Source organism: Nonomuraea terrae (assembly GCF_044465245.1).
Lineage (GTDB): Bacteria > Actinomycetota > Actinomycetes > Streptosporangiales > Streptosporangiaceae > Nonomuraea > Nonomuraea terrae.
In genome coordinates this window covers 56,562-113,373 of sequence record NZ_JBITLL010000001.1, presented here as the reverse complement: position 1 = coordinate 113,373, position 56,812 = coordinate 56,562, and the positions used below count along the sequence as shown (strand labels likewise).

Below are 56,812 nucleotides of genomic sequence, written 5' to 3'. Positions count from 1 at the left end.
CATGGTGGGCGCGGGCGGCGACGATCCGGCCGCCATCGTGACCTCGCGTGAGAGCATCCGGCTGGCGTTCGTCGCTGCGCTGCAGCACCTGCCGCCCCGGCAGCGCGCGGTGCTGATCCTGCGCGACGTGCTCAAGTGGAAGGCCGCCGAGGTTGCCGAGGCGGTCGGCACGTCCACGCCGGCGGTCAACAGCATCCTGCAGCGGGCCCGCGCCCAGCTCAGCCAGGTCTCCCCGAGCCCCGACGACCCGGTGGAGCCGCTGACGCGGGAGCAGCGCGCCCAGCTCGAGCGCTACGTCGCGGCGTTCGAGAACTACGACGTCGACACCTTCGTCGACCTGTTCACCAAGGACGCGGTCTGGGAGATGCCGCCCTACGTCGGCTGGTACCAGGGCCCGGATGCGATCGCCGACCTCGTCAGGACGCAGTGCCCGGCCGAGCGTCCGGGCGACCTCAGGTTCGTTCCCGTCGCGGCAAACGGGCAGCCGGCTTTCGCGGTGTACTTTCGCGAAGGCGACGTCCACCGGCGATTCGCCATCATGGTCCTGACCTTCTCCGGCGCCCTGATCGGCCACGTGGCGATGTTCTTCGACACCCACCTGTTCGAGACGTTCGGACTTCCCGAGCAGAAGGATGCGTGGCCCGCGCCCGGCGCTGGGCTGTGAGGCACAACGCGGGCCGGGCACCGCGGCGTGGGCTGAGCATCGTGGATCAGGCCGCGGCGCGGGCCGGGCACTGCGCGCAGCGTCTTGCGCCCTGCGGACCGACGGCGACGGTGGCGCATCCCAGGCCGCGACCATGGACCAGTCAGCGGTCACCGGAGTGCTGGCCGAGCGGGAGATGGTCGTCTCGGCCGACCTGTGTGTGGACCCGAGGCTCCACCCGGAGACCGTCGCCATCGGACACCTACTCGCTGGGGCTCGGTGGGCGGTGTCAGCCGTCGGGTGCCTGGGGAAGGACGACAGCCCTGGAAGAACGGTGCAGTCCCTCAGCCGCGTGACGCCTCCCCGGCATCCGCATTCGGCCACCACCAGCAGCCGAGCATGACCAATGCGGCCCACCGCAACCCACTGCGCCACCCCTGCGGGATACCAGCCCCGTAACGTCACAGGTCTCGACTTCAGATCCGACTTCCAACCGCGAGGGAGCTGCCGTCGTCTGGAGGAGCGGCGGGAGCGAAGCGACCAGAGCGGAGGAAGACGACGGCATCCAAGGCGACCGAGCCGGCCTCGCGGAGCGAGGCCCATGAACGCAGGACCGAGCCGGCCTCGCGGAGCGAGGCCCATGAACGCAGCCTTTCGGGATAAAGTAGAACCCGTTACAGTCACGCCAGAGCATCGTTCTGGAGGTGACTGTGGGCACACCGGTGATCGTCGAGGCCGTACGCACTCCCATCGGCAAGCGCGCGGGCTGGTTGTCCGGCCTGAAGCCGCAACAGGTTCTGGCCACCGCGTTCGACGGGCTCGTCCAGCGCTCCGGGATCGACCCGGGGGCCGTCGAGCAGGTCTTCACCGGCTGCGTCACCCAAGCCGGCGAGCAGGGCGGCCACGTCGGGCGCTACGCCTGGCTCTACGCCGGGCTGCCGTACCAGACCGGGGTCACCACGATCGACGCCCAGTGCGGTTCGTCGCAGCAGGCGGTGCACCTGGCGGCGGCGATGATCGCGGCGGGCGCCATCGAGGTCGGCGTCGGCGGCGGGGTCGAGGTCATGAGCCGGGCGCCGCTCGGCAGCAACGTGCTGCCGGCCCAGCCGCGTCCGGACGACTGGAGCATCGACCTGCCCGACCAGTTCACCGCCGCCGAGCGGATCGCGCAGCGGCGCGGGTTGACCAGGGAGCGGCTCGACTGGTTCGGGGCGCGTTCGCAGCGACTGGCCGCCAAGGCGTGGGCCGACGGGCGGTTCGAGCGGGAGATCGTGCCGGTCGGCGACGTCCGCAGGGATCAGGGGCTGCGTGAGACCACCGTCGACGGCCTGGCCGCGCTCAAGCCGGTGCTGGACGGCGGCCTGCACACCGCCGGCACCTCGTCGCAGATCTCCGACGGCGCGGCGGCCGTGCTGGTGACGAGCGAGGAGGCGGCGCGGCGGCACGGGCTGCGGCCCCGGGCGCGGATCCTGGCCCAGGCGCTGGTCGGTTCGGAGCCGTACTTCCACCTGGACGGGCCGGTGGACGCGACGGCCAGGGTGCTCGCGCGGGCCGGGATGACGATCGGCGACATCGACAGGTTCGAGGTGAACGAGGCGTTCGCTTCGATCGTCCTGTCATGGGCGAGCGTGCACGAGCCCGATCTCGACCGGGTGAACGTCAACGGCGGCGCGATCGCACTCGGCCATCCCGTGGGCGCCACCGGGGCCAGACTGATCACGACCGCGCTGTACGAGCTCGAACGGTCCGACTCGGCCACCGCGCTCGTGACGATGTGCGCGGGCGGGGCGCTGGCCACCGCCACCATTCTGGAGCGCGTGAGCTGACCCGGCCCGCGCCGTTCGTCACACGATCGGGGAGAAGATGAAGACCAGGCGCAGGCCGTACGCGGAGCAGCGGCCGCAGGACCTCGGCGGCGGAGTGTGGAGCGTGCCGGTGCCGATTCCCGGCAATCCGCTCGGCTACACGCTCGTCTACGCCGTCGAGTCGCCCAAGGGCCCGGTGCTCGTGGACGCCGGGTGGAACCATCCGGACGCCTGGGAGGCGCTCAGCGGCGGCCTGGCCTCGCTCGGGTTCGACGTGGCCGGGGTGCGCGGGGTGGTCGTCACCCATTTCCACCCCGACCACGCCGGGCTCGCCGGTCAGGTCAGGGAGACGTCGGGCGCGTGGATCGCCATGCACGAGAACGACGCGGAGCTGGTCAGGATGATGACCGCGTACGCCTCCCAGGAGCACGACGGCTTCCAGGCCGACATGTTGCGGCGGGCGGGGGCCGACCCCGGAGAGGTGCGGCAGGCGGCGGGCGCCCGTCCCACACCGCCGGCGTCGCCCGACCGCGAGCTGCGCGACGGCGACCTGGTCGACCTGCCGGGACGCAAGCTGCGCGCCGTGCACACCCCGGGCCACACGCCCGGCCACATCTGCCTGCATCTGGAGGACGCCGACCGGTTGTTCACCGGCGACCACGTGCTGCCCGCCATCACCCCGCACATCGGGATCTATCCGTACGACCGCGACGACGTCGACCCGCTGGGCGACTTCCTGGAGTCGCTGGACCGGGTGGGCGAGCTGGGCGCGATCGACGCTCTCCCCGCCCATGAGTGGATATTTCCGGATGTGGCGGCACGGGCTGCCCAGATCCGCGACCATCACGAGGAGAAACTCGACCGGCTGCACGCCCTCCTCTCCGAACGGGCGGAACCGCTGACCATCTGGGAGGTCGCCTCGATGATGACCTGGAACAGGCCGTGGGCCGACCTGCCCCCCATGCTGCGGGGCATGGCGGCCGGCGAGGCAGCCGCCCATCTGCGCACCCTGGAGGCCAGGGGCCTGGCCGCCCGCCTGGCAGGTGTCGATCCGGTCCGCTTTCACGCTCTAGACTCCTAGACATCCGATGTCTAGGGAGAAAAGCGTGGCGGTCACCGATGCGGCCATCGACAAGATCAAGCAGATGATCCTCTCCGGCGAGCTGGCCCCCGGAGACCGGCTGCCGAAGGAGGCCGACCTGGCCGTACGCCTCGGCCTGTCGCGCAACTCGCTGCGCGAGGCCGTGCGCGCCCTGTCGCTGATCAACGTGCTCGACGTGCGCCAGGGCGACGGCACGTACGTCACCAGCCTGGAGCCCCGGCTGCTGCTGGACACCATGTCATTCGTGCTCGATCTGCACCGCGACGACACGGTGCTGCAGTTCTTCGAGGTCCGCCGCATCCTGGAGCCCGCCGCCACGGCGATCGCCACCAAACTGATGAGCGACTCCGACATCGACGAGCTGCGGGTGATCCTCGAGTCGCTGCCCGCCGAGCCCACGGTCGAGGAGCTGGTGGCCAACGACCTGGAGTTCCATCACCGCATCGCGCGAGGGTCCGGCAACAGCGTGCTCTGCTCGTTCATCGAGAGCCTGGCCGGCCCGACCACGCGGGCCCGGATCTGGCGCGGGCTCACCCAGGAGGGGGCGATGGAGAAGACACGCGAGCAGCACACCGCGATCTACGAGGCCATCGTCGCCCGCCAGGCCGACGTGGCCCGGTCCTGGGCCACCGTGCACGTGGCGGGCGTGGAGTCGTGGTTGCGCCGGGCGCTGGAGCTCGACTGACATCGGACGAATGCGGCCGGTGCCGGGAACCGTGGCCCCGTCGTCAGATCAGGGCGGGCATCCGCGGGTAGGACCGGTGCCGTGGCCGACAAACTGGAGCGATACCGGAGCAAGCGCGATCCGAAACGTACCCCCGAGCCCGTCCCCGCGGCCGAGTCCCCCTCCCCCGACGGGAACGCGTTCGTCATCCAGGAGCACCACGCGCGGTCGCTGCACTGGGACCTGCGCCTGGAGCGCGACGGCGTCCTGGTCTCCTGGGCGGTCCCCAAGGGGCTGCCGGCCGACCCCGACATCAACCACCTGGCCGTGCACACCGAGGACCACCCCATGGAGTACCTCACCTTCCACGGCGAGATCCCGAAAGGCGAGTACGGCGGCGGCACCATGACCGTCTGGGACACCGGCACGTACCAGACGGAGAAGTGGTCGGACCGCGAGGTCAAGGTCGTCCTGAACGGGCGGCGGGCCTCCGGCCGGTTCGTGCTCTTCAGGACGCGCGGCGACAACTGGATGATCCATCGCATGGGCTCCGCGGTGCGGGACCCGTTCCCCGAGGTGGAGCCCATGCTGCCGGTCGAGCGCGCCCGTCCCCCGAAGGACGCCTCCTCCTACGCCTTCGAGTTCGCCTGGGGCGGGCGCCGGCTGCTCGTCCCGATCGACGGGGGCCGTACGGACGCCGCCAGGGAGCACCCGTGGCTGCGGGGGCTGGCGGAGTCGTTCGGCAGCCGCACGGCCGTGCTGGACGGGGAGGTGGCCACGCTCGGGCGCGCGGAGATCCTCGTCTTCTACGACCTCCTCTACGACGACGGGCGGTCGCTGGTCGAGGAGCCGTACTCGGCGCGCCGCGCGGCCCTGGAGTCGCTCGACCTGAACGGCGCCCACTGGCAGACCGCCCCGTCGTGGCCGGGCGATCCCGGCCCGGTGCGGAAGGCCGCCCGCGACCAGGGCCTGCCCGGCGTCATCGCCAAACGCCTGGACTCGCCGTACGAGCCGGGCCTCTCATCCTCCTGGCTCTACATCCCCTCCTGACGGGTGGGCCTCAGGAGCCGGCACGCCCGTGAGCCCCGTGACGGGAACCCCCGACGAGGCGCCGAACCGGCCGCCTGCCCCCGCGCGCCAACCGGCACGGCCGGAGGCGGACATCCCGGAGCCCCCGTGGCTTCCCGGCCGACGAGGCGTTCGTGACGGGGGCTGCGGACCACTTCGCCGGCTACCGGGCCGAGGATCAGGACCACGAGCGGCTCCGATCCGCAGCGCGGTGAGGACCCCGCGCCGCTCGACGTCCGCGACCGGCTGTGCTCCACCCCGCTGCTCAGCGGACATCTGCGGTACGCCTCACGCGGCGCACGAGGGCATCCCGCAGTCAAGCCTGGATCGAGCAGCGGCCACTTCCGCCACACAGAGGAACCGGCCCCGTTCGCCCGACGCCGCCTTCGTGTTGTGAGTCAGCTCACCGAACGGCATGCGGCGTCATCGAAATCGTGCTGCCGCACCCCTCCTGATCTGGGACGTCCAGCAGCACGGCTGACGCCCGTTCCGCTGTCCGCGGTCCCCGTGGGCATCGGCCATTGTAGTTGAAACTTAAATTTATTACCGTGAAGCAGGCGCGCCGGATCAAGCGCCATCCGGTTCGGCGGCGTCGATCAACGGGCCACATCACCTCTCGTCACGTCAGCTGCTGACGGATCCACCATGGAAGGACTGCAGATGAGCGTTGCCCTCGTGCGGAACCCCGGCGACGGACCGGTCTTCCGCTACTACCACGTACCGATCGAGCAGGTCGTGTCGACCGACGAGACGGATGGAGTGGTCACCGCCACCCGTTTCACCCTTGACCGCGCCGGCGCGCCACCCCTGCACAGCCACAGTCGGGAGGACGAGAGCTGGGTGGTGCTGTCCGGCCGCGTCCGGTTCTGGGTTGGATCGGATTCGCTCGACAAGTGCGACGTGCACGACGCCGAACCCGGCGCCTACGTCTACGGACCCCGTTCAGTGCCCCACACGCTCCAGCCGATCACTTCGACCGCGACGATCCTTCAGATCAACAACCCCGGAGCCATCGAAGGCTACTTCAAGGGCATCGGGCCCGCCGACGGGCGCCACGACGCGGAAAACGCCGACCTTCTGTCCGAGTACGGAGTGGTGGTCCTCGACAACCCGCCCCCCGCCTAGAACGCCGGGCCGCCCCTGGCGCGGGACGCCTCCCGGGCGGCTACCGGATGGCCTCGGCACTCCAGATCGAGGAGCGCGGCGACCTGGAGCGGGCGGCGCAAGAGGCCGAGAGCCGCCGATCACTCCGACGCAGGCCGGCCCGCTTCCTCCGAGGAAAGCGGGTCGACCTGTGTTCGCCGGGAGCTGCGCGGCCCCCTGGTCGGACGGCCGCGCAGCGGTGAGGGAACGAGCCCTTGAGTGCCCTCAGGACGGGGATGATCTCGAAATCAGCGGCCACCCGGAGGGACAGGCACACCACGGCCCGGCCGACGGACGCCCCTGACGATGGCGCACGCAGGGCGTTCGAGAAGACTCACCAGCCTCCCAGGCAGGAGGGTCATCCGTTCTTCGGGAGGAGGCCCTCCGATTCGAGGTCGTCCCACAGGTCGGCGGGGACGGGACGGGACCACAGGGCGGCGTTGGCCGTGACCTCCTCGGGGGCGCGGGCACCGACGACGATCGTGGCGACGGCCGGGTGGCGCAGCGGGAAGGCCATGGCCGCCTGGGGCAGCGTGACCCCGTGGCGGCCGCAGACCTCGGCGATCCGCCGCGCCCGCTCCACCAGCGGGGACGGCGCCGGCTGGTAGTCGTACGTGCCCGACGGCTCCGGCGTGGCGAGGATGCCGCTGTTGAACACCCCGGCCGCCAGCACCCGGACGCCGCGTCTGGCGCATTCGTCGAGGAGCGGCAGGCCGGACTGGTCGAGCAACGTATAACGGCCCGCCAGCATGACCACGTCGATGTCGGTCTCGCGGACGAAGCGCAGCGGCGCCTCCCACTGGTTCATGCCGACGCCGATCGCCCGCACCACGCCTTCGTCGCGCAGCTCGGCCAGCGCCGGGTACGCCTCAGCGATGGCCTGCTCCACATGGTCGTCGGGGTCGTGGATGAGCGCGATGTGCACGGCCGGCACGCCGAGGCGATCGAGGGAGTCCTCCAGCGACCTGCGCACGCCGTCACCGGAGAAGTCCCACACGCGCTGCAGCCCCGCCGACACGGCGAAGTGGTCGTCGTCGGGCGTGTCGCCCGCGTCGGTGGGCACCAGCAGGCGGCCGACCTTCGTGGACAGCAGGTAGCCCGAGCGGCCGGCCAGCGCGGACCCGAACCGGCGTTCGGACAGGCCGAGCCCGTAGTGGGGCGCGGTGTCGTACAGGCGCACCCCGCTCTCCCACGCGGCGTCGAGGGTGGCGCGGGCCTGCTCCTCGGGGACGGTGTCGAACAGGTTGCCGAGCGGGGCGCCGCCGAGCCCTTGGCGTGGCAGCTCGACGTTGAGGTTCTTGGTCAATCTTGTGCCTTTCCGCCCGCTATCCGGCTGATCATCAGGGCGACCAGGATGATCGCGCCGTAGATGACCGGCTGCCAGAAGCCGGAGACGCCGATGAGGGTGAGGATGTTCTGGACCAGGCCGATCACCAGCACGCCGGTGAGCGCGCCCAGGATCGTACCCTTGCCGCCGTCCATGCTGACGCCGCCGATGACGGCCGCGGCGAACACCATGAAGATCCAGCCGACGCCCTGGTTGTTGCCGATCGCCCCGAGGCGCCCGGTTTCGAGGATGCCGGCCAGCGCGGCGAGCGTGCCGCCCATGATGAACACGCCGTAGAGCACACGGTCGACCCGGATGCCCGCGGCGCGGGCGGCGTCGGCGTTGCCGCCGATCGCGTACAGCGCGCGGCCGAGTCTGAGGTAGCCGAGCCCGAAGCTGCCCGCCGCGAACAGCACACCGGCGATCCACACGGCGGCGGGCAGGCCCAGCCACACGGCGCTGCCGAGGTAGAGGATCGACTCGGGGAGCTGGAACAGCGTCTTGCCCTCGGTGGGCCCCTGCAGGAAGCCGTGCACGATGATCAGCATGGCCAGCGTCACGATGAACGCCGACAGCTGGAACCTGACGATGAGGAAACCGTTGAACGCGCCGATGGCCGCCCCGATGAGCAGCGCGAACGGGATCACCAGCACGCCGGGCAGCCCGATGCCGAAGCCGCCGGCCGTCACCGGGACCACCAGCATCACCGCGATGGCCGGCGCGGTGCCGACCGTCGACTCCAGTGACAGGTCGAACTTCCCGGCGATCAGGATCATCGCCTCGGCGAGCACGAGCAGCGAGATCGCCGACTGCTGCTGGAGCACGTTCGTCAGGTTGCCCGCCGTCAGGAACGTCGGATCGAGGAACGCCCCCACGACCAGCAGGAGGACGATCACCGGCACGAGGGTCAGGTCACGGAACCTGGCCAGCCGCACCCGGGGGGACGGTGCAGTCAAAGTGGTCAATCTTCTATGCCTTCCATCACGGCCACGAGCTCGTGGTCGGTCCAGCCGCGCGGCACGTCCTTGACGACCCTGCCGTGGAACATCACCAGCACCCGGTCACAGATCCGCAGGTCGTCGAGCTCGTCGGAGACCACGACGGCGCCTGCTCCGCGCTCGACCGCGTCTTCGACGGCGCCGAGCAGGGCCTGCTTGGCCTTGACGTCGACGCCCGCGGTGGGGTTGATCACGACCAGCGCCTTGGGGTCGTCGACGAGCGCCCGGGCGAACACGACCTTCTGCGCGTTGCCCCCGGACAGGTCGCCGACCGGCTGGTCGGGGCCTTCCGTCTTGATGTCGAGTGCGCTGATCATCTCTTCGGCCCTGGCCCGCCGCCACTGCGGGAACACGACGCCGTAGCGGCCCAGTTTCCTGGCGATCGGAAACGTGGCGTTCTCCCCGACCGACAGCAAGGGGACGAACCCCTCATGATGGCGGTCTTCCGGGACGAACCCCAGCCCGGCCCGCATCGCCGCGGTCACGTCGCCGGGCCTGACCCGGGTGCCGTTGACGGTGACGGTGCCGGCGTCGGGCCTGCGCAGCCCCGCCAGGGTCTCGGCGACGCCCACCTTGCCGCTGCTGGCCGAGCCGGCCAGGCCGACGACCTCGCCCGACCGTACGGAGATGTCGACGCCGGTGTAGCGGCCGGCCAGCGTGAGGCCCTCGCCCGACAGCACCACGTCGTCGCCGGGGGTGTGGGGGCGGGCCTCGTACGCCGCGGTGGCCTCGCCGGTCATCGCGTCGACCAGCTCGTCGTGCGGCAGGTCGACGACCGGCCTGGTCAGGATGTGCCGGGCGTCGCGGAAGACCGTGACGCTCTGGCAGATCTCGTAGACCTCGTCGAGGTGGTGGGAGATGTACATCATCGTGACGCCCTGCTCGCGCAGCGAGCGCATGCGCGCGAACAGCCGCTCGATGGCCGGGCCGTCGAGCCGGGCGGTCGGCTCGTCGAGGATGATGAACCGGGCGCCGAACGACAGCGCGCGGGCGATCTCCACGAGCTGGCGCTGCTCCACGCTGAGGTCTCCGGCCAGTGCCTGCGGATCGACGTCGACCTCGTAGGTGTCGAGCAGCTCGCGCGCCCTGACCTGGAGCGCCCGCCAGTTGATCACCGCGCCGCCGGATGACTGACGGTTGAGGAAGAGGTTCTCGGCGACCGTGAGCGCGGGGATGATCGTGGACTTCTGGTAGACGCAGGCGACGCGCTGCCGCCAGGCGTCGCGGTCGGCGAGGGCGGGCGCCGGGTCGCCCGCGAAGAGCACCTCGCCCTCGTCCGCCCCCTGGAGGCCGGTGAGGATCGAGACCAGGGTGGACTTGCCGGCGCCGTTCCTGCCGACGAGCGCGTGGGTCTCGCCCTCGGCGATGGCGATCCGCGCGCCGTCGAGCGCCGTGGTCGGCCCGAAACGCTTCACGACGTTTCGGGCTTCAACGTGAAATTTCATCACTTGACCTGGTTGCCCCAGAGGGCTTGGTCGTCCACGTTCTCCTTCGTCACGAGCGGCGCCGGAAGCTGGTCCTCCAGGCCGTTCGGCAGCTGGATGATCGTGCTGCCGTGGTCGGTCGGACCGGGCTTGAACGTCTTGCCCTCGGCCGCGGCCTTGGCGTAGAAGAGGGCGTACCTGGCGTACAGGTCGGCCGGCTGTGACACCGTGGCGTCGATGTCGCCCTTGCGGATCGCCTCGAACTCCTGCGGGATGCCGTCATTCGAGATCACGAAGATGTGCTTGGGGTCGCCCGGCGGGACGAGCAGGCCCTTCTGCTTGAGCACCTGCAGCGTCGGAGCCAGGTGGACGCCGCCGGCGTGCATGTAGATCCCCTTGATGTCGGGGTTCTGCTCCAGGCGGGTCTGCAGCATGGAGGCCGCCTTGCTGCCCTCCCACTCCGTCGGCTCGCTGAACACCGTGATGCCGGGGAACTTCGTCTTCATGCACTCCAGGAACGCCTCGGACCGGTCACGGCCGTTGATCGAGCTGAGCGCGCCCTGGAGCTGCACGACCTTGCCCTTGCCACCGAGTTGCTCGCCGAGGAACTCACACGCCTTGGTGCCGTACGCGCGGTTGTCCGCGCGTACGACCATGTAGACGTTGCCCTTGTCGGGGCGGGTGTCGACGGTGACGACGGGGATCTTCTTGTTCTCCAGCTGCTGCAGGGTGTTGGCGACGGCTCCGGTGTCCTGCGGAGCCATGACGATCACCTTGGCCCCCTGGCCGACCAGCGCCTGCACGTTGTTGACGAGCTTGCTCACGTCGTTCTGCGAGTTGGTGGCCGGCATGAGGTCGACCTTGAGCTCGTCGGCCATCTGCGGGACGTAGTTGATGTAGGAGTTCCAGAAGTCGGAGTCGGCCCTCGGATGGTCGATGCCGATCTTCGCGCTGGCTCCTCCTCCTTCCGCCGACGTTCCTGAGCCACACGCGGTGACCGCCAAGAGGGCCGCGACCGCGACCACCGGTCCGAACTTCATGGGGGGTGTCCCTTCCTTAGTGGGATGGCCGGAGCCGGAGCCCCTGCATGCCACCGTCGACCGCGAGCGCGGTGCCGGTGGTCGCGCCGGCCTCGGGGCCGGCCAGGTAGGCGATCGCCGCGGCGACCTCCTCCGCGCTGACCAGGCGGCCCATCGGCTGCCTGGCGTTCAGTGCCGCTCGCTCCGCCTCGGGGTCGTCGGCCGCCGCCAGCAGCCTGCCCACCCACGGGGTGTCGGCGGTGCCCGGGTTGACGCAGTTGACCCGGATGCCCTCTGCGATGTGGTCGGCGGCCATCGCCAGGGTCAGCGACAGCACCGCTCCCTTGGTGGCGCTGTAGAGCGCCCGCTGCGGCAGCCCGGCCGTCGCCGCGATCGAGCAGGTGTTGACGATCGAGGCGTGCTCCGACCTCCGCAGGTACGGCAGGGCCGCGCGCGCCACGCGCACCATGCCGACCACGTTGACGTCGAACACCCGGTGCCACTCGCTGTCGGGGTTGTCCTCGACGGTGCCCTGCGCCCCGATGCCGGCGTTGTTGACCACCACGTCGAGGCCGCCCAGCCGCTCGGCCGCCTCGGCCACCGCGGCCCGCACGCCGGCGTCGTCGGTGACGTCGCACTTGATCCCGACGAACGGCTCGCCGGGCGGGTTGAGGTCGAGGCAGGCGACCTTCATGCCGCGGGCGGCGAGGGCGTGCGCGGCGGCCAGACCGATGCCGGAGCCGCCGCCGGTCACGAGCGCCTTCAGTTCCTGAGTCATGCGGTCCTCCAGACCTCACCGTCGGGGAAGGTGTGGGCGGCGATCGACTCCGCGTGCATCCGCGCGCTGAAGCCCGGCGCGGACGGGGCGGCGTAACGGCCGGCGCGGATGACGACCGGGTCGACGAAGTGCTCGTGGAGGTGGTCGACGTACTCGATGACGCGGCCGTCCATGGTGCCGGTGATCGCCACGTAGTCGAACATCGACAGGTGCTGCACCAGCTCACACAGCCCGACGCCGCCCGCGTGCGGGCACACCGGCACGCCGAACTTGGCCGCGAGCAGCAGGATCGCGAGGTTCTCGTTGACCCCGCCGACGCGGGCGGAGTCGATCTGCAGGTAGGAGATGGCCTCGGCCTGCAGCAGCTGCTTGAACACGATGCGGTTCTGGACGTGCTCGCCGGTGGCGACGGGGATCGGCGCGATGCCCCTCGCGATGGCGGCGTGGCCGAGCACGTCGTCGGGGCTGGTCGGCTCCTCGATCCAGTGCGGCTCGAACTCGCCCAGCGCGTTCACCCACTCGATGGCCGAGCCGACGTCCCAGCGCTGGTTGGCGTCGATCGCGATCGGGAAGCCGGGCCCGCAGACCTCGCGGGCCACCCGCAGGCGCCGCCGGTCGTCGTCGAGGTCGGCGCCGACCTTGAGCTTGATCTGCCCGAAGCCCTGCTCCAGGGCCTCCTTGCAGAGCCGGCGCAGCTTCTCGTCGTCGTAGCCGAGCCAGCCAGGGGAGGTGGTGTAGGCCGGGTAGCCGTGCTCGACGAGGTAGGCGATCCGCTCCTGCTTCCCCTTTTCCTGACTTTTCAGGATCTGGAGGGCTTCGTCCTTCGTGAGTGCGTCGCTCAGGTAGCGGAAGTCGATGAGCCCGACGATCTCCTCGGGGGACATCTCGGACAGCAGCCGCCACAGCGGCTTGCCCTCGCGCTTGGCCTTGAGGTCCCACAGGGCGTTGACCACGGCGGAGATCGCCATGTGCATGACGCCCTTCTCCGGGCCCAGCCAGCGCAGCTGCGAGTCGTTGACCATGTCGAGGTAGAGGGCGCCGAGGTCTTCGACGTCCTTGCCCACGACGTACGGCTCCAGCGCGCTGATGGCCGCCGTCTGGACGTCGTTGCCGCGCCCGATCGTGAACGCGAACCCGTGCCCCTCATGGCCGTCGTCGGTCTTGAGCACGACGTAGGCGGCGGAGTAGTCCGGGTCGGGGTTCATCGCGTCGGAGCCGTCGAGCTCTCGGGACGTCGGGAAGCGCACGTCGTGCGTCTCCATCCCGACGATCCGGTACGCGCTCATGCCTGCCCCACCTTCTGGCGCTGGCGCCCCAGCCCGCCGATCTCCAGCTCGACCACGTCGCCGGCCCGCAGGTACGGTTGACCGGGCATGCCCATGGCCACGCCGGCCGGAGTGCCGGTGTTGATCACGTCACCCGGCTCCAGCACCATGAACTGGCTCAGGTAGCGCACGACCTCGGCGACATCGAAGATCATGTCCTTGGTGGTGCCGTCCTGGCGCGGCTCGCCGTTCACCCACAGGCGCAGCGGCAGGTCCTGCGGGTCGCCGACCTCGTCGGGCGTCACCAGCCACGGCCCGAGCGGGTTGAACGTCTCGCACGACTTGCCCTTGTCCCACTGGCCGCCGCGCTCCAGCTGGAACTCGCGCTCGGAGACGTCGTTGGCGACGGCGTACCCGGCGATGGCACCGAGCGCCTCCTCCCGGCTGCCGAGGTAGCGCGCCTCCTTGCCGATGACGACGGCGAGCTCGACCTCCCAGTCGGTCTTCACGCTGCCCCTGGGAATGAGCACGTCGTCGTACGGGCCGACCGTCGTGTTGCTCGCCTTCATGAACACGACGGGCTCGGCGGGCACCTCGGCCCCCGACTCGGCGGCGTGGTCACGGTAGTTGAGCCCGATGCAGACGATCTTCCCGGGACGCGCGATCGGGGCGCCGATCCGCAACCCCTCGGCGTCGACGACGGGCAGAGCGCCGCGCTGGAGCGCCTCGCGGACGCGCTCGACTCCCCCGGAAGCGAGGAAAGCCCCGTCGATCTCAGGCTCACCGATGTCGCGCAGGGCTCCGGCGGCGTCCATCACCACCGGCCGCTCGTGTCCGACAGGTCCTACTCGCAGCAGCTTCACACCGCTCCTTCTCTGATACATCGGATGTCTCTGCCCCTGATGCTCGTGCGGTGAGGCGGAGCGTGTCAAGGGCGCCGAGGGGGATACGTCCGATCCGTGACCTCGAAAAACTCCTATAGCGGACGATGCACGCAGGTGCGCCCGAGGAACCGGGCCGATGACTGCGTTCACCCTGCCGAAACGTCGCTCCCGAAAACGTCGGACGACAATCCGCTCGCCTCCGGCACCACGTCGCAGCAGGCAGAATTGCCCTTACTCTCGCCATACCCTCTTCAAGGCAAGATCAGGAACGAGCTTCTGCCGTCCTTGACGGCCGTACAGCAACGTAATAGAACACGTTTCAGTACGCTTAACCAAGCGCTTGATCATCAGAGGTGAATCCGCGTGCACATCGACCTCGTCGACCGGGACGTATACGCGACCGGTGGACCGCCCCACGACCAGCTCGCCTGGCTGCGCGCGAACTCCCCCGTCCACTGGCACCACGGCGAGCCCGGCTTCTGGGCCGTGACCCGCTACGAGGACGTCGTGCACGTCTCGCGGCACTCCGATCTGTTCTCCTCCGCCCGCAGGCTCGCGCTGTTCGACGAGGTCGGCGAGGAACAGGTCGCCATGCAGCGGCTCATGATGCTCAACCAGGACCCGCCGGAGCACACGCGGCGGCGCTCCCTGGTCAACCGGGGCTTCACCCCACGCGCGATGAACGCCCTCGAACAGCACATCCGCGACATCTGCGATGACCTCCTCGACAAGCTGAGCGGCGAGGTCGACTTCGTCACCGAAGTCGCCGCGCCCCTGCCCCTCTACGTGATCTGCGAACTCCTCGGCGCTCCCGTGACCGACCGCGACAAGGTGTTCTCCTGGTCGAACCGCATGATCGGCAGCCAGGACCCCGACTACGCCTCCTCTCCCGAGGAGGGCTCGGGAGCCGCCATGGAGCTCTACGCGTACGCCAACGAGCTCGCCGCCCAGCGCCGCGCGAACCCGCGCAACGACATCGTCACCAAACTCCTCCAGCCGGACGAGAACGGCGAGACCCTCGACGAGAACGAGTTCAACCTCTTCGTCCTCCTGCTCGCCGTGGCCGGCAACGAGACGACCCGCAACGCGGCCTCCGGCGGGATGCTCGCCCTCTTCGAACACCCCGAGCAGTGGGACCGCCTGGTCGCCGACCCCACCATGGCCTCGACGGCCGCCGACGAGATCGTCCGCTGGGTGTCGCCGGTCAACCTGTTCCGCCGCACGTCGACGCGCGACCAGGTGCTCGGCGGCCAGGAGATCAAAGCCGACGACAAGGTGGTCATCTTCTACGGCTCCGCCAACCGTGACGCCTCCGTCTTCCCGGACGCCGACGTCTTCGACATCGGCCGCGACCCGAACCCCCACATCGGCTTCGGTGGCGGCGGCGCCCACTTCTGCCTCGGCAATCACCTGGCCAAACTGGAGCTCCGCGTGCTGTTCGAGCAACTGGCCCGCCGCTACCCCCGCCTCCGCCAGACCGGCGAGGCAAGAAGACTGCGCTCCAACTTCATCAACGGCATCAAGGACCTCCCGGTCTCCATCGGCTGACCCAACTCGACACGTGCACGCAAACCCGACCCAGGCCCGCAGGCCGGCCCGGACACGCAGACTCGACGCGAGCACGCAAACCCGACCCGGTCCCGCAGGCCGGCCCGGACACGCGGACTCGACACGAGCACGCGAACCCGACGCCGGCACGCGGTTTCAACTAGGGCACGCGGGCGACGTGTGGAATGAGCGACGGCACGCGCGCACGCAGGCTGGCCCGGGCACGCAACTCGACCCGGGCACGCAGGCTGGCCCGGGCACGCAGATTCGACGCGGGCACGCGGACCCGACGCCGGCACGCGGTTTGGACTAGGGCACGCGGGCGACGTGTGGAATGAGCGACGGCCCGCGCGACTGCCACGCCGCGCGCCCGCCCCCTCGGGCCGCGGAACGCCGCGGCCCACCCCGACACCCACAACCACATCTCCCGCAAAGACGCCCGCCCCCCAACGCGCCACCGGCCGCCTCACCTCCAGAGGCGGCCGACCCGCACCCCCGCCGGTCCGACCGATCTCGGCGGAGATCGAGCGTGAATTCGGTGGCCTGACCCTCGTCATCCGGCAGCACGTAGGTGCGCGTGTCCTGCGGCACGCCCACCACCCGCCGATGAGCGTGAGCACGTGCGTGCACGGCGTCAAGGATCGTCGGCCCGTCCAGGAACGGGCCGGAGCAGGCAGGCCGATTCGATGACGTCGCAGCCGCCACCATCAGGTCCTCGAAGGAGGCGACGGCCGTCCCGCCGGCGACGCACCGTCCCTGGATGGGGAAGCCCGTCGGGAGGTGGCCGACGCGCCCCGGCCACCTGCCGACCCGACACACGACGAATCCCCACGGCCACCTCACTCATGGAGACGGCCGGCACCTGACACGCCGCCGACCGCCTCACCTCGGGACGCAGGACCAGCGCGCCCTGACGACCGCCTCCACACCACCCCCGCCGTACGCCGCCCGCGACACAGACGCGGACGCGCGACCGCTCACGACTCGCGTGGCCACCCACGCCCCGCTCGGCCGCGCCCGCCGTACGAGAAGGCGGCGGAGGCGGAAGGACGCCGCGCCCTAGGGACGATTCCTGGACGGCTGTCGCCGCGGCGCGTCCTGTCCGTTCGGTGACGCAGGAAGGTCGGGGGCGCGGGTGGCGTGGGGTTCAGCGGTAGCGGGAGCGGCGGCGGGCGGCGCGGATGCGGCCGAGGATGCGGGTGGTGCCGTCCGGGCCGGGTTGCCAGCCGCGTTCGATCAGGGCGTCGGCCACGCAGTGGAGGAGGTCGGCGGTCTGGCCGGGGACGACGTCCCACCGGACGGCGATCACCCGCCAGCCGCGCCGTCGCAGCTCCTCGCGCCGGTCGGCGTCGCGCCGGAGATCGGCGGGCGAGGTGTGGTGCCGGCGGCCGTCGTACTCGACCGCGACCTTGAACTCCTCCCAGCCCAGGTCGAGGTACGCGCACCGGCCGCCGTCAAGATCGACCCTGATCTGGGTGGTGGGCCGGGGCAGGCCACCGTCGATGAGGATGACCCGCAGCCGGCTCTCCTGAGGTGAGGCGGCCCCGGGGTCGGCGAGGCTGAGGGTGTCGCGCAGGCGCCAGGAGTTGAGCGGCCGGTGCCACAGAGCCCCCAGGTCGACCCCTGCACGGGCGAACTGGTCGAGGATCGCCACCGCCTCCATCCGGGGCAGCGCACGGGCGCAGTCGAGGGCCGTGCGTTCCCTGGTGGTGAGCCGGACCCCGTTGTGCTCGGTGATGTCCTCCTCCGGGAGAGGCACGACGTACGTGACGCAGCCGGAGAGCGCGACGTGGCCGTGGGCGACGAGCTCGACGGGCCAGTCGGTCTCCGGGCCGGGGATGGCCTGGAGCCCCCAGAGGTGGGCTGCCGTCTGGCGACAGGCCACGGCCTCAGAAACCGTGCGCGTCACACGCCGAGCCCGCTGGACGAGCGACGGCAACGGGCTGACCGGTGGACCTTCCGACGGCCTGGGGCGGTGCGGGACGGGTGCGGCGGGAAGCGGGTTCATGGCCGCAAGGGTGTCCCGACCGGCCAGGGCGGACAGCCGCCGAACGGCGTTCTGTGGACAACAATCGATTATCCACAATCACAGAACACCTGAAAGCAAACGTGATGACGTGGCACCGTCCATCACCGCGCTTATCACAACGAACGCCTTCTTTTGCCGAGCCCGCACCGACATGCGCCATGGCATTGTGTATTTGTCCGGTTACCCGCGCTATCCTCGAGCGGCGAGTCACCAGCGCGAAAATGGAGGGGGCACGTTGAAATCGTTCGTACGGATTTCCATGATCGCTGTTGTCGGGTGCGTCGCATCGCTGACCCAGAGCACGGCGTCAGCCGACACACCACTCCGCGAGCGGTCGGCGCTCGCGCGACTGCTCGGCGGCACCGACCTCGACAGCGCGCTCAGCACACCCGCAGAAAACCGCCTGATCGCCTACAACTCCCCCATGCCCGATTCTCCGACGACGGTCAGCGGCCCGGTCAATTCCGGAATTTCCACCAACAGCGGCAAGTATTTCAACGAGGGAATTTCCATCAACAGCGGCGACGTCTCGAACGCCAACGGCGTTTTCGGTCCTTGATCCCAGGCCCCCTCCGGAAGCTCAGGTCGCGCGCCGACCGAGCCGGCGTTCGTCTCCCCCCGAACCATCGAATTTCCCGAATCCCTCGAATTCCAATGATTCGCGAATCCCCCGAAACATCAGCCCATCCGGATGTCGCGACGATACTCACCACCGACCGCGATCCCTCCCTGCCGACTGACCGCGAGGCGGGTCAGGGATGGAGGGCGAGGCCCTTGAGGGTCTTGTCCACGGCGTTCTTGGGGCCGTGGACGGCCACCCCCACCAGGGCCAGGTCCGGCGCCTCCACCGCGCGTACCGCCGCCCGGTTGTCCGCGTCGTGGCCCGTCTTGAACATCTCCTCGATGTACACGGCCACGTCCATCCCCCGCCCCAGGGCCTTCTCCCGTACGCCCCGGAGCTCGTCCATCTCGCCCACGTAGACCAGCACCGGCTGACGGAACATCGGCAGATACTCGTTGCCCGAGGCGTCCGCGTACGGCTCACCGATCATCCCGGGCACCCCGCCGGCCACGGCGCCGGCGAGGAAGGCGGTGACGTTGAGCCGCTGCCAGGCGGCCAGGTCCGCACGGACCACGATCCCGATCTTGGTGTCGAAACGCATGGCCATGAGCCTGCCCGCCCGGCCGCCGCCCGGTCTTGTACGCTCGTGCGGCCCGCGAGACGGCTACGCCAGCACCACCGGCTGCCAGTCGGGCACCTCGTGGTAGCGCCGCAGCTCGGCCAGGCCCGACAGGATGCCGCCCCATCCCGCGTACGGCGGCCGCGCCTCGTCGAAGCCGCTCTCCACCAGAGTCAGCCGCGTCTTCCCGCCGGACCCCTCCAGCTCCCACGTGCCGACCCCGTTCCCGGGGCCCCAGTCGACCGAGAACGTACGGTCGGGCACCAGTTCCAGCACCTTCGCCGGGCTCGGGTCGTTGTCGAAGCCGCCCATCGCGAACCGGCCGCCCACGTGCGGCTCGATCTCGATCGGGAAGCCGAACCACTTCGACACGGCCTCCGAGTCGATCAGCGAGGCGAACACCGCCGACGGCGAGGCGTCGATCACGACGGATGCCCGCAGGTCGGCGGAGGTGTAGTCGGCCCTGGGCGTCAGCTCGCGGCCCTCGAAGTGCTCGGCCAGGTTGGCCAGCACCTGGCACCAGTACGTCTGCAGCACGCCGCGGATGCTCTTGCCCGTCATGACGTCCTGGAAGTCGAAGTGCGTCTGCGACACCGTCACGAACGTCGCCTCGTCGCCGTCGGCCTCCACGCTCAGCTCGGAGGTCGTCTCCTCGCCGTCGAGCAGCCAGGCGAAGCGCACCGTGCGCTCGTCGGCGTGCAGCAGCCGCTGGTGCGGCGCGTCGCCCTCCGGCGTCGTGCGCCCCCAGAAGGCGAACCGGTCGGGCAGCTCCACCTCGGCGTGCTCGGCGAGCCAGACGCGCAGGGACGCCGGGTCGGTCAGGGCGTGGCGCACCTCCTTGACGGGGGCGGGGATGCGGGCGCGGATGATCAGAGGCTCAGTCATCGTCACGTTCTCCTTCGGGCTTTGGCTCGGCTTTGGGGTAGCAGGCGACGGCCAGCTTGAACGCGTCGCCTTCGGCACCGCCGTAGCGGGTGAACAGGTCTTGCAGCATGGTCTGCAGGTCGTTCAGGAACGCCTGGCGTTGTTCGGGGCGCACGTGGATCTCCCCTGACAATCCGATGGACGGCAACTCGGGCGCGTTGCGGTCGAGCGCCGCCACGTCGGCCTGGACCTCCTCCATGAGGTCGAGCAGGTAGCCGAGGCTGAGCTCGTCGCGCGCCCTGCGCAGCCCGATCCGGCCCACCAGGCGCGGCGACAGCCAGTACGACCGCGCGCCGGCCTGGTAGATGCCCTCGGTGATGCCGCGCACCTTGCGTTCGGACACGAGGTCGACCAGCCCGGCCTCCACGAGCCGTTTGACGTGGTAGTAGACCCGCTGCGGCGTCTGCCCGAGTCGCTCGGCCACCTCGGAGCAGGTGCGCGGCTCGGCCAGCTGCCGCAGCACTTCCACGCGCTGCGGCTTGAGCAGGGCTTCGGCCTGCTCGATCTCTTCCAGGTACAGGACGTCTCTCATCGCAAAAACAATCCTTTACGTAAAAACTCTCTTTGTCAATAGCGGCGGGCCGGACGCCGAGGTCGCTCACGGGCGAGGCGGAGGCGGGCGGGCCGGACAGAGCCAGGCGTCGGGAAGAATGGAGCGGTGGGACGGGACTGGGCTCGATACTGGCGGGCGCCCGATCGAGGGCTAGAGGCGATGTACGCCCACTTCGAGCGGCACGTCTACCACCGCCACAGCCACGAGACGTACTCGTTCGGCGTCACCGAGACCGGCGCGCAGGCGTTCACGTGCCGCGGGGCGGCGCACACCAGCGCCGCCGGCATGGTCATGGCCTTCAACCCCGAGGACCCCCACGACGGTCACGCCGCCGACGCGCTCGGCTTCACCTACCGCATGGTCCACATCGGCCCGCGGCTCCTCAGCGGCGCGCTCGCCGACGCGACGGGCCGCCGCGCGGGCCTGCCGCTGTTCGCGTCACCGGTGGTGGACGACCCCGCCCTGGCGGGCGCTCTGCGCGCCCTGCACGCCGCCCTCCTGGACGACGGCGCCACGGCGCTGCGCCGCGACGAGCTGCTCCAGGCGACCATCGCGGCGATCGTCCGCAGGGCCGCGACGGCAACGCCCCATGCGCCGGCCCGGCCGACGCGGTCGAGGCGGGTGGCGGGCCAGGCCAGGCAGGTCCTCCATGACCGCCTGACGGACGACCTCACCGCCGACGACCTCGCCCACGCGGCGGGAGCCAGCCGGTACGCCGTCTACCGCGCCTTCCGGTCCGAGTACGGCCTCTCCCCCAGCGACTACCAGCGCCAGCTCCGCCTCAGAACGGCCCGCGACCTGATCGCTGCGGGAACGCCGATCAGTGAGGCGGCAGCGGCGACGGGCTTCGCCGACCAGGCCCACCTGACCCGCTGGTTCACCCGCTGCTTCGGCCTCACCCCGGGCGCCTACCGCCGCGCCACCCGTTGAGGGAGGTCAGGGCCAGGAGCTGTCCTGGTCGGGGTCGCCGCCGTCGGTGAGGAGGCGGAGGTCCGATTCGACCATCATCGCCACCAGCTCGTCGAACGCCACCCGCGGCTCCCACCCCAGCTGCGTCCGCGCCTTCTTCGGGTCGGCGCACAGCAGGTCCACCTCGGCCGGCCGGTGCAGCGTCTGGTCGGTCACGACGTACCGCTCCCAGTCGAGCCCTGCGGCGCTGAAGGCGGCCTCGACCAGCTCCCTGACCGACTTCATGCGGCCGGTGCCGATCACGTAGTCCTCGGGGGTGGCGGCCTGCAGCATCAGGTGCATGGCCTTGACGTAGTCGCCGGCGTACCCCCAGTCGCGCCGGGCCTCCAGGTTGCCGAGGCGCAGCTCGGTGGCCTGGCCGAGCTTGATGCGGGCCACCCCGAGCGACACCTTCCGTGTCACGAACTCGGCCCCGCGCCGCGGCGACTCGTGGTTGAACAGGATCCCGGAGACGGCGTACATGCCGTACGACTCGCGGTAGTTCTGGGTGAGGAAGTGGCCGTACGCCTTGGCCACCCCGTACGGCGAGCGCGGGTGGAAGGCGGTGCGCTCGTTCTGCGGGGTCTCGGTGACCTGGCCGAACATCTCAGAGGACGAAGCCTGATAAAAGCGGATCTGTCCGGACGCCGCCGCAGCTCCCCGCGACACTCCCGAGCACACCCGGATGGCTTCCAGCATCCGCAGCACGCCCATCCCGGTCACCTCGGCCGTGAGCTCCGCCTGCTCCCACGACATGGGCACGAACGAGATCGCCCCCAGGTTGTAGACCTCGTCGGGCTGAACACGTTCCACGGCCGAGATCAGCGACCCCTGGTCCAGCAGGTCACCGCGCACCACCTGTACGTCGGAGAGCAGCTTGCGCATCCGGGAGACCCGCGGGTTCGCCTGGCCGCGGGCCAGCCCCCACACCTCGTACCCCTGGTCGAGCAGGTGCTCCGCCAGATACGAACCGTCCTGGCCGGTGATGCCGGTGATCAGAGCGCGCCTGGCCAAGGGTCCTCCAAGTATCGCCTTCCGCATCCCTTTGGGACGGGAATGTACAGCTAAGCACCTCGATGGGCATCACCCGCGTAGAACACGTTCCACCGAACCACGCTCGGCCATGGCAACGTCGCAGTTCGCACCACCTGCGACGCTCACTGACAACAATTCCACCGGACCTACCGAATGGTAGCCTTTTCGGACTAAGGTCATCTTTCACGGTACACGCCCGGCTCAGGGCCTTACCGGCGGAGAAAGGGGTGTCCGTGCGGGAGCGAACGCTGCGGATCGCGCTGCTGTCCTACCGCAGCAAGCCCACCTGTGGCGGCCAAGGGGTCTATCTCCGCCACCTGAGCCGTGAGCTGGTCGCCCTCGGACACCACGTCGAGGTGTTCTCCGGTCAGCCCTATCCCGAGCTCGACGAAGGCGTCATCCTGCGCGAGGTGCCCAGCCTCGACCTCTACCGCGACGAGGACCCGTTCAGGACGCCCGGACTGCGCGAGTACCGCGACTGGATCGACCTGCTCGAAGTCGGCACCATGTGGACCGCCGGGTTCCCCGAGCCGCTGACGTTCACCCTGCGCGCCCACCGCGAGCTGAAGAAGCGCGTCGGCGACTTCGACGTCGTGCAGGACAACCAGACGCTCGGCTACGGCCTGCTCGGCATCCAGAAGCTCTTCCCGGTGGTCGGCACCATCCACCACCCGATCAGCGTCGACCGCCGCATCGAGCTGGAGGCCGCCCAGGGCGCGAAGAAGCTCACCATGCGCCGCTGGTACGGCTTCGTGAAGATGCAGTCGCGCGTCGCGCCCCGGCTGAACCCGATCCTCACCGTCAGCGAGTCGTCGCTGGCCGACATCCACCGCGACTTCAACGTCCCGCAGGCCAACATGCGCCTGATCCCGCTCGGCGTGGACACCCGCTACTTCCACCCGCGCCCGGACAAGCCGCGCCGCAAGGGCTCGATCGTCGCCGTGGCCAGCGCCGACTCGCCCATGAAGGGCGTGTCCACGCTGCTGCGGGCGGTCGCCAAGCTGGCGACCGAGCGCGACGTGAACCTCACCGTCGTCAGCAAGCCCACCCCTGGCGGCCCGACCGAGCAACTCGTCCAGGAGCTGTCCCTGCACGACCACGTACGGTTCGTGCACGGCATCTCCGACGACGAGCTGGGCGAGCTGATCGCCACCTCCGAGATCTCCGTGGTGCCCAGCCTCTACGAGGGCTTCTCGCTGCCCGCCGTCGAGCACATGGCCTGCGCCACCCCGCTGGTCGCCAGCCGTACGGGCGCGCTGCCCGAGGTCGTGGGCGACGCGGCCGTGCAGGTGCCGCCGGGCGACGCCGAGGAGCTGGCCGCGGTGCTGCGCCGGCTGCACGACTCTCCCGAGGAGCGCGAACGGGTCGGCAAGGCCGGCTACGACCGGGTCATGGAGCGCTACACCTGGCAGGTCGTGGCCAAGAAGACCGTCGAGGCGTACCACGAGGCCATCGCGGCCCGATCCCGCTGAATCACGAGGAGAGAGCGACAAAGTGCTGACCGTGGACTTCGCCCGGCTGCCCGTCCGCCCCGGCGTGCGCGTGCTCGACCTGGGCTGCGGCGGCGGCCGGCACGCCTTCGAGGTGCTGCGCCGGGGAGGCGACGTGGTCGCCTTCGACATGGACCAGGCGGAGCTGGACGGCGTGGCGTCCATGTTCGCGGCGATGGACAAGGCCGGCGAGGTGCCGCCGGGGGCCGCCGGCCGGACCGTGCGGGGCACGGCGCTGGACATGCCGTTCGAGGACGGCAGTTTCGACCGGGTCATCGCGGCGGAGGTGCTGGAGCACATCCCCGACGACATGGCGGCCATGCGCGAGATCTTCCGCGTGCTCAAGCCGGGCGGCACGGCCGCGGTGACCGTGCCGAGCTTCCTGCCCGAGCGCATCTGCTGGGCGCTGGACGAGGCGTACCACACCGCGCCCGGCGGGCACGTGCGCATCTACACGCTGGCCGAGCTGTCGGCCAAGCTGAAGTCCGTCGGGTTCAGGATCGGCCCGCACCACCACGCCCACGGGCTGCACGCGCCGTACTGGTGGATCAAGTGCGCGGTGGGCGTGAACAACGACGACCACCCGCTGGCGAAGGCGTACCACGAGCTGCTGGTCTGGGACATCATGAAGCGACCGGCCGCCACCCGCGTCGCCGAGGCCCTGCTCAACCCGATCATCGGCAAGAGCGTGGTCCTCTACATCAGAAAGCCATGATCTCCCGCGAGGAGGTCGTACGGACGGGCGAGAGCATCGCGGCGATCCAGCAGGACGACGGCGGCGTGCCCTGGCCCGAGGGTCACGTGGACGCCTGGAACCACGTCGAGTGCCTGATGGCCATGTCCGTGGCCGGCCTGGAGGAGCCCGTACGCCGCGGCTACGCCTGGCTGGCCCGCCATCAGCGCGCCGACGGCTCGTGGCCGATGAAGCTGGCCGGCGGCGTGCCCGCCGAGCTCGGCGGTGAGAGCAACCACGCCGCGTACGTCGCCGCCGGGATCTGGCACCACCATCTCGTCACCGGCGACCAGCGCGTCACCGAGGAGAGCTGGCCGATGGTCAAGGCCGCGCTCGACTACGTGGTGGACCTGCAGACCGAGCGGGGCGAGATCGTCTGGGAGCGCGACGCGGAGGGCAGGGCCGCGGCGTACGCGCTGCTCACCGGATGCTCCTCGATCCACCAGGGGCTGCGCTGCGGCGTGCTGCTGGCCGACCACCTGGGCGACTCGCAGCCGCACTGGGAGCTGGCCGCCGACCGGCTTGCGCACGTGCTCAACGACCACCCCGAGGCGTTCGCCGACAAGAGCCGCTTCTCGATGGACTGGTACTACCCGGTGCTGGGCGGCGCGGTGCGCGGGCCGCGGGCGGCGGAGCTGCTGGAGCGCGAGTGGGACACGTTCGTGGTGCCGGGGCTCGGCATCCGCTGCGTGTCGGACCAGCCGTGGGTGACCGGGGCCGAGACGTGTGAGCTGGTGCTGGCCCTGGACGCCGTGGGCGACCGGGAACGGGCGCTGGCGCTGTTCGCCGACATGCAGCACCTGCGGCACGAGGACGGCTCGTACTGGACGGGCTGGCAGTTCGTCAATCGCCGGCACTTCCCGCACGAGCGCTCCGGGTACACCGCGGCGGCGGTGGTGCTGGCGGCCGACGCGCTGTTCGGGTACTCGCCGGGCTCCGGGCTCTTCCGGGACGTCGAGAACGCGTGCGTGTCGGACCCCGAGGTGTGCGGCTGCGGGTCGCGCGTCCCTCCGCAACCGGCCGACGAAGGCGCCTGACCCCCTCACCAAGCTCCCGCGGCCGGACCGAAGACAAGCGCTTTTGCGGGTTCTTTGCCGGGGAAATGCGGTGCGCCGCCGGTGAAGGCCGCAATGGGGTTACTAGCTTCGTGGGTGGCCGTACGAGGCGTCTTCGGGGGAAGCGTGGGCGACACGGGCACAACATCGTTCTTGGACCAGGGCAGGACCGAGCCGACACCCGAGCCGACGCTGTCCCCACCCAGGGGGCTGCGGAGGTTTCTGGGAAAGGATCCGGTGGAGTCCGATCTGAGCCGCCGCCGCTTCCGGCTCCGCGGCGGACCCGCCCGGACGGTCTTCACCACGGCGGAGACGTCGTACGTCTTCGGCTTCAACGCGGTGATGTCACGAGAGATCGAGAAGGTCGAGGATCTGCCGGAGGAGCAACGACCCTTCGGATACGAGGGCGCGGCGGCCGGCTGCACCCTGCTCGACCTGCTCACCCTGACTCGGGGCCGGCGCCTTCACGAGCTACTGGCCGGCCCCGCCCAGCATCACCGCCACGCCGCCTACGTGGGCGCCGGCCGCGCGTACGCGCTGCTGCGGCTGCGCCCGGTGTGGGGCGCGCGGCGGGCTCACCCGCTGCTGCGCTGGCTCGCGGTGGACGGGTTCGGCTTCCAGTGGAGCCTGTCCAGGGCCGACCGCATGATCGGCGAGCGGACGATGCCCGACCTGCTGACCCGGGCGCACTGCGCGGTGTTCGACCAGGGGCTCGGGCGGCTGCTCTGGTACCACGACGGCGCCTCGCCCGACGACGTGGCCGCCCGGATCGGCGGGTACCCGCCGTCGCGGCGGGCCGACCTGTGGAGCGGTGTCGGGTTCGCGGCGGCGTACACCGGTGGGGCGGAGTCGGACGAGCTGTGGTGGCTGACCGAGCACGCGGGGGCGGACGGGTTCCGCTCGCACCTGGCGCAGGGGTGCGCCTTCGCGGTGGCCGCCCGGCTGCGTTCGGGGGCGCTGCCGGACCACGTGGCGCAGGCCGTGCTGATCCTGACGGGGGCCGAGCCGGACGAGGCCGCCGCGTGGACCGATCGGGCGCTCATCGCGCTCGGGCACGAGGCGCACACGCACGAGGACTTCCAGAGCTGGCAGAGCCAGACCCGCCGCTCCTGGACCCGCCGCCACCGCTGCTGAGCCGGACGCCGGGGCCTACGTCGGGCACGTACCGGGCTAGATGCCGGGGCCGACGCGCTCCAGGACGCGGACGGAGCCCGTCTGCGACACCTCCGTGAAGGCGCCGGAATCCAGCGCCCGCCGGTAGACCCGGAAGGGCGCCTGGCCGCCGGCGGCGGGGTCGGGGTAGATGTCGTGGAAGACCAGCGCGCCGCCGGGCATGACGTGGGGCGCCCAGCCCTCGTAGTCGTGGGTGACCGGATCCTCGGAGTGACCGCCGTCGATGAAGAGCATGGCGAGCGGGGTGCTCCAGAGGGCGGCGACCCGCTCGGACCGGCCGACGATCGCGATCACCTCCTCCTCCAGCCCTGCCGCGGCGATCGTGGACCGGAACGTCGGCAGCGAGTCCATCTTCCCGAACCGGGGGTCGACCAGGGTCGGGTCGTGGTGGGCCCAGCCCGGCTGGATCTCCTCGGAGCCTCGATGGTGGTCGACCGTGACGACCACGGACCCGGACTGCCGCGCGGCGGCGCCGAGGTAGACGGCCGACTTTCCGCAGTAGGTGCCGATCTCGCAGATGGGGCCGAGCTTGCCGTAGTGGCAGGCCGTTTCGTACAGGGCCAGGCCCTCTTCGTGGGGCATGAACCCTTTGGCGTGCTTGGCCGCGTACAGCAGCTCTGACGGCATCGTCATGGGCATGCACCCTAGCCCAACCGAATAACATTCCAGCGGACTCTTGCCCGGCTGTTCTGCAACCTGTTCTACTTGGCTCGTGAATCAGCGCGCTCGCATCGCGATGTCGGACGACGAGGTCACCGCCTTCCTGGAAGGGGCACGCAAGCTGCAGCTGGCGACCATCAACCCCGACGGCACCCCGCATCTGGTCACCATGTTCCACGCCCTGGACGAGGGGCAGGTGGTCTTCTGGACGTACGAGAAGTCGCAGAAGGCCAGGAACCTGGCGCGCGACCCACGGGTGAGCTGCCTGGTCGAGACCGGTGACGAGTACGCCGAGCTGCGCGGCGTCCTGCTGTACGGCAGAGCCGTGCCCGTGGAGGAGCGCGACCGCGTCCTCGGCGTCGGCATGATGATCGCCCGCAGGATGACACCCGGCGTGCCCGACGAGCTGCTGCTTCCGTACGTGGAGAAAACCGGTCGCAAGCGGCTCGCGTACGTCGTCGAGCGCGCCAAAGTGGTCTCATGGGATCACAGGAGGCTCAAGTGAAAGTCACAGTGGACGAGCTGGTCTGCGAGGCCAACGCCGTGTGCATGGGGCTCGCCCCCGAGGTGTTCGAGCTGGACGACGACGACCGGCTGCACATTCTTCTTCCCGAACCACCCGCCGAGGTGCAGGACCGCGTCCGTCACGCGGTCAGGTCCTGCCCGAAGGCCGCTCTGGCCCTCGAGGAATAGTCACCCCAGCCACGAGAGGAACCCCCCATGCGCGCCGCGATCCTGCACGCCGTAGGCAACGACAAGCTCGACATCCGCGACGACGTCACCCTGGCGCCCGTCGGGCCGGCCGAGGTCCGGGTGCGCATCCGGGCCACCGGCGTCTGCCACTCCGACCTGTCGGCCATGTCGGGGGTGCTGCCGCAGCCCGTGCCGCTCATTCCCGGCCACGAGGGCGCGGGTGAGGTGGTGGAGGTCGGCGGGCACGTCACCTCGCTGGCTCCGGGCGACCACGTGGTGATCAGCTGGCACCCGGCCTGCGGCGACTGCGACCTGTGCGTGGGCGGGCAGCCGTACCTGTGCAAGAAGTACCTGGTCGAGTCGTTCACCAAGGGCAACTTCCGCTTCGGCGGCGACGGCGCGACGGCGTTCGGGATGGCGGGGTGCGGCACCTGGGCCGAGGAGATCGTCGTGCCCGCACCCGCCGCGATCAAGATCGACGACGACGTGCCGTGGGAGGTCGCGGCCCTGATCGGCTGCGGCGTCACGACCGGCGTGGGCGCGGTGTTCAACACCGCCAAGGTACGTCCGGGCTCCACCGTCGCGGTGATCGGCTGCGGCGGCGTGGGCCTGTCGGTCATCCAGGGCGCGCGCGTCTCCGGCGCCCGGACGATCCTCGCGATCGACCCGCTGGCCTCGAAGCACGAGCTGGCCAGGAAGGTCGGCGCCACCCACGCGGTGACGCCCGACGAGGTGCCCGGCGCGCTCCAGGAGCTCACCGGCGGCGCGGGCTTCGACTACGGCTTCGAGGTGGTCGGCAAGTCCGCCACGATCCAGAGCGCCTGGCAGGTGACCCGGTCGGGCGGCGACGTCATCGTGGTGGGCGCGGGCGCGATGGACGACATGGTGTCGCTGTCGGCCTTCAGCCTGCTGTTCGAGGGCAAGAGGCTGCTGTCCAGCCTGTACGGCGAGTCCGACGTCCGGCACGACTTCCCGTACTTCGCCAAGCTGCACAAGGCGGGCCTGCTCGACCTCGAATCGATGATCAGCGCCCGCATCCGTCTCGGCGACCTGAACGACGCGGTCGCGGCGCTGCGCGGCGGCGAGGCGCTCCGTCAGATCGTGCTGATGGACTGACAAGCCCCGGCGGTCTCCTCCGCGCCGCACGGAGGGGGCCGCCGGCTGCCTACGCGCCGAGCAGGCGGCAGATGGCCTCCATCCGGTCGGCGATCATCCGCTCGCCGATGGCCGTGCCCGGGATGACGTGCGCGACGTGGAAGGCCCCGCTGTAGTGGTGCAGTTCCGTGGGCACCCCGGCCCGCATGAGCAGGCGCGCGTAGTCGATCCCCTCGTCGCGGGTGGGATCGATCTGGTACGCCACCGTCCAGGCCGGGGGCAGGCCGGCGAGATCCCGCACCCGGGCGCGGGCCGGAGCCGCGTGCACGGGCACGTCCGGGCCACCCGGCTCCGCGGTCCCCTTGAGGTAGTGACGCCAGCTGTGCACGGAGTTCCTGGCCTGCCAGATCGGCGCGTCGGGAAGGTCGCGCATCGACGGTGTGCCGAGCCGGTCGTCCACCGTGGGGGCGTCGAGGAACTGGGCGATCAGGCGCGGCCCGCCGCGGTCGCGGGAGAGCAGGGTCAACGCGGCCGCCAGGCCGCCGCCCGCGCTCTCGCCGAGCACGCCTATCCTGCCGGTGTCGACGCCGAGGGCCGCGCCGCCCTCGCCGCTGAGCCAGCCGAGCGCCGCGTAGCAGTCCTCAAGGCCCGCTGGGTAGGGGTGCTCGGGAGCCAGCCGGTAGTCCACTGCCACCACGACGACGCCCGCCCGGTCGGCGATCTGCCGTGCCGGGGTGTCGGTCAGCGCCAGGCTGCCCATGACGTACGCACCGCCGTGCAGGTACAGCAGGGCAGGCCGCGGTTCCGTGCGGCCGGCGGGCGCGTACACCCGTACGGGCACGTCCGGGGCGTGCGCCGGGCCGGGGACGAGCAGGTCCCGCACCGTCAAGGGGGTACGGGATTCGTACGCCGCCAGGTGCGCGACGATGTGCCGCTCGCTCTCCCGGGCCGCCGCCAGATCCGTCAGGTCCATGGGAGGGATGGCGGCGGCGAGGCCGACCAGTTCAGGGTCAAGAACGATGTCCGTCATGCCGCTCATTCGACCAGGTCAGCGCCCGGCCCCGGTACGACGATTCGTGCGCTCCCGGACGTCGATTCGTGCGCGCGACGCTCGCGCCGCCAGCCCGCGGGCGTCATGCCGAACTCGCGCTGGAACGCCCGCTCGAACGTCCGCTGCTCGCACAGCCCCACGGCGGCCCCGATGTCCGACACCGGGCGCACGTCGTGCCTCCGGTCCGCCAGCATCGCCCGCGCCGAGAGCAGCCGCTGCCGCCTGATGTACGCCCCCGGCGTGGTCCCGATCACGGAGAACAGCGTGTGCACGTGCCGGATGGAGACGTGGTGCCTGCGGGCCAGTTCGGCCACGGTGAGACGCGGGTCGGCCAGGTGCTCGCGGACATGGGCACGCATCAACCCGAGCAGCACCGCACCGGCGCTCCGGTCGGAGGGCGCCATGGGCGTCATGCCGCGCAGGGCCATCGTGAGCAGTTCGACCCCCGCCAGGCCGGCGTCGTGGCGCTGCTGGGCTGACAGGTCGTCGGCGAGCCGGAACAACTGGCCGACATACCCCGACAGCAGCCGCAGGCCCGGCGACCGTACGTCCATGGCCCGCGCCAGGCCGTCGGTGATCTCGGACGGCCGCAGGGGCAGCAGGTCGCGCGGGAACTGCAACATCAGGCTGCGCACGTCGGACACGGAGTCCATCTCCCAGGCGCTCCTGGCCTCGTACAGCACGCCGACGCCCGGGCGGAGTTCGGCGGCCCGTCCCTGCTGGAGCAGCCGGCCGGAGCCCGCCAGGTGGACGCAGAAGAACAGGTCGTCCCGCTCTGCCTTGGCGGCCATGCCCGGGGTCCTGAACGTCCGCAGCGGCGTCATGCGGGCCTGGGAGAGGGAGACGGACGTGCCCAGCAGCTGCAGGTCGAGCCTTCCCCGGTAGTCGGGCCGCCGCTCGGCGACGACCGGCATGTAGCTCTGACCGGCCGCCAGCTCCAGCTCCTCCGCGGACCGCAGACTCTGGACAAACACCCCAAAAGAGTACTGAAGGGCCTTTTGTCAGAGCCCTTCGGTCCACCTGCCCCCACCACGGACGGCGGGAGCACCCTTGCTCATCGAACGACCGGCGAACGCCCAGGCGCTGGTCGGCTCAACGCGCCGGGTGACGGGTGACCCGCGCCCCCGCAGAGCGGGAGCGCGGGGCCGGCCGGTCAGGTGGTGGAGAAGGCGGCGTCGAAGGCCGTCGTGGGCGGGGTGATGGAGTTGAGCTTGCTGATGTACGCCAGCGCCTCCTTGGCCCCGTCGAGCCGGTCCATGCCCGCGTCCTCCCACTCGATCGAGATCGGGCCTTCGTAGCCGATCGCGTTGAGTGCGCGGAAGCAGTCCTCCCACGGCACGTCGCCCCGGCCGGTCGAGACGAAGTCCCAGCCGCGGCGCATGTCGGCCCACGGCAGGTGCGACGACAGGCGGCCCTTGCGGCCGTCGCCGACCCGCACCCGGGTGTCCTTGCAGTCGACGTGGTAGATGCGGTCCTTGAAGTCGAGGATGAACCCGACCGGGTCGATGTCCTGCCACACCATGTGGGACGGGTCCCAGTTGAGGCCGAACGCGGGCCGGTGGCCGACGGCCTCCAGGGTGCGCACGGTCGTGTGGTAGTCGTAGGCGATCTCGCTCGGGTGCACCTCGTGCGCGAACCGCACGCCGACCTCGTCGAAGACGTCGAGGATCGGGTTCCAGCGGTCGGCGAAGTCCTGGTAGCCGGCCTCCACCATCGAGGCCGGCACCGGCGGGAACATCGCGACGGTGTGCCAGATCGACGAGCCGGTGAAGCCGACCACGGTGTCCACGCCCAGCAGCGAGGCAGCCCTGGCGGTGTTCCTCATCTCCTCGGCCGCCGCCTGCCGCACCGACTCGGGGTCGCCCGAGCCCCAGATGCGGGCGGGCAGGATCGCCTTGTGCCGCTCGTCGATCGGGTGGTCGCAGACCGCCTGCCCGACCAGGTGGTTGGAGATCGTCCACACCTTCAGGCCGTGCTTGTCGAGCTGGGCGCGTTTCTGCTCCACGTACGACGGGTCGGAGACGGCCTGCTCGACGTCGAAGTGATCGCCCGAGCAGGCGATCTCCAGACCGTCGTAGCCCCACTCGGCGGCGAGCCGGCACACCTCCTCGAACGGCAGGTCGGCCCACTGCCCCGTGAACAGCGTGACGGGTCTCATTCAGTCCTCCACGTTCGTGTAGCGGCTGCCTTCAGCCGCGCTCCGCTCGACCGCCTCCAGCACCCGCTGCACGCGCAGCCCGTCGGCGAACGACGGCGTGGGGTCGGCACCGGTGGCGACCGCCTCCAGGAAGTCCTTGATCTCGTGAGTGAAGGTGTGCTCGTAGCCGAGGCCGTGGCCGGGCGGCCACCAGGCGCCGACGTACGGGTGGTCGGGCTCGGTGACGAGGATCCGCTCGAAGCCGCCCCCGCCCTCGCTGACCCACAACTCGTTCATGGCCTCGAAGTCGAACGCCAGGCTGCCCAGCGAGCCGTTGATCTCGATGCGCATCGCGTTCTTGCGCCCGCTGGCGAACCGGGTGGCCTCGAACGAGGCCACCCCGCCGCCCGACAGCCGCCCGATGAACAGGGCGGCGTCGTCGACGGTGACCGTGCCCTTCTCGGCCGACGCGGTGGCGCCGAGCCCGGCCGACTCGGCCGCGAGCGGGCGTTCCTTGATGAACGTCTCCGTCAGCGCCGAGACGCCGAGGATCCGCTGCCCGGTGATGAACTGGGCGGCGTCCACGATGTGGGAGCCGATGTCGCCGAGCGCGCCCGCGCCCGCCTTGTCCTTCTGCAGCCGCCAGACCAGCGGGAAGTCCGGGTCGACGATCCAGTCCTGCAGGTACGCGGCGCGTACGTGCCTGATCTCGCCGATCCGGCCCTGCTCGACGTACCGGCGGGCGAGCGCGATCGCGGGCACCCGCCGGTAGTTGAAGGCCACCATGCTCTTGCCTGGCGCCGTGGCGGCCGCCGCCACCATGACCTCGGCCTCGGCGACGGTGTTGGCCAGCGGTTTCTCGCAGATCACGTGTTTGCCGGCCTCGAGCGCGGCGACGGCGATCTCCGCGTGGGAGTCACCCGGCGTGCAGATGTCGACGATCTGCACGTCGTCGCGCTTGACCAGCTCTCTCCAGTCGGTCTCGGCGGCAGCCCAGCCGAGCTGTGCCGCGGCAGCTTCCGTGCGCTCCTTCGACCTGCCCGCGATCGCGGCCATCCGCGGGCTCAGCGGGAGGTCGAAGAAGGCGCTGACGCTGCGCCAGGCCTGGGAGTGGACGCGGCCCATGAAGGCGTAGCCCACCATTCCCACGCCGATGGTGGTCTTGTCTGACATGCAACCCCCGATCAGGATTCGAAGCCGAGTGACAGGTAGTTCGCGACGTTCTCCCGCGTGATGGTCTCCGACGCGAGCGTGATCGACTGCGGAACCTGCCTCTCGACCAGATCACTCATGCCCTTCCCCTGTGCTATCAGACGGGCGAGCTTGATCGCCGAGGAGGCCATGGTCGGGCTGTAGGTCACCGTCGCCTGGAGCACGGAGTTGCCGGACTGGATCTCGCGCATCGCGTTCGCCGAGCCGGCGCCGCCGACCATGATGAACTCGTTGCGGCTGGCCTCGTTGATCGCGGCGAGCACGCCGACGCCCTGGTCGTCGTCGTGGTTCCAGAGCGCGTCGATCTTGCTGTGCGCCTGGAGCAGCGATGCGGCCACCTCGTTGCCGGTCTCGACGGTGAACTGGGCGTCCTGCTTGGCGGTGACGGTGAAGTTGTACTCCTTGAGCGCGTCCTCGAAGCCCTGGCTGCGCTCCTGGGTCAGCGGGAGCGTGGCGATGCCCTGGATCTCGACGATCACGGGGTTGGAGACGTTCTTGGACTGCAGCTGCTTGCCGATGAAGTGGCCGGCGGCCACGCCCATGCCGTAGTTGTCGCCGCCGACCCACGTGCGGTAGGCGAGCTTGTCGGGGAAGACGCGGTCGAGGTTGATGACCGGGATGCCGGCCTCGGTGGCCTGCAGCGCGACCTGGTTGAGCTGCTGGCCGTCGTTGGGCAGGATCACCAGCGCGTTCACCTTGGCCGCGATGAGCGACTCGACCGCGGAGATCTGCTGGTTGATGTCGTTCGTCGGCTCCACGGGCCGGAACTCGACGTCCGAGTACTGCTCGGCGGTCGCCTGGGCGTTCTTGGCGATCGCGGCGATCCAGCCGTGGTCGGCGGCCGGGGCCGAGAAGCCGATCACCACCCGATCGCCCGGCTGGTCGTTGCCGCCCGTGGCGGCGGGGGCGGGGGCCGCGCTGGTGGGCGCGGCCGCGGGCTCGTTGCTGGTGCAGCCCGTAGCTAAGAGGGCTGCTCCGCCGACAAGGAAGCCACGGCGTGCGACGTTCTCGCTCATGGTGATCTCTCCTTCAGATTCCGCCGCTGGAGAAGGACGGCGACGACGATGATCAGGCCCTTGGCGATCAGCTGGTCGCTGGTGTTGAGCCCGTTGAGAATGAAAAGGTTGGTGATCAGGGTGAAGATCAGCAGGCCCAGGATGGAGCCGATGATCGTCCCGCGTCCCCCGGTGAGCAGCGTGCCGCCGATGATGACGGCGGCGATCGCGTCGAGCTCGTACAGGTCGCCGTGGGTGGACGAGCCCGTCGTCGTGCGCGCCATGATGAGGATGGCGGCGATGCCGCAGCACATCCCCGACAGGGCGTAGAGCAGCATCGTGTGCCGGCGCACGTCGATGCCGGCCAGGCGGGCGGCCTCGGGGTTGCCCCCGACCGCGTACGTGCGCCGCCCGAACGTCGTGCGGTTGAGCAGGATCCAGCCGAGCACCACGACCAGCGCGAAGATGTAGACCAGCAGCGGGATGCCGAGCACCCGCGAGGTCGACAGGTCCACGATGGCGGAGTTCTCCGCCTGGATGAGCTGCGTCCTGCGGTCGGACATCCGCTGCGCGAGGCCACGCGCGGCCACCAGCATGGCCAGCGTGGCGATGAACGGCACCAGACGCCCGTAGGCGATGAGCCACCCGTTGACCAGTCCCGCACCGGTGCCGACGAGGATCGCGCAGATCGCCATCACCACCGGCCCGTACGACTGCGTGGCCAGGGTCGTCGCCCAGACCGAGGCGAGCGCCATGACCGCGCCCACCGACAGGTCGATGCCGCCACCGATGATCACGAACGTGGCGCCGACCGTGATCACGCCGATCGTGGCCGCCAGCGACAGGATGCTGATCAGGTTGGACGTGGTGGCGAAGTTGTCCGGCCGGGTGACCAGGCCGACGACGATCAGGATCGCCAGCGCGGCCAGCAGGCCGAGGTGGCGCATCTCGCCGACTCCGCGCAGCACGGGAACGGTCCCGCGGATCGGACCGGCGCGCCCCGTGGCCGCCGGCGCCTGCGATTTCGTGGGCTCGCTCATCACGCCGCCTTCCCATTCATGATCATGTCCAGTACGCGGTGCTCGTCCAGCCCCGCCGCGTCGCCCTCGTGGATGACCCGGCCCTCGCGCAGCACCAGCACCCGGTCGGCGAGTCCGAGCACCTCGGGCACCTCGCTGGAGACCAGCAGCACGCCGATGCCCTGTTTGGCCAGGTCGTGGATCACGGCGTACAGCTCGGCCCGCGCGCCCACGTCCACACCGCGGGTGGGCTCGTCGAGCAGCAGCAGCCGGCGTCCGCCGAGCAGCCAGCGGGCGAGCACGGCCTTCTGCTGATTGCCGCCGGAAAGGGTGCGGATCGGGCGTTCGGGGTCGGGCGGCCGGATGGACAGCAGTTCCGACAGCCGCCTGGCCTCGGCGCGCTCGCGTTTGCGGTCGATCCAGCCGAACCTGGCGAACTCCGGCAGGGTGCCGAGCGTGATGTTGGCGGTGACGCTCTGGTCGAGGAGCAGGGCCTGGGCCTTGCGCTCCTCGGGGGCCAGGCCCATGCCGTGTTTGACGGTGCCGACGACGCCGCGGCGCACCTGCTTGCCGGAGAGCAGGACCCGGCCGGAGGCGGGACGGGCGCCGTAGACGGCTTCGAGGATCTCCGAGCGGCCCGAGCCGACGAGCCCGGCCAGGCCGACGATCTCGCCCGCCCGCACGGAGAACGACACGTCGCTGAAGACGCCGCGCGCGCTCAGGTTCTCCACCCGCAGCACCTCGTCGCCGAGCTCGCGCCCGCCTCTGGGCGGGAAGACGTACTCGACGTTGCGGCCGGTCATGAGGGAGACGATCCGGGACGTCGGGGTGTCGCGGGCGGGCAGGCCGACGGCGACCGTACGGCCGTCCTTCAGCACGGTGACCCGGTCGCCGATGTCGCGGATCTCCTCCAGCCGGTGGGAGATGTAGACCACGGCCACGCCCTGGGCGGTCAGCTCGCGGATGATACGGAAGAGGTTGGCCACCTCGTCGTGGGCGAGGGCGGCCGAGGGCTCGTCCATGATGATCAGGCGGGCCTCGTGGGAGAGCGCGCGGGCCATCGAGACGACCTGCTTGGCGGCCGGGGAGAGCCGTCCGACCTCGGCCGACGGGCGGATGTCCGGGTGGCCGAGGCGGTCCAGCACCTCGGCGGCGGCGCGGTTGGCCGCCGCCCTGTTGGTGAAGCCCAGGCGGGCGTGCTCGTGGCCGAGGAAGATGTTCTCGGCCACGCTGAGCCCGTCGACGAGGTCGAGCTCCTGGTAGATGGTGGCGAAGCCGAGCCTGATGGCGTCGATCGGGCTGGTGGGGCGCACTTCCTTCCCGTCGAACTGGATGGTGCCCTCGTCGGGCTGATGGACCCCGGCCAGGACCTTGATCAGGGTGGACTTGCCGGCGCCGTTCTGGCCCAGCAGGCAGTGCACCTCTCCCGCCCGTACGTCGAGGTCGACTCCGTCCAGCGCGCGCACGCCGGGGAACTGCTTGACGATGCCCTGCATGACCAGCATCGGAGGTCCCTTTCAGGCGTTGACGATGCGGTTGATGTTGTCCGGTGACAGGTAGTGCTCGATGGCGAGCATTCCGGCGCCGAGCACGGCGGCGTTGATGCCCGTACGGCTCGGCGTGATCGACAGATGGTGGGTGGCCAGCGGGAGCGACCTGCGGTAGACCGTCTCCCTGATGCCGGCCAGGAGGTGCTCGTGCACCCGCGACAGCGCGCCGCCGATCACGATGACCTCGGGGTTGAAGAAGTTGACCAGGCTGGCGAGCACCTCGCCGATGAGCCGGCCGGCCTCTCTGACCAGCCGCAGCGCCTGGGTGTTCCCGGCCTGTACGAGCGCCACCACGTCGGCTCCCGACTCGGCGGGCAGGCCGAGCTCCGTGAGCCGGTGGGCGATCGCGGCGCCGCCGGCCACGGCCTCCAGGCAGGCGCTGTTGCCGCACCGGCAGCCGGCGTCGTCGTGGCCGCTGACCCGGATGTGGCCGATGTCGCCGGCCGAGCCCTGGGCGCCCCGGTGGAGCTTGCCCTCGGCCATGATGCCGCAGCCGATGCCGGTGCCGACCTTGACGAACAGCAGGTGCTCGGTGTTCGGGAAGGCGCCGCGGTGCTCGCCCAGCGCCATCACGTTGACGTCGTTGTCGACCAGGACCTCGACGCCCTCGAAGTACTCGGGGATGGGGTAGTCGTTCCAGCCGGGCATGATCGGCGGGTTGTTCGGCCGGCCGGTGGCGAACTCGACCGGCCCCGGCACGCCGATGCCGAGGGCGCGCAGCGCCTTGCGGGGCCGTCCCGCCTGGCCGAGCAGGTGGTCGAGGCGCTGGTCGACGTGGCCGAGCACCTTGTCGGGGCCCTCGCCGATGTGCAGTTTGTCCTCGCACTCGGCCAGCACGTCGCCGGAGATGTCCATGAGCGCGATCCGGCAGTGGGTGGCGCCCAGGTCGACGCCGGCGAAGGCGTGGTCCTCGGTGTGCAGGCGGAGCTGGCGCGGCGGACGTCCGCCGGTGGATTCGCCGCTCTCGGTCTCCTCGACCAGGCCACGCTCGATCAGCGCGTCGACGCGCTGGGAGATCGTGGACCTGGCCAGGCCGGTGAGCCTCGCGAGATCGGAACGGGTCGTGGCCGAGCCGGCGCTGATGAGCGTCAGCACGTCGCCGGCGGAGCCCGGCTGGGGGGTCATGCCGCCGACAATAAGATCACCGATGCGGCAAATCAAGAGTGAGAATCGACCAAACTCCCCTAACTTCCGCCGAAGATCGAACAAAGCCCAGGTTGCGCTTAAAATTTCCGACATTTCGGCTCTTGCCCGGCATTGGGAGCTCCACCTGATCTGTCGCTGGTGAGAGGGCCTCATCAAGGCCATGACCGCGTACGGGACACGTCGGCCCGGCCGACGCCTGAGCAGCTCGCGGCGAAGGCGGCGGTCGCCAGGGAGCGCGCCGATCTCTCCCAGTGGGTGAAGCGGGGGTCGACTCGGTGCCGGTGACGGCGCGGAACAACGCGCACATCGCGTACCGGACCGGCGACGACCGCGTCGACGAGGCGGTGGAGGCGTACCTGCTGGGAGGGGAAGGTCCCCGCCGCGGAGGTGACATGCCCGGCGGCGGGGACCCCGCGGAGCTAGAGCATCCGCTTCATGGAGTCGGAGGCCGACAGCACGTACGGCTGCTCGGCCATCACCGACTCCCAGTTGCCGGCGATGGCCTCGGGGGTGAGGTCGTCGGTCTTCCAGCCGGGCCCCTCGGCCACGAAGACGCGCGCCACCCGCCCGGCGCCGACGCTGAACACCTCGCCGCTCGCCTCGCACGACTCGTGCACGAGGTACGCCACCAGCGCGCTGACCCGCTCCGGCGTGAACCTGGCCTCGAACTCGGCCGGCAGCAGCGACTCGGTCATCCGGGTCCAGGCGATGGGCGCGATGGCGTTGGCCTTGATGCCGTTGCGCGCGCCCTCGATGCCGATCGTCTTGGTCAGGCCGACCAGGCCCATCTTGGCGGTGGAGTAGTTGGCCTGGCCGAAGTTGCCGAACAGGCCGGCCGGGCTGGTGGTGTTGACGACGCGCCCGTAGCCGGCCGCCTTCATCAGCGGGTAGGCGGCCTGGCTGACCAGGTAGGAGCCGCGTACGTGGACGGCGAGCACCGCGTCGAAGTCCTCGACCGTCATCTTGCCGAACGACCTGTCGCGCAGGATGCCCGCGTTGTTGACGACGATGTCGACCTTGCCGAAGGCGTCCACGGCGGCCTGGACGAGGGCCTTGGCGCCCTCGGGTGTGGCGACGTCGTCGGTGCTGGCCACGGCCTGGCCGCCGTTCTTGGTGATCAGCTCGACCACCTCGGCGGCGGGCCCGGCGGAGGCCCCCGTGCCGTCGAGCGCGCCGCCGAGGTCGTTGACGACGACCTTGGCGCCCCGCTCGGCCAGCAGGAGCGCGTGCGATCTGCCGAGGCCGTGCCCGGCCCCTGTGATGATCGCGACCCTGTCATCGAACCGAAGCATCGGACCTCCCGCGCAGGAGAACAACATTCTGGTACGAGTACGATAACCGCCCTCAGGCCGGCCGCCACAGGTCCGGCTCGCCCGGCTCCCTGACCACCCGCCCGCGCGCCTCCAGCCACACCAGGTGCGCCAGCGTCTCGTTGTTGGCCGAGCGCCGCATGTACGGCGGGATCGTCTCCCACGGCCGCGACCAGGTCAGCCCGGTCGCCACGCGCCAGCAGTCCACCCCGTCGTGCGCGCCCACGACCTGCTCGATCTCCGCCAGCCGCTCGTCGTGGTGCGCCATCACGTGATCCACCCGCTCGGCCAGCTCCAGGAACCGGTACTCGTGCGCGGGCAGCACCTCGTCCACCTCCAGCTTGCGCACGGCGGCCAGCGAGTCGAGGTAGTCGGCGAGCGGGTTCGGCCCCAACTGCGGGTGCACGGCCACCATGGGCGTGATCCTCGCCAGCACGTGGTCGCCGGAGAACAGCAGCCGCCGCGCGGGCGAGACGAAGCACAGGTGGCCGGGCGAGTGGCCGGGCGTCCAGACGGCCTTGAGGTCCCAGCCGGGCAGGCCCAGGTCCTCGTCGTCCTCGACCAGCCGGTCGGGCCTGGCCATGGAGACCACGTGCCGGATCCGCATCGAGGCGCCGGCCAGTTCGTCGAGGGTCTCCGGCGGGACGCCGCAGCGCAGCAGCAGCGCGCGCTCCCGTTCGACCAGGGAGTGGACGGCCTCGTCGTCGTAGCGCTCGCGCAGCAGGCGGGCGTCGGCCGGGTGCAGCGCGATCCAGGCGCCCGACGCCTCGCGTACGCGCCCGGCCAGTCCGTAGTGGTCGGGGTGCATGTGGGTGACGAGCACGCCCTTGACGTCGGTGATGGCGTACCCGGCCACGCCGAGCCCGGCGACGAGCGCGTCGTACGCCTCGTCGGTGTTCCACCCGGCATCGATGATCGCCACGCCGTCGGGGAGCTCCAGGGCGTAGACGAGCACGTACCGGAGGGGGTTGATCGGGATGGGCACCGGGATGGACCACAGCCCGGGGCGCACCCGTTCGACGTCGGGGAAGGCGCCGCCGGTCCACGCGTCCCGCTGTGCCTCGTTGGCCGGGGTCACTGCAAATTTCGCCACAGGCCGAATATAGTTCTGTATCCGAATCGTGTTCTACTGGGGGCATGAAGCTGAGCCGCGAGATCTCCGAGGCCGGCCGCTTCGTCCGGCAACCCAACCGCTTCACCGACCGCCTCGGCCCGCCCGAGCCCGGCCGCTACCGTCTCTACGCCTCCTACGCCTGCCCGTGGGCCCAGCGGGTGCTGATCGTGCGCGAGTTGCTCGGCCTGCAGGACCTCCTGGACGTCGTGATCGTCGACCCGATCCGCGACGAGAAGGGCTGGCGCGTCCCCGGCGGTGACCCCGAGTACCTGTCGGAGCTCTACCACGCGACCGACCCCGGCTACACCGGCCGTTACACCGTGCCGTGCGTCTGGGACGCCAAGGAGGGGCGGATCGTCACCAACGACTTCCCGCGGATCACCCTCGATCTGGAGATGTCGTGGGGCACCTCGCCCAACCTCTATCCCGAGCGCCTGCGCCCCGACATCGACATCATGAACGACCGCCTCTACCACGGGCTCAACAACGCGGTCTACGAGGCGGGGTTAACGGGCGACCAGCAGGCGTACGAGGAGGCGGTGGCCCGTGTCTTCACCACGCTCGACTTCCTGGAGGTGCGGCTGTCGGAGTCGCGGTACCTCTTCGACACGCTGACCGACAGCGACGTGCGCCTCTACACGACCCTCGTCAGGTTCGACACCGTCTACCACTCCCACTTCAAGTGCTCGGTGCGGCGCCTGGTCGACCATCCGGCGCTGTGGGCGTACGCCCGCCGTCTCCACGCCGTCCCGGCCTTCCGCGACACCACCGACTTCGACCACATCAAGCGCCACTACTTCATGACGCAGACGGACCTCAACCCGAGCCGGATCGTGCCGGTAGGGCCGGAGCTGGACTGGTCGCCGTAACGGGCATCCGGACGAACAGCAGGGCCGAGGCCAGCACGACCGCGGCGGTCACCCCCCACGCGGCGCCCACCCCCGCCTGGGCCGCCAGCGCACCGGCCCACACGTTGGCCGCCACCCCGCCCGCCTGCAGCGCCAGCGAGCTCGTCGAGGTGACGGTGGTGCGCTCGGCGGCGCGGACCGCGCGGTGCGTCATCTCCAGGCACAGCAGCCCGGTCACCGAGCCGCCCACGAAGAGCAGGACGTACGCCAGGGCGGCGGACAGCAGCCCGGCCGCGCCGCCGAGCCCGGCCGTCGCGGCCAGCGCGCCGACGGAGCACGCCGCCAGCGCCGAGCCCGCGATCGCGCCCCGGGCCGAGCCCCCGGCCAGCCGGGCCACGCCGGGGGCGAGCGCGCTGCCGAGCGCACTGCCCGCGAAGCCGAGCGCGGCCACCACGGCGTAGGCCATGCCGCCCGCCTCGGCGCCGCCGGCCGGCTCGGCCAGGCGGCCGGGGGTGAGCAGCTCGATGGAGGCGAGCATGACGCCCGACACGAGGGCGGCGAGCATGAGACGGCGCAGCACGGGGCCGCCGACCGCCAGGCGCACGCCGCCCGCCACCGTGGCGGGCACCTCACGCAGCACGCCCGCGAGCGAGCGGCGCCCATGCGCCGGCTCGGGCAGCGCGAACAGCACCACGACCAGGTGGATCACCGCCGCCACCGCGCCCACCAGGCTCGGTGCGGCCAGCGGGAACATCAGCTCCGGCGGCACCACGAGCGGCAGGGCGCCGCCGGCCAGCACGCCGAGGCAGAGGGAGGCCGACTCCACGGCGCCACCGCGGGCCAGGCCCGGCTTGAGATCGGCGCCGGGGCCGTCGATCCCGTGCAGCGTGTCGACGTACCAGGAGGTGGCGGGGCCGCTGGACAGCGCTCTGGCCACGCCCTTGAGCACCCCGCTGACCACGAACATCCAGAACGTCGTGGCCACGCTCATCATCACCAGCGCCGCCACCAGGAACGCGGCGGAGGCGGCCAGCACCACACGCCGCCCCAGGACGTCGGCCAGGCCCCCGGTGGGCAGCTCCAGCGTCACGGTGACGACCGAGAACACGGTGATCGCCAGCCCGGCCTGGGCCAGGCCGAGACCTCGCTCGGTCATCAGCAGCACCATGGCGGGCATCATCAGCCCCACGGGCAGCCAGGTCAGGAAATTGACCAGCAGGTAGCGCCGTAACGCGGAACGCGCGCTCACGCCTCTTCCTCCCGCTTGCGGGGGAAACCCCCGACCCAGATGTAGACCTGCCGGGCCTCCGGCTCGCCCGCGTGACGCGCGGCCAGCTCGGTCAGCAACTCCTCGGCGCGCGCCGCGAACTCGGCCAGCGCGGCCGGCGGCAGCTCGTGGACGTGGTCGCTCATGCCGGCCGCCTCCACCCACTCGGGCGCCCACTCGCCCTCGTCGAACTCCTCGATCGCACGCGCCAGATGGTCGGCCTGCCGCAGCCGCAAGACCCTGACCGCCTCGCGGCCCTCGGCCGTGCCGTAGAGCTCGCGGCTGTTCCACGACGTGTAGCGGTGGCGGGCCCGCCAGCGGCGCTCGCGGGCGTCGCGCCGGTCGGGGTCCTCCTCGATGAAGCCGTGCTTGAACAGCTCGCGCAGGTGGTAGCTGGTCGAGCCGGAGCTCTCGCCCACCTTGCGGCCGAGCTCGCTCGCGGTGGCCGGGCCATCGGTGCGCAACAGGCCGAGCAGCCGGGAGCGCAGCGGGTGTGCGACCACCTTGAGGAGCCGCGGGTCGCTGATCTCGTAGCGGTCTTCCATACGACCGACGATAGACCGCAAAGAGAATTTTGCAAATGAATCTTTGCGGTTTTCCGGCTCCTAGACTGGGGGTCATGCTCGACGACATCTGGGTGGACGACGCGGTCTTCGCCCTCCGCCCCGACTTCGCGGTCCTCGTGATGACCGCCCACGGCCTGCGCAACGGGCCCACCGACGACCGCTCCCGCGCCTGGCTGGCCGAGGCGTCGGCGTGCGAGGTCCAGACGGACAAGATCGACGCCTGGAAGGACGCCTACCGCGCGTTCGGGGCCAAGCCGCAGCGCACCCGGCCCTCGGTCGACGCGCTCACCCGGCGGATGCCGCTGCCCGAGATCAACCAGGCGGTCGACGCGTACAACTCGATCAGCGTCAAGCACGCGCTGCCCATCGGCGGCGAGGACCTCGACCACTACGCCGGCCCCGCGCGGCTGGTGCGGGCCACCGGCGACGAGGCGTCGGAGGAGGCGCTCGGTCAGCCGGATCCCGGCGAGGTGATCTGGCGCGACGACCTCGGCGTCACCTGCCGCCGGTGGAACTGGCGCCAGGTGGCGCGCACCCGCCTCACCGAGGAGACCACCAACGCGATCTTCCTGCTCGAACGCCTGGAGCCCATGTCGCTGGAGGAGCTCAAGCAGGCGGGCGAGGAGCTGGCCGACCTTCTGTCCGAGTTGTCGCCAGAGGTGCGGATCAGTAGCAGATTGCTATCGAACGGGAAATAAACCCACGGACGTACCGTTGATACCAAAGAGTAATAAATGCGGCACCACCCGGATTGACTAGGGAGGCGTGACCTCTTTGCACGGTCCTGAGAGGATCGTTCGAGGCGGCGCGTGCTCTTCGGCGCGCGGTGCCGCTTTGGGCGAGTAGCCTTGGACAGGTTCTCTAACATCAACGCCGATCTGCGGAAGAGGGCGATTTCCGCCGTGTCGTCTGAGTCGTCGCGGACAAACCCGCTGGCAAGCTTTGGTCAGAACGAATGGCTTGTCGACGAGCTGTACCAGAAGTACCTCCAAGATCCTGAGTCTGTCGACAAGGCCTGGTGGAACTTCTTCGCTGACTACAACCCTGATTACGGACCGGGCCGGACCCCGGTCAGGGAGGCGGCGAACGGCACAGTCACCGCGCCCGCGCCTCCCCAGCCACCGGCACCCGCCGCACCGGCCGCACCGGCCGCCGCTCCGGCGGCCGAGAAGCCGAAGCAGCCCGCCACCCCGGTGCCCAAGGGCGCCGAGGAGGTCAAGCTGCGCGGCGCGGCGGCCCGCACGGCCGCCAACATGGACATGTCGCTGGCGGTCCCCACCGCGACGAGCGTCCGCGCCATCCCGGCGAAGCTGCTCGTCGACAACCGCATCGTGATCAACAATCACCTCAAGCGGGGTCGCGGCGGCAAGGTCTCCTTCACGCACCTGATCGGCTACGCGATCGTCAAGGCGCTGAAGGCCCTGCCGGAGATGAACTCCTCCTACGCGGAGATCGACGGCAAGCCGACCCTGGTCAAGCCCGAGCACGTCGGCTTCGGCCTGGCCATCGACGTCCAGAAGAGCAACGGCGAGCGCCAGCTCCTCGTGCCCTCCATCAAGGCCGCGGAAGAGATGGACTTCCGGCAGTTCTGGATGGCCTACGAGGACGTCGTCCGCAAGGCGCGCGCCGGCAAGCTGGGCGTCGACGACTTCTCCGGCACCACGATCTCGCTGACCAACCCCGGCACGATCGGCACCGTCCACTCCGTTCCGCGCCTCATGCCCGGCCAGGGCACGATCATCGGCGTCGGCGCGATGGAATACCCGGCCGAATACCAGGGAGCCGCGCACGAGACGCTCGCGCGCCTCGGCATCTCCAAGGTCATGACGCTGACCAGCACCTACGACCACCGGATCATCCAGGGCGCCCAGTCGGGCGACTTCCTGCGCCAGATCCACCGGCTGCTGCTCGGCGAGGACGGCTTCTACGACGAGGTCTTCGAGTCGCTGCGGATCCCGTACGAGCCGGTCCGCTGGGTCCAGGACATCTCGGCCTCCCACGACGACGACGTGGCCAAGTCCGCGCGCGTGATCGAGCTGATCCACGCCTACCGCGTACGCGGCCACCTGATGGCCGAGACCGACCCGCTCGAATACAAGCAGCGCAAGCACCCCGACCTCGACATCCAGTCGCACGGCCTGACGCTGTGGGACCTCGAGCGCGAGTTCGCCACCGGCGGTTTCGGCGGCCGCCCGTTGATGAAGCTGCGCGAGATCCTCGGCGTGCTGCGCGACTCCTACTGCCGCACGGTCGGCATCGAGTACATGCACATCCAAAACCCCGAGGAACGGGCCTGGATCCAGGCGCGGGTGGAGAAGCCGCACGCCTCCCCCGAGCGCGCCGAGCAGCTCAACATCCTCAGCCGGCTCAACACCGCCGAGGCGTTCGAGACCTTCCTGCAGACGAAGTTCGTCGGCCAGAAGCGCTTCTCCCTGGAGGGCGGCGAGTCCCTGATCCCGCTGCTCGACTCGGTGATCAGCGACGCCGCCGACGAGGGCCTCGACGAGGTCGTCATCGGCATGGCCCACCGCGGCCGGCTCAACGTGCTGGCCAACATCGTGGGCAAGTCGTACGCCCAGATCTTCGGCGAGTTCGAGGGCAACATCGACCCGCGTACGGCGCACGGCTCGGGCGACGTGAAGTATCACCTCGGCGCCGCGGGCACGTTCACCGCGCCGAGCGGCAAGACCATCACCGCCTCCGTGGTCGCCAACCCCTCCCACCTGGAGGCCGTCGACCCGGTCCTCGAAGGCGTCGTCCGCGCCAAGCAGGACCTCCTGGAGCGCGGCGAGGAGGGCTTCAGCGTCCTGCCGGTGCTCGTCCACGGTGACGCGGCCTTCGCCGGCCAGGGCGTCGTGGCCGAGACGCTCAACCTGTCGCAGCTGCGCGGCTACCGCACCGGCGGCACCGTCCACGTGGTGGTCAACAACCAGGTGGGCTTCACCACCTCGCCGGCCTCGTCCCGCTCGTCGGTCTACGCGACCGACGTGGCCCGGATGATCCAGGCGCCGATCTTCCACGTCAACGGCGACGACCCCGAGGCCGTGGTGCGCGTGGGCCAGCTGGCCTACGAGTACCGCCAGGCGTTCCGCAAGGATGTCGTCATCGACCTCATCTGCTACCGCCGCCGCGGCCACAACGAGGGCGACAACCCCGCCTTCACCCAGCCGCTGATGTACGACCTCATCGACGCCAAGCGCTCGACCCGCAAGCTCTACACCGAGGCGCTGATCGGCCGGGGCGACATCACGGTCGAGGAGGCCGAGCAGGCGCTGCGCGACTACCAGGCCAAGCTGGAGCAGGCGTTCACCGAGGTCCGCGAGGCCGCCAAGAAGCCGCAGGAGGCCGCCGCGATGCGGGTGCCTCCGGCCGAGGTGGTCAAGTGGTCCCACGACGACACGCCGACGGCGATCACCCACGAGACGCTCAAGCGCATCGTCGACACCCAGCTCAACCTGCCCGAGGGCTTCACGCCGCACCCGCGCCTGGCGCCCGTGCTGCAGCGCCGCGGCCAGATGGTCGAGCAGGACGCGATCGACTGGGCGATGGGCGAGACGCTGGCGTTCGGCTCGCTGCTGCTCGACGGCCACCCGGTCCGCCTGGTCGGTCAGGACTCCCGGCGCGGCACGTTCACCCAGCGCCACGCCGTCCTGGTCGACCGCATGACCGGCGCCGAGCACACCCCGCTCAAGGCGTTCAACGAGGGCACCTCGAAGTTCTACGTCTACGACTCGCTGCTCAGCGAGTACGCCGCCCTCGGCTTCGAGTACGGCTACAGCTTCGTCCGCCCCGAGGCCCTGGTCGCCTGGGAGGCGCAGTTCGGCGACTTCGTCAACGGCGCCCAGACGATCATCGACGAGTTCATCTCGTCGGGCGAGCAGAAGTGGGGCCAGCGCTCCTCGGTCGTGCTGCTGCTGCCGCACGGCTACGAGGGCCAGGGCCCCGACCACTCCTCCGCCCGCATCGAGCGGTTCCTGCAGGTCTGCGCGCTCGACAACATGACGGTCGCGCAGCCCACCACGCCGGCCAACTACTTCCACCTGCTGCGCTGGCAGGTGGAGTCGGAGCGGCGCAAGCCCATGGTGGTCTTCACGCCGAAGTGGCTGCTGCGCCACAAGGCGGCCACGTCCAAGGCGTCCGACTTCACCTCGGGCACCTTCCAGCCCGTCCTCGGCGACACCACGGTCGACCCGGCCAAGGTCACCAGGGTCGTCCTCTGCTCCGGCAAGCTCTACTACGAGCTGGCCGCGCAGCGTGACAAGCTGGGCAACGACAACGTCGCGCTCGTCCGGCTGGAGCGGCTCTACCCGTTCCCGGCCGAGGAGCTGGCCGCCGAGCTGGGCCGCTACAGCGCCCAGGCCGAGCTGGTCTGGGCCCAGGACGAGCCGGTCAACATGGGCCCGTGGCCCTACCTGACGCTCCGGCTGGCCGAGGAGCCGCAGACGCTCGGCGGACGCGCGCTACGGCGGGTGTCGCGCCGTGCCAACAGCTCGCCGGCGACGGGCTCGCACAACTCCCACGACCAGGAGCTCGAGGAGATCCTCGAGCAGATCTTCGCCTGATCCACCACGGCGAGCCCCCGGCACCTCGGCCGGGGGCTCGCCGCTTTTCTGACCAGGCCGTCCGGCAGGCTAAAGTCAGGCGGGCACGTCTTGCGGAAGGAACGGAAAACAGCGATGTACTTCACCGATCGGGGGATCGAGGAGCTGGTCGAACGGCGCGGCGAGGAAGAGGTCAGCCTCCTGTGGCTCAGTGAGCGCCTGCGCGAGTTCATCGACCTCAACCCCGAGTTCGAGACGCCGATCGAGCGCCTGGCCACCTGGCTGGCCCGCCTCGACGACGAGGACGACTGACCTTCGGCCTCATCTGCCACGAGCACGACCCGGACGCATAACGCGATACATCTTGAGTTTCCCGCCAACGCGACATATCGTGTTTTGTGTAGGGACGTGTCGCCGAGAAGGGCGGGGAACATGCAGCAATGGACCATCGACGAGCCCGAGCACCTCACGTTCGGCGACGTGACGTCGCTCGACGTCCGCATCGTCTCCGGCCGCCTCGACGTGCTGGCGGGCGATGGCCCGCCCATGCTGGAGATCGCCGAGATCGACTCGGTCTCCCCGCTGCTGGTCACGTACGACGAGGACGCCCGGGCGCTGACCGTCGCCTACCGCGACCTCACCTGGGACGGCATGCTCGGCTGGCTCCGCCGCGACCGGCGCCGCACGGTGCTGTCCATCTCCGTGCCCAAGACCTGCAAGGTCAAGGCCGGCGTGGTGTCGGCGCCCGCGCTCGTGGCCGGGTTCGAGCGGATGGCCCACGTCAAGAGCGTCTCCGGCGACATCGTGCTCGACGGGGTCAGCGGCGACGTGGCCGCCAACACCGTCTCGGGCGCCGTCGAGAGCCGCGCGATGGACGGCGACCTGTCGTTCAACAGCGTCTCCGGCGACCTGACCGTGGCCGACGGCACACCGCACCGGCTGCGCGCCAAAACCGTCTCCGGCCGCATCGTGACCGACCTGGCGCTGCGGCCGACGGCCCACGTGACGTTCAGCAGCGTGTCGGGTGACATCCTGGTGAGGCTGCCCGAGAACACCGACGCCGACGTCACCGCCAGAGCCACCTCCGGCAGGCTGATCAGCGCGTTCGACGAACTGTCCAACACGAGCAGCCCTGGCGCCCGATCGATGTCGGGCCGGCTGGGCGGCGGCATGGCCTCCCTCTCGGCCACCACGGTCTCCGGTGAGGTCACGCTGCTCAAGGGAGAAAAAGAATGAGCCCTGTCTTCGGTCATGGTCGGCTGCGGCTGTACCTGCTCAAGCTGCTGGAGGAGAGCCCGCGTCACGGGTACGAGGTCATCCGGTTGTTGCAGGACCGATTCCTCGGGGTCTACTCGCCCTCGCCCGGCACGATCTACCCGCGTCTGGCCCGCCTGGAGGAGGAGGGGCTGGTGACGCACGAGGTGGTCGACGGCAAGAAGGTGTTCTCGATCACCGACAAGGGGCGCGAGGAGCTGAACGACCGGCTTGACGAGCTCAACGACCTGGAGCAGGAGATCTCCGCGTCCGTCCGCGACATCGCCCGCGAGGTCAAGGAGGACGTCCGCGACACCGTCAGGTCGTTGCGTGACGAGCTGACGCGGATGGCGAAGGACGTCCGTACGGGCGCGGGCGACGACGGCCGGCGGCTGCGACGTACCCAGGACGACCTGCGGCGCCTGCGGGAGCAGCAGAAACAGCAGTGGAACGAGCACGCCACCGTCTGGCAGGACGAGGGTGAGCGGCTGAGCCGGGAGTGGCGGCGGATCTGGTCGGAGGTGTGGGCCACGCTCGGGGGCGCGCCGCCGAACCGGGCTGAGCTGGACGCCGAGCTGGGCGAGCTGCTGGCCGACTTCGTCGCGGCGGCCCGCACGGAGGCGTCGGACGCGCGGCTGACCCCGGAGAAGCTGGCCGAGCTGCGCACGACTCTCGACGACGCGACCCGCCGCATCCACGACATCCTCGAACGCTGACGTGTGGCGGCGGGCGACGAAACGGGCGCATTCCCCGCCCGGCGCGCGCCGGGCCAGTGCGTCGAGCCTGGGCCGAAAGGCTCCATGATGATGGCCGCCTCCCAGGTACACCACCCAGGAGGCCCATCAGTGATTTTTCGCTTATTCAGCGCGTGAAGACGATTTTTCCGAAAATGTCGCCCTCGGCCATCGCCGCGAACCCGTCCCGCGCCTCGCTCATCGGCAGCACCCGGTCGACCTCGGGCCGCAGCCCGGTCTGCTCCAGGAACACCGCCAGCCGCTGCAGCTGGTCGCGCGTGCCCATGGTCGAGCCGACCACCGACAACTGCAGGAAGAACACCCGGTTGAGGTCGGCCGGCGGCACCGCGCCGGTGGTCGCCCCGGAGACGACGATCCGCCCGCCCGGCCTGAGCGACTTGAGCGAATGGTCCCAGGTGGCCTGCCCGACCGTCTCCATGACGGCGTCCACCCGCTCGGGCAGCCGCGCGCCCGGCTCGAAGACCTGGTCGGCGCCGAGCCGCTTGGCGCGTTCGCGCTTGGCCTCCGACCGGCTGGTGGCCCACATCCGGTAACCGGCCGCGCGGCCGAGCGCGATCAGCGCGGTGGCGACCCCGCCGCCCGCGCCCTGCACGAGCACGGTCGCGCCGGGCTGCAGCCCGGCCTTGTCGAAGAGCATCCGGTACGCGGTCAGCCACGCCGTCGGCAGGCAGGCCGCGTGCTCGAAGCTCAGACCGGCGGGCTTGGGCACCAGGTTGCCGCGCGGCACGGCGACGCGATCGGCGAACGTGCCGTCGTACTGCTCCGACAGCAGCGACCGTCGCGGGTCGAGCGTCTCGTCGCCGCCGGAGCCGATCACGGCGTGCACGATGACCTCGTTGCCGTCCTCGTCGACGCCTGCGGCGTCGCAGCCGAGCACGATGGGCAGCCGGTCCTTCCTGATGCCGACGCCTTTGAGCGTCCACAGGTCGTGGTGGTTGAGTGCGGCGGCGCGTACGGTGACGGTCGTCCAGCCGTCCGGCGGCTCGGGATCGGGGTGCTCGCCGAGCGTCAGTCCGGCGAGCGGGTTGTCGGGATCGGTCTGGGTGGCGGTTACGGCGAACATGGCCGCACCTTACTTCAGCGTGATCGATCTCCCCATGACCGGCCGTCCGTCATTTCATGGTGACCCGGATGCCGTCGATGGCCCTGGCCCGGAACGACTCGGGCCCGGTCGCGGCCACCAGCACCTCGCCCCGGCAGACCATGTCGGCCGGCCGGCCGCGTACCTCGATCACGTCGGGCGCCTCGGCCTCCTCGTCGCAGCCGGGCGTGGGCACGAGCGCCACCATCTCCCCCAGGCCGCCGCCGAACCACAGCTGCGGCCCGACCGGGTCGTTCCGCACGACGTCGCCTGGCGAGGCGAGCCGCACTCCCCCGCCGGCCGACAGCACGAGGTAGCCGTCCTCGGTGACGCGGCCCTGGAGGTTCTCGGCGAGGTCGACGCGCTGGTCGAACGTCAGGCCCTCCCCCCGGTCGTACATCGCCAGCCGCCACGGCCCGAAGGAGAACAGCATCACCTGCCCGTACATGCCGCTGCCCGCCTGGCGCGGCCACAGGGTCACGTTGTCGGCGTAGTTCCTGATGGGCTCGCCACCTCGGGTGATCTCGGCCTCGCCGCCGTACGGGGCGACGAACTCACGGAGCCTGTCGTCGATCCAGGCGCCCTGGAACGGCCGCGACCCCATCTCGTCGAGTGCGAGCTCGGCCGGGTACCGCACGTCGGCGCGGGCGCCGTCGGGGAAGACCACCCGCAGGACCTCGTCGTCGCCCTTGGCGGTGCCGGGGACGGTGAGGAGGTTCGGCGCGGCGTCGACGCGGGTGATCGTCCTGATGGGCTCGGGGGTCCTCGTCCGCCGGGGCGTCGGCGCGGCCGGGGCCGGGTCCACGGCGCCCGGCTCGGCGACCCTCCGCTCCGCGGGCTCGGCCACGGGGTCGCGGCTGGTGAGCAGGCTGATCGCCGGGATCAGCAGCAGCGCCAGGACCACCACCAGCCCGACCCACCGGCGACGGCCGTCGCGCTCGCCTGCCTCGATGACGTCGAACTGGTCCGTCACGCCGTTCCTCAGTCCGAGTAGTGCCGAATTGTGCGCTTCGCGTCCAGTTCAGTTGACCGGGGACCTCACGCGCAAGCCCCGGAGCCGTGGCGGTACGTCACGAAATCACAACCTGGGCGCGCGGGACCGCCGTGATCGTCGGAGCCGCGGAGAGCGGTGTGACAGGCGATATCGTCCGTGGCGGCGGCTGCGGAGTGGCGTCTGATAAACGCTGTTACCAGTGGTGTCACAGAAATTCGACAGACGCTCCGACCTGCGGAAATGCCAATCGAGAATACATGCGGATTCGCTATTTCTATAACGGAATGGAACCGGCTCATGCTTTTTCACGTCGATTCCTGGCCGCGCGATTGCGCCATTCATTAACGTTCCGAGCGTTTTCCTGGCCCACCGGGGCGCAGTCCCCCGCTCTGGGCCGCCGAAAGCTGAGAGGAGCTCCATGCAATCCCGAGCAAGGCGCATCGCCATCCCGCTCGCCGGCCTCGCGGCCGTCGCCATGACAGCGGGTACGGTCACCGGCGCCGCCAACGCGGCCGCACCCTCCGACATCGTGTCCAAGAACGCCGCGACCCCCGCGGAGCAGGCCGTCCAGTTCTGGACGCCCGACCGCGTCAAGAAGGCCACCGACTACGACGCCGCCCTCGACATGTCCACCAAGGGCATCAAGGCCAGTGCCGACAAGCCCGACGGCCCGCCCGGGTCCGTGCCGCCGAGCGGCGCGCAGAAGACCACGGCGAAGAAGAGCAAGCAGGTCAACCTGCCCAACACGGTCGGCCGCGTGTTCTTCACGCTGCCGAGGACCGACCCCCGCGACCCGAAGAACTGGCGTTACTGCTCGGCCACCTCGGTGCAGAGCAAGTACCGCAACCTCGTGGCGACCTCCGCCCACTGCGTCTACGACACCAAGAAGAACACCTTCTACGACAACTGGGTCTTCATCCCGTCGTACTGGGACGGTGACAACGCCTGGAACGGCAAGGCGCCCTACGGCATCTACGCCGCCAAGACGTTCAACGCCCACGACGACTTCGTGGTGAAGGAGGACTTCGACTACGACTACGCGTTCGTCAACGTCTACAACGGGATCAAGGTCCAGTGGGAGAAGGTCGGCGGCCGCTGGCAGTGGACCAAGAAGAACGTCGGCCGGCTCGGTGACAACGTCGGCGGTCAGGGCTTCACCTGGAACAGGAACCCGAAGGCGAACGTCTTCTCGTTCGGCTACCCGGCCGGCGAGCACCCCGACGGCGACAAGCCGTACACGGGCCGCACGATGAAGTGGTGCTACGGCACGACCAAGCCGATGCCGGAGGCCAAGAAGTACAACCTGCAGGAGCACGTCGGCTTCAAGTGCGCCTTCACCGCGGGCGCGAGCGGCGGACCGTTCCTCTACCAGTACAAGAGCGCCTCGCGCACCGGCTACCTCGTCGGCGTCAACAGCATCGCCTGGGACACCGACGGCAACGACCGCTACGACCACATCTCCTCGCCGTACTTCAACGGCGACACCTACAACGTCTACAAGGCCGCCGCCAACCGGTGGACCGGCAACATGCCGTGATCGACGCGGCCCCTCCGGCCCCGGCTCCCCCTGGGATCCGGGGCCTTCCGCCACTCGGCGAATGGCGACCGAGACGTGGCGTACGCCACGCTGGAGCGGTCCGGAAAGCGGTGCGGAATGGCGTGATTCGCGCGCCGAGAATCCCCTAGAAACCCGCGTCGACCTGGGGAAACACTACCCCCCTAAAGATCACTGACGGGTGGCGCGAGTGGTGGGCTGACACCGTCCTTATAGTTGCCCCGGCACTCTAGATCAGGTAACGAATCTCTATCCAAGCTGCAATAAGCTCTGCCCATCTGGAAAAATCCTCCCTTACGACCCAAAAGAAAGGCAATTGATGATCTCCCGAGCCAGGCGCCTCGCGGCCGTCGCCCTGGGCGGCGCGCTGCTCTGGCTGCCTGCTCTCACGGGGATCGCCCAGGCCGCGCCCACCCGGGTCTACTCCGCCTCGCTGGCCAAGACCGCCGCGGACGTGAAGCGGGTCGCCGAGTACTGGAAGCCCGACCGGCTCAAGGTGGCCGACAAGTACAGCCCCGCCACCCCCGGCGCCGCCGCCGACTCCTCCTCGACCTCCGGCGCGAGCGTCGCAGGCCCCGTTCCCGCCGTCAGCCGGGCGCTCGCCGCGCAGAGCGTGGCCGCCTCGGCGCCGCGTACGGGCACCGCGCGGACCATGGGCAAGGTCTACTTCCGGTTCGGGAGCAAGGAGTACTGGTGCTCCGGCGCCGCGGTCGCGGCCAAGAACCGCAGCGTCGTCGCCACGGCCGGCCACTGCGCGTACGACGCCCGTCAGGTCAGGGCCGCCGACTACTGGATCTTCGTCCCGAACCCCGGCCTCAACGGCGAGACGCCCGACGGCATCTACGTGGGCGCCTCGATCAGCATGCACGAGGACTGGTCCGGCAAGGGCGACTACGACTACGACTACGCGTTCGTGACGGTGCACCGCGGTTTCACCTGGGTCGCCAAGGACGGCGGCTACGTCATGCAGGACGTCGGCACGCTCCAGGACAACGTCGGCGGGCTCGGCCTCGACCTGAACAAGAAGCCCGGCTCGTACACGGTCACCCCGTTCGGCTACCCGGCGGGCGCGCAGCCCGACGGCACGACGCCGTTCGACGGCAAGGCGCTGAGGACGTGCCCCACGGCCCCCACCCGCTTCACCGTCGCCCCCGCCCGCGACGTCCAGAAGGGCGTCGAGCTGCAGCCCTGCGGCTTCAGCGCAGGGGTCAGCGGCGGCCCGTGGGTCATCGGCTACGACGACACCCGCCAACTCGGCGACCTCAACGGCGTCAACAGCCTGACCTGGAACCGAAACCCGGGCGGTTTCTACGATGCGGTGTCGTCTCCGTACTTCGACACCACGACGGGGCAGATCTACCGCCACGCCGCATCGGTCACCACACCGGCAAATGTGACCTAAGTCATAGAAACCAAGTGATCACAATGGGTGATCAGCCAGTTCACTTGTCACGGAATGATCACATCCACGTTTGGAACGTTCGACCAGATTCGCCGGTAACTCCAGGCTTGCAGGTCACGCTGTAAGTTCCGGGCTGTCCGTTTGCTGAGTTGCGGAGGCGCAAGAGGCGCCTCCAGTCAGCGCAACCTGGAGTTACCTTGAAGCGAATCCTTCTCCCCGCCGGTGGCGCCGTTCTGGCCACCGGACTGCTCGCCTCCGGCCTGTCCGGCACGGCCGCCCAGGCCGCCGCCGGTGTCGCCCACGACCCCATGGCGCGCAACAACGCCGAAGCGGTCTCCGTCGCCTCCTTCTGGCTCGCCTCGAACGGCGCCGCCCTTCGCTCCGCGACCCAGTACACATGGGACTCGAAGGAGGTGCGGAAGGTCGTCTCCAAGGGCGGCTACGACGCCGACGGCCGGCCCGGCATGACGGCCCCGACCGGTGAGTCGAAGTCCACCGGCTCGGCCCAGAACATCAACCTGCCCAAGACCGTCGGCAAGGTCTTCTTCGTCGACGGCTCCGGCCGGTTCCGCTGGTGCACGGCCACCTCCATCCAGTCGAACTACCGCAACCTGGTCGCCACCGCGGGCCACTGCGTGTACGACACGGAGACCAACTCCCCCACTCTCGACAAGTGGGTCTTCGTCCCCGGCTACTACCAGGGCAAGGCCCCGTGGGGCATCTACGTGGGCAAGCAGGCCTACACCCACTACGACTTCGACGTCTACGAGGACTACGACCGCGACTACGCGTTCGTCACTGTCTACAACGGCGTCCTGTTCAACGGCGTCAAGCAGGTCGACCGCAGGGACTACCAGCGCTTCACCGGGCCGAAGCGGTCGTGGGGCGGGCGTTACTACATCCTGCTCTCCAAGGACGCCGGCCGCCTCGGCGACAACGTGGGCGGTCAGGGCTTCGCGTGGAACCAGCCCACCGGCAAGCCCGTGCGCACCTTCGGTTACCCGGCGGCTCCGCACCCTGACGGCGACAAGCCGTACTCGGGCGTGACGCCGAAGCACTGCTACGGCAACACCACCGCGAAGACGGTGGGCGCCTCCTGGCTGAAGATCGAGGAGCACGTCGGCCTCAAGTGCGCCGTCACCCCCGGTTACGACGGCGGCCCCTGGCTGCTCAACTACAGCAACGGCAAGCGCCTGGGTTACGTCAACGGCGTGACGAGCACGTTCGCCGACCAGGACACCAACGACCGGATCGACTACATCACCACGCCGTACTTCGACGGCGAGACGGCCGCTGTGTACAACGCGGCGAAGAACATGGGATCCGGCCGCATCGTCGGCCCGCGCGGGGAGCTGTACAAGTAAGCCCTACCAGGGGAAAGCGAGGGCCTTCGGCACTGTGTGCCGGAGGCCCTCGCCTTGTTTTCAGGGGTCTGTACGGCGCCGCGAGGAGCCGGCGCGACGCCCCTAGAATCGGATAAATCGGGCAGCACCGAGCCGGACCCTGAACGTTTCCTGTGTGGAACGAGCCAGATTAGACGGGGCAGGTTCCCATCTGGTTCCTGTGATCTGAGTCACATTGTGCTGGCTACGGAAAGTGGCGGGACACTAACGGCACTTTCGTCCCGGCAATATCAACCCCCTCATTTCCTGCAAAAACGTAACTTCGTGATCACGGCCCGCGAGATCGTCTGACAGGTCACGAACAGGTCACGGCGGCTGAGGGCGGGATCGGATGTTCCAAAGCGGGTTTCACCTGCGGAGATCACCACGCTATGT

The 56,812-nt window shown here is 70.2% G+C and carries 52 protein-coding genes (1 of these 52 running past the window's edge); 25 read left to right on the top strand and 27 right to left on the bottom strand.

Going from position 1 to position 56,812, the window contains the following annotated elements; translation table 11 throughout:
• The 6 genes from ACIBP6_RS00535 to ACIBP6_RS00510 form a co-directional block, all read left to right on the top strand.
• Positions 1–664: the 3' portion of a sigma-70 family RNA polymerase sigma factor gene (locus ACIBP6_RS00535; protein WP_397047360.1), read on the top strand. The gene continues 338 nt to the left of window position 1, outside the view; 664 of the gene's 1,002 nt are visible here — the last part of the coding sequence; the start codon falls outside the window, past its left edge; it ends in the stop codon at positions 662–664.
• Positions 665–1,353: 689 nt separating this feature from the next.
• A complete protein-coding gene (locus tag ACIBP6_RS00530) occupies positions 1,354–2,469 on the top strand; it encodes a steroid 3-ketoacyl-CoA thiolase (protein WP_397049241.1) in 1,116 nt (371 codons plus the stop codon).
• Between the two features lie 37 nt (positions 2,470–2,506).
• Complete coding sequence (locus ACIBP6_RS00525; RefSeq protein ID WP_397047358.1) at positions 2,507–3,529, top strand: MBL fold metallo-hydrolase; 1,023 nt, start codon at positions 2,507–2,509, stop codon at positions 3,527–3,529.
• A 25-nt stretch (positions 3,530–3,554) separates the two neighbouring features.
• Positions 3,555–4,235 carry a FadR/GntR family transcriptional regulator gene (locus ACIBP6_RS00520; RefSeq protein ID WP_132619981.1) on the top strand — a complete coding sequence of 227 codons (681 nt, stop codon included), beginning with the start codon at positions 3,555–3,557 and terminating at the stop codon, positions 4,233–4,235.
• Between the two features lie 81 nt (positions 4,236–4,316).
• Positions 4,317–5,264 (top strand): DNA polymerase ligase N-terminal domain-containing protein, encoded by a 948-nt coding sequence (locus tag ACIBP6_RS00515; RefSeq protein ID WP_397047355.1) that lies wholly within the window; start codon positions 4,317–4,319, stop codon positions 5,262–5,264.
• Between the two features lie 678 nt (positions 5,265–5,942).
• Positions 5,943–6,407, top strand: coding sequence for a cupin domain-containing protein (locus ACIBP6_RS00510; RefSeq protein WP_397047353.1), 465 nt, complete (start codon positions 5,943–5,945; stop codon positions 6,405–6,407).
• Positions 6,408–6,783: 376 nt separating this feature from the next.
• Here the strand turns inward: ACIBP6_RS00510 and ACIBP6_RS00505 are convergent, their stop codons facing one another.
• From ACIBP6_RS00505 to ACIBP6_RS00475, 7 genes are read right to left on the bottom strand one after another with little or no spacing between them, the layout of a single operon-like run.
• On the bottom strand, positions 6,784–7,731 hold the full coding sequence (locus ACIBP6_RS00505) for an aldo/keto reductase (RefSeq protein ID WP_397047352.1): 948 nt from the start codon (positions 7,729–7,731) through the stop codon (positions 6,784–6,786).
• Positions 7,728–8,708 (bottom strand): ABC transporter permease, encoded by a 981-nt coding sequence (locus ACIBP6_RS00500; RefSeq protein WP_132619973.1) that lies wholly within the window; start codon positions 8,706–8,708, stop codon positions 7,728–7,730. The genes ACIBP6_RS00505 and ACIBP6_RS00500 overlap by 4 nt, the downstream gene beginning before the upstream one ends.
• Positions 8,709–8,713: 5 nt before the next feature.
• Positions 8,714–10,165 (bottom strand): sugar ABC transporter ATP-binding protein, encoded by a 1,452-nt coding sequence (locus tag ACIBP6_RS00495; protein WP_397047350.1) that lies wholly within the window; start codon positions 10,163–10,165, stop codon positions 8,714–8,716.
• A gap of 29 nt (positions 10,166–10,194) precedes the next feature.
• On the bottom strand, positions 10,195–11,214 hold the full coding sequence (locus ACIBP6_RS00490; RefSeq protein WP_397047348.1) for a sugar ABC transporter substrate-binding protein: 1,020 nt from the start codon (positions 11,212–11,214) through the stop codon (positions 10,195–10,197).
• A 16-nt stretch (positions 11,215–11,230) separates the two neighbouring features.
• Positions 11,231–11,971, bottom strand: a complete 741-nt coding sequence (locus ACIBP6_RS00485; protein WP_397047346.1) for an SDR family NAD(P)-dependent oxidoreductase — start codon at positions 11,969–11,971, stop codon at positions 11,231–11,233.
• The gene (locus ACIBP6_RS00480; RefSeq protein WP_397047344.1) at positions 11,968–13,257 is read right to left on the bottom strand and encodes an enolase C-terminal domain-like protein; all 1,290 of its coding nucleotides are present in this window, start codon (positions 13,255–13,257) and stop codon (positions 11,968–11,970) included. Before ACIBP6_RS00480 ends, ACIBP6_RS00485 begins: the two co-directional genes overlap by 4 nt.
• Positions 13,254–14,099, bottom strand: a complete 846-nt coding sequence (locus tag ACIBP6_RS00475) for a fumarylacetoacetate hydrolase family protein (RefSeq protein WP_397047342.1) — start codon at positions 14,097–14,099, stop codon at positions 13,254–13,256. Before ACIBP6_RS00475 ends, ACIBP6_RS00480 begins: the two co-directional genes overlap by 4 nt.
• A gap of 384 nt (positions 14,100–14,483) precedes the next feature.
• On the opposite strand from ACIBP6_RS00475, the gene ACIBP6_RS00470 reads away from it, so the two are divergent.
• Complete coding sequence (locus ACIBP6_RS00470) at positions 14,484–15,668, top strand: cytochrome P450 (RefSeq protein WP_397047340.1); 1,185 nt, start codon at positions 14,484–14,486, stop codon at positions 15,666–15,668.
• 1,147 nt (positions 15,669–16,815) lie between these two features.
• On the opposite strand, the gene ACIBP6_RS00465 is transcribed toward ACIBP6_RS00470, so the two are convergent.
• Positions 16,816–17,553: an endonuclease domain-containing protein gene (locus ACIBP6_RS00465; RefSeq protein WP_397047338.1), complete on the bottom strand. Its 738-nt coding sequence runs from the start codon at positions 17,551–17,553 to the stop codon at positions 16,816–16,818.
• 232 nt (positions 17,554–17,785) lie between these two features.
• Between ACIBP6_RS00465 and ACIBP6_RS00460 the strand changes: the two genes are divergently transcribed.
• Complete coding sequence (locus ACIBP6_RS00460; RefSeq protein ID WP_397047336.1) at positions 17,786–18,256, top strand: hypothetical protein; 471 nt, start codon at positions 17,786–17,788, stop codon at positions 18,254–18,256.
• Positions 18,257–18,449: 193 nt separating this feature from the next.
• Here ACIBP6_RS00460 and ACIBP6_RS00455 read toward each other — a convergent pair whose 3' ends face one another.
• The 3 genes from ACIBP6_RS00455 to ACIBP6_RS00445 all read right to left on the bottom strand — a co-directional run bounded on the left by ACIBP6_RS00455 (position 18,450) and on the right by ACIBP6_RS00445 (position 20,334).
• Entirely contained in the window at positions 18,450–18,860 is a 411-nt protein-coding gene (locus ACIBP6_RS00455; protein ID WP_397047334.1) for a DUF2000 family protein, read from the bottom strand.
• 63 nt (positions 18,861–18,923) lie between these two features.
• Positions 18,924–19,763 (bottom strand): SRPBCC family protein, encoded by an 840-nt coding sequence (locus tag ACIBP6_RS00450; RefSeq protein ID WP_397047332.1) that lies wholly within the window; start codon positions 19,761–19,763, stop codon positions 18,924–18,926.
• A complete protein-coding gene (locus ACIBP6_RS00445; protein ID WP_397047330.1) occupies positions 19,756–20,334 on the bottom strand; it encodes a helix-turn-helix domain-containing protein in 579 nt (192 codons plus the stop codon). The genes ACIBP6_RS00450 and ACIBP6_RS00445 overlap by 8 nt, the downstream gene beginning before the upstream one ends.
• Positions 20,335–20,460: 126 nt before the next feature.
• Between ACIBP6_RS00445 and ACIBP6_RS00440 the strand changes: the two genes are divergently transcribed.
• Positions 20,461–21,285, top strand: coding sequence for an AraC family transcriptional regulator (locus tag ACIBP6_RS00440; protein ID WP_397047329.1), 825 nt, complete (start codon positions 20,461–20,463; stop codon positions 21,283–21,285).
• A 6-nt stretch (positions 21,286–21,291) separates the two neighbouring features.
• Here ACIBP6_RS00440 and ACIBP6_RS00435 read toward each other — a convergent pair whose 3' ends face one another.
• Complete coding sequence (locus ACIBP6_RS00435) at positions 21,292–22,317, bottom strand: GDP-mannose 4,6-dehydratase (protein ID WP_397047327.1); 1,026 nt, start codon at positions 22,315–22,317, stop codon at positions 21,292–21,294.
• A gap of 248 nt (positions 22,318–22,565) precedes the next feature.
• Between ACIBP6_RS00435 and ACIBP6_RS00430 the strand changes: the two genes are divergently transcribed.
• From ACIBP6_RS00430 to ACIBP6_RS00415, 4 genes are all read left to right on the top strand, one after another.
• Positions 22,566–23,810 (top strand): glycosyltransferase family 4 protein, encoded by a 1,245-nt coding sequence (locus tag ACIBP6_RS00430; RefSeq protein WP_397047325.1) that lies wholly within the window; start codon positions 22,566–22,568, stop codon positions 23,808–23,810.
• Positions 23,811–23,832: 22 nt separating this feature from the next.
• Positions 23,833–24,543: a class I SAM-dependent methyltransferase gene (locus ACIBP6_RS00425; protein ID WP_397047323.1), complete on the top strand. Its 711-nt coding sequence runs from the start codon at positions 23,833–23,835 to the stop codon at positions 24,541–24,543.
• Positions 24,540–25,598 carry a prenyltransferase gene (locus ACIBP6_RS00420; protein WP_397047321.1) on the top strand — a complete coding sequence of 353 codons (1,059 nt, stop codon included), beginning with the start codon at positions 24,540–24,542 and terminating at the stop codon, positions 25,596–25,598. Before ACIBP6_RS00425 ends, ACIBP6_RS00420 begins: the two co-directional genes overlap by 4 nt.
• Positions 25,599–25,691: 93 nt before the next feature.
• Positions 25,692–26,750, top strand: coding sequence for a DUF1702 family protein (locus ACIBP6_RS00415; RefSeq protein ID WP_397047319.1), 1,059 nt, complete (start codon positions 25,692–25,694; stop codon positions 26,748–26,750).
• A 36-nt stretch (positions 26,751–26,786) separates the two neighbouring features.
• On the opposite strand, the gene ACIBP6_RS00410 is transcribed toward ACIBP6_RS00415, so the two are convergent.
• Positions 26,787–27,416, bottom strand: a complete 630-nt coding sequence (locus ACIBP6_RS00410) for a class I SAM-dependent methyltransferase (RefSeq protein ID WP_397049239.1) — start codon at positions 27,414–27,416, stop codon at positions 26,787–26,789.
• Between the two features lie 85 nt (positions 27,417–27,501).
• Between ACIBP6_RS00410 and ACIBP6_RS00405 the strand changes: the two genes are divergently transcribed.
• From ACIBP6_RS00405 to ACIBP6_RS00395, 3 genes are read left to right on the top strand one after another with little or no spacing between them, the layout of a single operon-like run.
• Positions 27,502–27,954, top strand: a complete 453-nt coding sequence (locus ACIBP6_RS00405) for a pyridoxamine 5'-phosphate oxidase family protein (protein ID WP_397047317.1) — start codon at positions 27,502–27,504, stop codon at positions 27,952–27,954.
• Entirely contained in the window at positions 27,951–28,142 is a 192-nt protein-coding gene (locus ACIBP6_RS00400) for a ferredoxin (protein WP_132615573.1), read from the top strand. The genes ACIBP6_RS00405 and ACIBP6_RS00400 overlap by 4 nt, the downstream gene beginning before the upstream one ends.
• Before the next feature lie 27 nt (positions 28,143–28,169).
• The gene (locus ACIBP6_RS00395; protein WP_397047315.1) at positions 28,170–29,258 is read left to right on the top strand and encodes a Zn-dependent alcohol dehydrogenase; all 1,089 of its coding nucleotides are present in this window, start codon (positions 28,170–28,172) and stop codon (positions 29,256–29,258) included.
• Between the two features lie 49 nt (positions 29,259–29,307).
• Here the strand turns inward: ACIBP6_RS00395 and ACIBP6_RS00390 are convergent, their stop codons facing one another.
• From ACIBP6_RS00390 to ACIBP6_RS00345, 10 genes are all read right to left on the bottom strand, one after another.
• A complete protein-coding gene (locus ACIBP6_RS00390; protein WP_397047313.1) occupies positions 29,308–30,267 on the bottom strand; it encodes an alpha/beta hydrolase in 960 nt (319 codons plus the stop codon).
• Positions 30,268–30,272: 5 nt separating this feature from the next.
• Positions 30,273–31,262 (bottom strand): helix-turn-helix domain-containing protein, encoded by a 990-nt coding sequence (locus tag ACIBP6_RS00385; RefSeq protein WP_397047311.1) that lies wholly within the window; start codon positions 31,260–31,262, stop codon positions 30,273–30,275.
• Positions 31,263–31,441: 179 nt separating this feature from the next.
• Positions 31,442–32,446, bottom strand: a complete 1,005-nt coding sequence (locus tag ACIBP6_RS00380) for a sugar phosphate isomerase/epimerase family protein (RefSeq protein ID WP_397047309.1) — start codon at positions 32,444–32,446, stop codon at positions 31,442–31,444.
• Complete coding sequence (locus tag ACIBP6_RS00375) at positions 32,447–33,598, bottom strand: Gfo/Idh/MocA family protein (RefSeq protein WP_397047307.1); 1,152 nt, start codon at positions 33,596–33,598, stop codon at positions 32,447–32,449.
• Positions 33,599–33,609: 11 nt separating this feature from the next.
• Positions 33,610–34,653, bottom strand: a complete 1,044-nt coding sequence (locus ACIBP6_RS00370; protein WP_132615579.1) for an ABC transporter substrate-binding protein — start codon at positions 34,651–34,653, stop codon at positions 33,610–33,612.
• Entirely contained in the window at positions 34,650–35,672 is a 1,023-nt protein-coding gene (locus tag ACIBP6_RS00365; RefSeq protein WP_132615580.1) for an ABC transporter permease, read from the bottom strand. Before ACIBP6_RS00365 ends, ACIBP6_RS00370 begins: the two co-directional genes overlap by 4 nt.
• Complete coding sequence (locus ACIBP6_RS00360; RefSeq protein ID WP_397047304.1) at positions 35,672–37,156, bottom strand: sugar ABC transporter ATP-binding protein; 1,485 nt, start codon at positions 37,154–37,156, stop codon at positions 35,672–35,674. Before ACIBP6_RS00360 ends, ACIBP6_RS00365 begins: the two co-directional genes overlap by 1 nt.
• Before the next feature lie 12 nt (positions 37,157–37,168).
• Positions 37,169–38,326 carry an ROK family transcriptional regulator gene (locus tag ACIBP6_RS00355; RefSeq protein WP_397047302.1) on the bottom strand — a complete coding sequence of 386 codons (1,158 nt, stop codon included), beginning with the start codon at positions 38,324–38,326 and terminating at the stop codon, positions 37,169–37,171.
• 440 nt (positions 38,327–38,766) lie between these two features.
• A complete protein-coding gene (locus ACIBP6_RS00350; RefSeq protein ID WP_132615583.1) occupies positions 38,767–39,639 on the bottom strand; it encodes an SDR family oxidoreductase in 873 nt (290 codons plus the stop codon).
• A 52-nt stretch (positions 39,640–39,691) separates the two neighbouring features.
• A complete protein-coding gene (locus ACIBP6_RS00345) occupies positions 39,692–40,750 on the bottom strand; it encodes an MBL fold metallo-hydrolase (RefSeq protein WP_397047300.1) in 1,059 nt (352 codons plus the stop codon).
• A 44-nt stretch (positions 40,751–40,794) separates the two neighbouring features.
• Between ACIBP6_RS00345 and ACIBP6_RS00340 the strand changes: the two genes are divergently transcribed.
• Positions 40,795–41,640, top strand: coding sequence for a glutathione S-transferase family protein (locus ACIBP6_RS00340; protein WP_397047298.1), 846 nt, complete (start codon positions 40,795–40,797; stop codon positions 41,638–41,640).
• On the opposite strand, the gene ACIBP6_RS00335 is transcribed toward ACIBP6_RS00340, so the two are convergent.
• Complete coding sequence (locus ACIBP6_RS00335; protein ID WP_397047296.1) at positions 41,588–42,868, bottom strand: MFS transporter; 1,281 nt, start codon at positions 42,866–42,868, stop codon at positions 41,588–41,590. The two genes, ACIBP6_RS00340 and ACIBP6_RS00335, sit on opposite strands and share 53 nt — an antisense overlap.
• Complete coding sequence (locus tag ACIBP6_RS00330) at positions 42,865–43,431, bottom strand: winged helix-turn-helix domain-containing protein (RefSeq protein WP_397047294.1); 567 nt, start codon at positions 43,429–43,431, stop codon at positions 42,865–42,867. The genes ACIBP6_RS00335 and ACIBP6_RS00330 overlap by 4 nt, the downstream gene beginning before the upstream one ends.
• Before the next feature lie 74 nt (positions 43,432–43,505).
• Between ACIBP6_RS00330 and ACIBP6_RS00325 the strand changes: the two genes are divergently transcribed.
• The 5 genes from ACIBP6_RS00325 to ACIBP6_RS00305 all read left to right on the top strand — a co-directional run bounded on the left by ACIBP6_RS00325 (position 43,506) and on the right by ACIBP6_RS00305 (position 49,963).
• Positions 43,506–44,150 (top strand): B3/4 domain-containing protein, encoded by a 645-nt coding sequence (locus ACIBP6_RS00325; protein ID WP_397047292.1) that lies wholly within the window; start codon positions 43,506–43,508, stop codon positions 44,148–44,150.
• A 204-nt stretch (positions 44,151–44,354) separates the two neighbouring features.
• Positions 44,355–48,014, top strand: coding sequence for a multifunctional oxoglutarate decarboxylase/oxoglutarate dehydrogenase thiamine pyrophosphate-binding subunit/dihydrolipoyllysine-residue succinyltransferase subunit (locus tag ACIBP6_RS00320; protein WP_397047290.1), 3,660 nt, complete (start codon positions 44,355–44,357; stop codon positions 48,012–48,014).
• 114 nt (positions 48,015–48,128) lie between these two features.
• A complete protein-coding gene (locus tag ACIBP6_RS00315) occupies positions 48,129–48,305 on the top strand; it encodes a DUF6104 family protein (RefSeq protein WP_165969868.1) in 177 nt (58 codons plus the stop codon).
• Between the two features lie 120 nt (positions 48,306–48,425).
• On the top strand, positions 48,426–49,229 hold the full coding sequence (locus ACIBP6_RS00310) for a DUF4097 family beta strand repeat-containing protein (protein ID WP_397047288.1): 804 nt from the start codon (positions 48,426–48,428) through the stop codon (positions 49,227–49,229).
• The gene (locus ACIBP6_RS00305) at positions 49,226–49,963 is read left to right on the top strand and encodes a PadR family transcriptional regulator (protein WP_397047286.1); all 738 of its coding nucleotides are present in this window, start codon (positions 49,226–49,228) and stop codon (positions 49,961–49,963) included. The genes ACIBP6_RS00310 and ACIBP6_RS00305 overlap by 4 nt, the downstream gene beginning before the upstream one ends.
• A 145-nt stretch (positions 49,964–50,108) precedes the next feature.
• Here ACIBP6_RS00305 and ACIBP6_RS00300 read toward each other — a convergent pair whose 3' ends face one another.
• Positions 50,109–51,065, bottom strand: coding sequence for a zinc-binding dehydrogenase (locus ACIBP6_RS00300; protein WP_397047284.1), 957 nt, complete (start codon positions 51,063–51,065; stop codon positions 50,109–50,111).
• Between the two features lie 49 nt (positions 51,066–51,114).
• Entirely contained in the window at positions 51,115–52,056 is a 942-nt protein-coding gene (locus ACIBP6_RS00295; RefSeq protein ID WP_397047282.1) for a hypothetical protein, read from the bottom strand.
• Between the two features lie 439 nt (positions 52,057–52,495).
• Between ACIBP6_RS00295 and ACIBP6_RS00290 the strand changes: the two genes are divergently transcribed.
• The 3 genes from ACIBP6_RS00290 (at position 52,496) to ACIBP6_RS00280 (ending at position 56,398) form a co-directional block, all read left to right on the top strand.
• Positions 52,496–53,614, top strand: coding sequence for a trypsin-like serine peptidase (locus tag ACIBP6_RS00290; protein ID WP_397047280.1), 1,119 nt, complete (start codon positions 52,496–52,498; stop codon positions 53,612–53,614).
• 337 nt (positions 53,615–53,951) lie between these two features.
• Positions 53,952–55,034: a trypsin-like serine peptidase gene (locus tag ACIBP6_RS00285; protein WP_397047278.1), complete on the top strand. Its 1,083-nt coding sequence runs from the start codon at positions 53,952–53,954 to the stop codon at positions 55,032–55,034.
• A 197-nt stretch (positions 55,035–55,231) separates the two neighbouring features.
• The gene (locus ACIBP6_RS00280) at positions 55,232–56,398 is read left to right on the top strand and encodes a trypsin-like serine peptidase (protein WP_397047276.1); all 1,167 of its coding nucleotides are present in this window, start codon (positions 55,232–55,234) and stop codon (positions 56,396–56,398) included.
• The last annotated feature ends 414 nt before the right edge of the window (positions 56,399–56,812 follow it).

What these genes read in the sequence shown, in the direction of transcription:
- ACIBP6_RS00420 (WP_397047321.1), top strand. Translation starts at nt 24,540, where the DNA reads ATGATCTCCCGCGAGGAGGTCGTACGGACGGGCGAGAGCATCGCGGCG.
- ACIBP6_RS00415 (WP_397047319.1), top strand. Translation starts at nt 25,692, where the DNA reads ATGGGGTTACTAGCTTCGTGGGTGGCCGTACGAGGCGTCTTCGGGGGA.
- ACIBP6_RS00480 (WP_397047344.1), bottom strand. Translation starts at nt 13,257, where the DNA reads ATGAGCGCGTACCGGATCGTCGGGATGGAGACGCACGACGTGCGCTTC.
- ACIBP6_RS00365 (WP_132615580.1), bottom strand. Translation starts at nt 35,672, where the DNA reads ATGAGCGAGCCCACGAAATCGCAGGCGCCGGCGGCCACGGGGCGCGCC.
- ACIBP6_RS00290 (WP_397047280.1), top strand. Translation starts at nt 52,496, where the DNA reads ATGCAATCCCGAGCAAGGCGCATCGCCATCCCGCTCGCCGGCCTCGCG.
- ACIBP6_RS00310 (WP_397047288.1), top strand. Translation starts at nt 48,426, where the DNA reads ATGCAGCAATGGACCATCGACGAGCCCGAGCACCTCACGTTCGGCGAC.
- ACIBP6_RS00355 (WP_397047302.1), bottom strand. Translation starts at nt 38,326, where the DNA reads ATGACCCCCCAGCCGGGCTCCGCCGGCGACGTGCTGACGCTCATCAGC.
- ACIBP6_RS00410 (WP_397049239.1), bottom strand. Translation starts at nt 27,416, where the DNA reads ATGCCGTCAGAGCTGCTGTACGCGGCCAAGCACGCCAAAGGGTTCATG.
- ACIBP6_RS00445 (WP_397047330.1), bottom strand. Translation starts at nt 20,334, where the DNA reads ATGAGAGACGTCCTGTACCTGGAAGAGATCGAGCAGGCCGAAGCCCTG.
- ACIBP6_RS00490 (WP_397047348.1), bottom strand. Translation starts at nt 11,214, where the DNA reads ATGAAGTTCGGACCGGTGGTCGCGGTCGCGGCCCTCTTGGCGGTCACC.
- ACIBP6_RS00375 (WP_397047307.1), bottom strand. Translation starts at nt 33,598, where the DNA reads ATGTCAGACAAGACCACCATCGGCGTGGGAATGGTGGGCTACGCCTTC.
- ACIBP6_RS00325 (WP_397047292.1), top strand. Translation starts at nt 43,506, where the DNA reads ATGCTCGACGACATCTGGGTGGACGACGCGGTCTTCGCCCTCCGCCCC.
- ACIBP6_RS00285 (WP_397047278.1), top strand. Translation starts at nt 53,952, where the DNA reads ATGATCTCCCGAGCCAGGCGCCTCGCGGCCGTCGCCCTGGGCGGCGCG.
- ACIBP6_RS00350 (WP_132615583.1), bottom strand. Translation starts at nt 39,639, where the DNA reads ATGCTTCGGTTCGATGACAGGGTCGCGATCATCACAGGGGCCGGGCAC.
- ACIBP6_RS00450 (WP_397047332.1), bottom strand. Translation starts at nt 19,763, where the DNA reads ATGACTGAGCCTCTGATCATCCGCGCCCGCATCCCCGCCCCCGTCAAG.
- ACIBP6_RS00300 (WP_397047284.1), bottom strand. Translation starts at nt 51,065, where the DNA reads ATGTTCGCCGTAACCGCCACCCAGACCGATCCCGACAACCCGCTCGCC.
- ACIBP6_RS00510 (WP_397047353.1), top strand. Translation starts at nt 5,943, where the DNA reads ATGAGCGTTGCCCTCGTGCGGAACCCCGGCGACGGACCGGTCTTCCGC.
- ACIBP6_RS00380 (WP_397047309.1), bottom strand. Translation starts at nt 32,446, where the DNA reads ATGAGACCCGTCACGCTGTTCACGGGGCAGTGGGCCGACCTGCCGTTC.
- ACIBP6_RS00525 (WP_397047358.1), top strand. Translation starts at nt 2,507, where the DNA reads ATGAAGACCAGGCGCAGGCCGTACGCGGAGCAGCGGCCGCAGGACCTC.
- ACIBP6_RS00370 (WP_132615579.1), bottom strand. Translation starts at nt 34,653, where the DNA reads ATGAGCGAGAACGTCGCACGCCGTGGCTTCCTTGTCGGCGGAGCAGCC.
- ACIBP6_RS00455 (WP_397047334.1), bottom strand. Translation starts at nt 18,860, where the DNA reads ATGCGTTTCGACACCAAGATCGGGATCGTGGTCCGTGCGGACCTGGCC.
- ACIBP6_RS00395 (WP_397047315.1), top strand. Translation starts at nt 28,170, where the DNA reads ATGCGCGCCGCGATCCTGCACGCCGTAGGCAACGACAAGCTCGACATC.
- ACIBP6_RS00390 (WP_397047313.1), bottom strand. Translation starts at nt 30,267, where the DNA reads ATGACGGACATCGTTCTTGACCCTGAACTGGTCGGCCTCGCCGCCGCC.
- ACIBP6_RS00340 (WP_397047298.1), top strand. Translation starts at nt 40,795, where the DNA reads ATGAAGCTGAGCCGCGAGATCTCCGAGGCCGGCCGCTTCGTCCGGCAA.
- ACIBP6_RS00485 (WP_397047346.1), bottom strand. Translation starts at nt 11,971, where the DNA reads ATGACTCAGGAACTGAAGGCGCTCGTGACCGGCGGCGGCTCCGGCATC.
- ACIBP6_RS00330 (WP_397047294.1), bottom strand. Translation starts at nt 43,431, where the DNA reads ATGGAAGACCGCTACGAGATCAGCGACCCGCGGCTCCTCAAGGTGGTC.
- ACIBP6_RS00305 (WP_397047286.1), top strand. Translation starts at nt 49,226, where the DNA reads ATGAGCCCTGTCTTCGGTCATGGTCGGCTGCGGCTGTACCTGCTCAAG.
- ACIBP6_RS00315 (WP_165969868.1), top strand. Translation starts at nt 48,129, where the DNA reads ATGTACTTCACCGATCGGGGGATCGAGGAGCTGGTCGAACGGCGCGGC.
- ACIBP6_RS00360 (WP_397047304.1), bottom strand. Translation starts at nt 37,156, where the DNA reads ATGCTGGTCATGCAGGGCATCGTCAAGCAGTTCCCCGGCGTGCGCGCG.